The sequence below is a fragment of the Edwardsiella piscicida genome (assembly GCF_021733145.1).
Taxonomy (GTDB): Bacteria; Pseudomonadota; Gammaproteobacteria; order Enterobacterales; family Enterobacteriaceae; genus Edwardsiella; species Edwardsiella piscicida.
The window spans coordinates 3443120-3500790 of record NZ_CP090968.1; the positions used below are offsets into that span (position 1 = coordinate 3443120).

The 57671-nt window shown below is 61.6% G+C and carries 49 protein-coding genes (2 of these 49 running past the window's edge); 31 read left to right on the forward strand and 18 right to left on the reverse strand.

Annotation, left to right across the window (positions count from 1 at the left end):
• The 8 genes from yrfG to pckA form a co-directional block, all read left to right on the forward strand.
• Nucleotides 1–321 carry the 3' portion of a GMP/IMP nucleotidase gene (gene yrfG / locus L1P05_RS15725; protein ID WP_012850070.1) on the forward strand. The gene continues 381 nt to the left of window position 1, outside the view, so only the last 321 of its 702 coding nucleotides appear in the window; its start codon lies off the left edge, out of view; the stop codon is at nucleotides 319–321.
• Nucleotides 318–728 carry a ribosome-associated heat shock protein Hsp15 gene (gene hslR, locus L1P05_RS15730; RefSeq protein ID WP_012850071.1) on the forward strand — a complete coding sequence of 137 codons (411 nt, stop codon included), beginning with the start codon at nucleotides 318–320 and terminating at the stop codon, nucleotides 726–728. The genes yrfG and hslR overlap by 4 nt, the downstream gene beginning before the upstream one ends.
• A gap of 23 nt (nucleotides 729–751) precedes the next feature.
• On the forward strand, nucleotides 752–1633 hold the full coding sequence (hslO, locus tag L1P05_RS15735) for an Hsp33 family molecular chaperone HslO (protein WP_012850072.1): 882 nt from the start codon (nucleotides 752–754) through the stop codon (nucleotides 1631–1633).
• Nucleotides 1634–1861: 228 nt separating this feature from the next.
• A complete protein-coding gene (locus tag L1P05_RS15740; RefSeq protein WP_012850073.1) occupies nucleotides 1862–2497 on the forward strand; it encodes a 4Fe-4S dicluster domain-containing protein in 636 nt (211 codons plus the stop codon).
• Between the two features lie 9 nt (nucleotides 2498–2506).
• Nucleotides 2507–3292, forward strand: a complete 786-nt coding sequence (gene phsC / locus L1P05_RS15745; RefSeq protein WP_012850074.1) for a thiosulfate reductase cytochrome B subunit — start codon at nucleotides 2507–2509, stop codon at nucleotides 3290–3292.
• Nucleotides 3293–3372: 80 nt separating this feature from the next.
• Complete coding sequence (locus L1P05_RS15750) at nucleotides 3373–5364, forward strand: cytochrome c3 family protein (RefSeq protein WP_041692558.1); 1992 nt, start codon at nucleotides 3373–3375, stop codon at nucleotides 5362–5364.
• Nucleotides 5365–5421: 57 nt separating this feature from the next.
• Entirely contained in the window at nucleotides 5422–5844 is a 423-nt protein-coding gene (locus tag L1P05_RS15755; RefSeq protein WP_012850076.1) for a rhodanese-like domain-containing protein, read from the forward strand.
• A gap of 266 nt (nucleotides 5845–6110) precedes the next feature.
• Complete coding sequence (gene pckA / locus L1P05_RS15760) at nucleotides 6111–7730, forward strand: phosphoenolpyruvate carboxykinase (ATP) (protein ID WP_012850077.1); 1620 nt, start codon at nucleotides 6111–6113, stop codon at nucleotides 7728–7730.
• Between the two features lie 94 nt (nucleotides 7731–7824).
• Here pckA and envZ read toward each other — a convergent pair whose 3' ends face one another.
• The gene (envZ, locus tag L1P05_RS15765) at nucleotides 7825–9210 is read right to left on the reverse strand and encodes a two-component system sensor histidine kinase EnvZ (RefSeq protein WP_012850078.1); all 1386 of its coding nucleotides are present in this window, start codon (nucleotides 9208–9210) and stop codon (nucleotides 7825–7827) included.
• Nucleotides 9207–9926, reverse strand: coding sequence for an osmolarity response regulator transcription factor OmpR (gene ompR, locus L1P05_RS15770; protein WP_005290509.1), 720 nt, complete (start codon nucleotides 9924–9926; stop codon nucleotides 9207–9209). The genes envZ and ompR overlap by 4 nt, the downstream gene beginning before the upstream one ends.
• Nucleotides 9927–10264: 338 nt before the next feature.
• Between ompR and greB the strand changes: the two genes are divergently transcribed.
• The 5 genes from greB to L1P05_RS15795 all read left to right on the forward strand — a co-directional run bounded on the left by greB (nucleotide 10265) and on the right by L1P05_RS15795 (nucleotide 16747).
• Nucleotides 10265–10741 (forward strand): transcription elongation factor GreB, encoded by a 477-nt coding sequence (gene greB, locus L1P05_RS15775; protein WP_012850079.1) that lies wholly within the window; start codon nucleotides 10265–10267, stop codon nucleotides 10739–10741.
• A gap of 82 nt (nucleotides 10742–10823) precedes the next feature.
• Complete coding sequence (locus L1P05_RS15780) at nucleotides 10824–13166, forward strand: Tex family protein (protein WP_012850080.1); 2343 nt, start codon at nucleotides 10824–10826, stop codon at nucleotides 13164–13166.
• Between the two features lie 609 nt (nucleotides 13167–13775).
• Complete coding sequence (gene feoA, locus L1P05_RS15785; RefSeq protein WP_015683500.1) at nucleotides 13776–14063, forward strand: ferrous iron transporter A; 288 nt, start codon at nucleotides 13776–13778, stop codon at nucleotides 14061–14063.
• A 98-nt stretch (nucleotides 14064–14161) separates the two neighbouring features.
• The gene (gene feoB, locus L1P05_RS15790) at nucleotides 14162–16477 is read left to right on the forward strand and encodes a Fe(2+) transporter permease subunit FeoB (protein ID WP_012850083.1); all 2316 of its coding nucleotides are present in this window, start codon (nucleotides 14162–14164) and stop codon (nucleotides 16475–16477) included.
• A gap of 21 nt (nucleotides 16478–16498) precedes the next feature.
• Complete coding sequence (locus L1P05_RS15795; protein ID WP_015462440.1) at nucleotides 16499–16747, forward strand: FeoC-like transcriptional regulator; 249 nt, start codon at nucleotides 16499–16501, stop codon at nucleotides 16745–16747.
• Between the two features lie 72 nt (nucleotides 16748–16819).
• On the opposite strand, the gene bioH is transcribed toward L1P05_RS15795, so the two are convergent.
• Nucleotides 16820–17596, reverse strand: a complete 777-nt coding sequence (gene bioH, locus L1P05_RS15800) for a pimeloyl-ACP methyl ester esterase BioH (RefSeq protein ID WP_012850085.1) — start codon at nucleotides 17594–17596, stop codon at nucleotides 16820–16822.
• 44 nt (nucleotides 17597–17640) lie between these two features.
• Between bioH and L1P05_RS15805 the strand changes: the two genes are divergently transcribed.
• Nucleotides 17641–18321 (forward strand): double zinc ribbon domain-containing protein, encoded by a 681-nt coding sequence (locus tag L1P05_RS15805; protein WP_012850086.1) that lies wholly within the window; start codon nucleotides 17641–17643, stop codon nucleotides 18319–18321.
• 58 nt (nucleotides 18322–18379) lie between these two features.
• Entirely contained in the window at nucleotides 18380–18955 is a 576-nt protein-coding gene (gene nfuA / locus L1P05_RS15810) for a Fe-S biogenesis protein NfuA (protein ID WP_005290532.1), read from the forward strand.
• 78 nt (nucleotides 18956–19033) lie between these two features.
• On the opposite strand, the gene ulaR is transcribed toward nfuA, so the two are convergent.
• Both ulaR and ulaG read right to left on the reverse strand, forming a co-directional pair.
• On the reverse strand, nucleotides 19034–19789 hold the full coding sequence (gene ulaR, locus L1P05_RS15815; RefSeq protein WP_012850087.1) for an HTH-type transcriptional regulator UlaR: 756 nt from the start codon (nucleotides 19787–19789) through the stop codon (nucleotides 19034–19036).
• A gap of 100 nt (nucleotides 19790–19889) precedes the next feature.
• On the reverse strand, nucleotides 19890–20954 hold the full coding sequence (ulaG, locus tag L1P05_RS15820; RefSeq protein ID WP_012850088.1) for an L-ascorbate 6-phosphate lactonase: 1065 nt from the start codon (nucleotides 20952–20954) through the stop codon (nucleotides 19890–19892).
• A gap of 379 nt (nucleotides 20955–21333) precedes the next feature.
• Between ulaG and ulaA the strand changes: the two genes are divergently transcribed.
• Genes ulaA through L1P05_RS15850 form a run of 6 tightly spaced genes read left to right on the forward strand, consistent with a single transcriptional unit; the run spans nucleotide 21334 to nucleotide 25762 of the window.
• A complete protein-coding gene (gene ulaA, locus L1P05_RS15825) occupies nucleotides 21334–22731 on the forward strand; it encodes a PTS ascorbate transporter subunit IIC (protein WP_012850090.1) in 1398 nt (465 codons plus the stop codon).
• Nucleotides 22732–22748: 17 nt separating this feature from the next.
• Nucleotides 22749–23054 (forward strand): PTS ascorbate transporter subunit IIB, encoded by a 306-nt coding sequence (gene ulaB / locus L1P05_RS15830; RefSeq protein ID WP_041692559.1) that lies wholly within the window; start codon nucleotides 22749–22751, stop codon nucleotides 23052–23054.
• Nucleotides 23055–23063: 9 nt separating this feature from the next.
• Entirely contained in the window at nucleotides 23064–23549 is a 486-nt protein-coding gene (gene ulaC, locus L1P05_RS15835; RefSeq protein WP_012850092.1) for a PTS ascorbate transporter subunit IIA, read from the forward strand.
• The gene (locus tag L1P05_RS15840; RefSeq protein ID WP_012850093.1) at nucleotides 23546–24202 is read left to right on the forward strand and encodes a 3-keto-L-gulonate-6-phosphate decarboxylase UlaD; all 657 of its coding nucleotides are present in this window, start codon (nucleotides 23546–23548) and stop codon (nucleotides 24200–24202) included. The genes ulaC and L1P05_RS15840 overlap by 4 nt, the downstream gene beginning before the upstream one ends.
• Before the next feature lie 10 nt (nucleotides 24203–24212).
• Nucleotides 24213–25085, forward strand: a complete 873-nt coding sequence (locus L1P05_RS15845; RefSeq protein WP_012850094.1) for an L-ribulose-5-phosphate 3-epimerase — start codon at nucleotides 24213–24215, stop codon at nucleotides 25083–25085.
• A complete protein-coding gene (locus tag L1P05_RS15850) occupies nucleotides 25073–25762 on the forward strand; it encodes an L-ribulose-5-phosphate 4-epimerase (RefSeq protein ID WP_012850095.1) in 690 nt (229 codons plus the stop codon). Before L1P05_RS15845 ends, L1P05_RS15850 begins: the two co-directional genes overlap by 13 nt.
• A 34-nt stretch (nucleotides 25763–25796) precedes the next feature.
• Here the strand turns inward: L1P05_RS15850 and L1P05_RS15855 are convergent, their stop codons facing one another.
• From L1P05_RS15855 to L1P05_RS15870, 4 genes are all read right to left on the reverse strand, one after another.
• The gene (locus tag L1P05_RS15855; protein ID WP_012850096.1) at nucleotides 25797–27869 is read right to left on the reverse strand and encodes a YccS/YhfK family putative transporter; all 2073 of its coding nucleotides are present in this window, start codon (nucleotides 27867–27869) and stop codon (nucleotides 25797–25799) included.
• Between the two features lie 60 nt (nucleotides 27870–27929).
• Nucleotides 27930–28562, reverse strand: a complete 633-nt coding sequence (gene crp / locus L1P05_RS15860; RefSeq protein WP_000242755.1) for a cAMP-activated global transcriptional regulator CRP — start codon at nucleotides 28560–28562, stop codon at nucleotides 27930–27932.
• A 351-nt stretch (nucleotides 28563–28913) separates the two neighbouring features.
• Nucleotides 28914–29138, reverse strand: a complete 225-nt coding sequence (locus L1P05_RS15865; RefSeq protein ID WP_012850097.1) for a YheU family protein — start codon at nucleotides 29136–29138, stop codon at nucleotides 28914–28916.
• A 5-nt stretch (nucleotides 29139–29143) separates the two neighbouring features.
• Entirely contained in the window at nucleotides 29144–30118 is a 975-nt protein-coding gene (locus tag L1P05_RS15870; protein WP_012850098.1) for a hydrolase, read from the reverse strand.
• A gap of 98 nt (nucleotides 30119–30216) precedes the next feature.
• Here L1P05_RS15870 and L1P05_RS15875 point away from each other — a divergent pair, with 98 nt between their 5' ends.
• On the forward strand, nucleotides 30217–30822 hold the full coding sequence (locus L1P05_RS15875) for a LysE family translocator (protein ID WP_012850099.1): 606 nt from the start codon (nucleotides 30217–30219) through the stop codon (nucleotides 30820–30822).
• Here L1P05_RS15875 and malT read toward each other — a convergent pair whose 3' ends face one another.
• Entirely contained in the window at nucleotides 30823–33537 is a 2715-nt protein-coding gene (gene malT / locus L1P05_RS15880; RefSeq protein ID WP_012850100.1) for an HTH-type transcriptional regulator MalT, read from the reverse strand.
• A 475-nt stretch (nucleotides 33538–34012) separates the two neighbouring features.
• Between malT and malP the strand changes: the two genes are divergently transcribed.
• From malP to glgP, 8 genes are all read left to right on the forward strand, one after another.
• The gene (malP, locus tag L1P05_RS15885; RefSeq protein WP_012850101.1) at nucleotides 34013–36418 is read left to right on the forward strand and encodes a maltodextrin phosphorylase; all 2406 of its coding nucleotides are present in this window, start codon (nucleotides 34013–34015) and stop codon (nucleotides 36416–36418) included.
• Nucleotides 36419–36427: 9 nt separating this feature from the next.
• Complete coding sequence (gene malQ, locus L1P05_RS15890; protein ID WP_012850102.1) at nucleotides 36428–38521, forward strand: 4-alpha-glucanotransferase; 2094 nt, start codon at nucleotides 36428–36430, stop codon at nucleotides 38519–38521.
• 480 nt (nucleotides 38522–39001) lie between these two features.
• Nucleotides 39002–40318 carry a glucose-1-phosphate adenylyltransferase gene (gene glgC, locus L1P05_RS15895; protein WP_012850103.1) on the forward strand — a complete coding sequence of 439 codons (1317 nt, stop codon included), beginning with the start codon at nucleotides 39002–39004 and terminating at the stop codon, nucleotides 40316–40318.
• A 235-nt stretch (nucleotides 40319–40553) separates the two neighbouring features.
• Nucleotides 40554–42764, forward strand: coding sequence for a 1,4-alpha-glucan branching protein GlgB (glgB, locus tag L1P05_RS15900; RefSeq protein WP_012850104.1), 2211 nt, complete (start codon nucleotides 40554–40556; stop codon nucleotides 42762–42764).
• Nucleotides 42748–44727: a glycogen debranching protein GlgX gene (gene glgX / locus L1P05_RS15905; protein WP_041692561.1), complete on the forward strand. Its 1980-nt coding sequence runs from the start codon at nucleotides 42748–42750 to the stop codon at nucleotides 44725–44727. The genes glgB and glgX overlap by 17 nt, the downstream gene beginning before the upstream one ends.
• A gap of 54 nt (nucleotides 44728–44781) precedes the next feature.
• Nucleotides 44782–46062 (forward strand): glucose-1-phosphate adenylyltransferase, encoded by a 1281-nt coding sequence (gene glgC / locus L1P05_RS15910; protein ID WP_012850106.1) that lies wholly within the window; start codon nucleotides 44782–44784, stop codon nucleotides 46060–46062.
• Nucleotides 46063–46104: 42 nt separating this feature from the next.
• Complete coding sequence (gene glgA / locus L1P05_RS15915) at nucleotides 46105–47538, forward strand: glycogen synthase GlgA (protein ID WP_012850107.1); 1434 nt, start codon at nucleotides 46105–46107, stop codon at nucleotides 47536–47538.
• Between the two features lie 160 nt (nucleotides 47539–47698).
• Entirely contained in the window at nucleotides 47699–50146 is a 2448-nt protein-coding gene (gene glgP / locus L1P05_RS15920; RefSeq protein ID WP_034168480.1) for a glycogen phosphorylase, read from the forward strand.
• A gap of 45 nt (nucleotides 50147–50191) precedes the next feature.
• On the opposite strand, the gene glpD is transcribed toward glgP, so the two are convergent.
• The 4 genes from glpD to glpE all read right to left on the reverse strand — a co-directional run bounded on the left by glpD (nucleotide 50192) and on the right by glpE (nucleotide 54050).
• Nucleotides 50192–51700, reverse strand: a complete 1509-nt coding sequence (gene glpD, locus L1P05_RS15925; RefSeq protein ID WP_012850109.1) for a glycerol-3-phosphate dehydrogenase — start codon at nucleotides 51698–51700, stop codon at nucleotides 50192–50194.
• 308 nt (nucleotides 51701–52008) lie between these two features.
• Nucleotides 52009–52767 carry a DeoR/GlpR family transcriptional regulator gene (locus L1P05_RS15930; RefSeq protein WP_012850110.1) on the reverse strand — a complete coding sequence of 253 codons (759 nt, stop codon included), beginning with the start codon at nucleotides 52765–52767 and terminating at the stop codon, nucleotides 52009–52011.
• A gap of 63 nt (nucleotides 52768–52830) precedes the next feature.
• The gene (gene glpG, locus L1P05_RS15935) at nucleotides 52831–53661 is read right to left on the reverse strand and encodes a rhomboid family intramembrane serine protease GlpG (protein ID WP_015462459.1); all 831 of its coding nucleotides are present in this window, start codon (nucleotides 53659–53661) and stop codon (nucleotides 52831–52833) included.
• A 59-nt stretch (nucleotides 53662–53720) separates the two neighbouring features.
• Complete coding sequence (glpE, locus tag L1P05_RS15940; RefSeq protein WP_012850113.1) at nucleotides 53721–54050, reverse strand: thiosulfate sulfurtransferase GlpE; 330 nt, start codon at nucleotides 54048–54050, stop codon at nucleotides 53721–53723.
• A 294-nt stretch (nucleotides 54051–54344) separates the two neighbouring features.
• Between glpE and L1P05_RS15945 the strand changes: the two genes are divergently transcribed.
• On the forward strand, nucleotides 54345–54638 hold the full coding sequence (locus L1P05_RS15945; protein ID WP_012850112.1) for a hypothetical protein: 294 nt from the start codon (nucleotides 54345–54347) through the stop codon (nucleotides 54636–54638).
• Nucleotides 54639–54668: 30 nt separating this feature from the next.
• On the opposite strand, the gene ugpQ is transcribed toward L1P05_RS15945, so the two are convergent.
• The 4 genes in view from ugpQ to ugpA are tightly spaced (at most 24 nt apart) and all read right to left on the reverse strand, a layout consistent with a single transcriptional unit that may run on beyond the window.
• A complete protein-coding gene (gene ugpQ, locus L1P05_RS15950; RefSeq protein ID WP_172454872.1) occupies nucleotides 54669–55418 on the reverse strand; it encodes a glycerophosphodiester phosphodiesterase in 750 nt (249 codons plus the stop codon).
• Nucleotides 55412–56515 (reverse strand): sn-glycerol-3-phosphate import ATP-binding protein UgpC, encoded by a 1104-nt coding sequence (locus L1P05_RS15955; protein WP_012850115.1) that lies wholly within the window; start codon nucleotides 56513–56515, stop codon nucleotides 55412–55414. The genes ugpQ and L1P05_RS15955 overlap by 7 nt, the downstream gene beginning before the upstream one ends.
• A gap of 24 nt (nucleotides 56516–56539) precedes the next feature.
• Nucleotides 56540–57382 (reverse strand): sn-glycerol-3-phosphate ABC transporter permease UgpE, encoded by an 843-nt coding sequence (ugpE, locus tag L1P05_RS15960; protein WP_012850116.1) that lies wholly within the window; start codon nucleotides 57380–57382, stop codon nucleotides 56540–56542.
• A protein-coding gene (gene ugpA, locus L1P05_RS15965) for a sn-glycerol-3-phosphate ABC transporter permease UgpA (RefSeq protein ID WP_012850117.1) crosses the window boundary here: on the reverse strand, nucleotides 57382–57671 show its end. Its footprint extends 595 nt past the window's final position; 290 of the gene's 885 nt are visible here — the last part of the coding sequence; the start codon falls outside the window, past its right edge; it ends in the stop codon at nucleotides 57382–57384. Before ugpA ends, ugpE begins: the two co-directional genes overlap by 1 nt.

Genomic DNA, 57671 nt, shown 5'->3' on the forward strand with positions numbered 1-57671 from the left:
GCGCAGACCGGGCTGGATAGCCACCTTGATATACTCTATTCCACCCACCGCTTTGGCTATCCCAAAGAGGATCAGCGCCTGTGGCGAGCGGTACAGCATCAGTGCGGGCTGGATCCGGCCAGAACGCTGTTCATTGACGACGCCGAACCGATCCTCGACGCCGCGCACCAGTTCGGTATCCGTTACTGCCTGGGCGTCAGCAATCCCGACTCCGGCAGGCCGGAAAAACGCTTTGCCCGCCATCCGGCGATGAGTGACTACCGCGCCCTGCTGCCGGCCATCGTCGCCGGTAGGCCCGATACAGACAGGAGGGCACCATGAAAGCCAGCGCCAAGCAGGAACAGGAGGGCGTCCGCCTGGATAAATGGCTGTGGGCGGCCCGCTTTTATAAAACCCGCGCCGTTGCCCGCGACATGATCGACGGCGGCAAGGTGCACTACAACGGGGTGCGCGGCAAGCCAAGCCGCAGCGTAGAAGTCGGCGCCGAGATCCGCCTGCGCCAGGGCAATGACGATCGTACGATCATCGTGACCGCCCTCAGCGCCCAGCGCGGCGGCGCGGAGCAGGCTCGCCTGCTGTACCAGGAGACCGCGCAGAGCATTGCCAAGCGCGAGGCGATTGCCCAGGCTCGCAAGATGAACGCGCTGAGCATGCCGCACCCGGATCGGCGTCCCGATAAAAAAGAACGTCGCAATCTGCTTAAATTTAAACACGGCCAGTCGGAATGACCGGCGCCTGAAGAGAGATAACTATGTCCCATCACGACCAATTACATCGCTACCTGTTTGACAATCTGGCCGTGCGCGGCGAGCTGGTCAACGCCAGCGCCACCTATGCCCGCATACTGGAAAACCACGACTACCCGGCCGCGGTACGCGCGCTGCTAGGCGAACTGTTGGTCGCCACCAGCCTGCTGACCGCCACCCTGAAGTTCGACGGCGATATCACGGTACAGCTGCAGGGTGACGGCCCGCTGACGCTGGCGGTGATCAATGGCAACCATCATCAGGAGATGCGCGGTGTCGCCCGTCTGCAGGGCGATATCGCCGACGGCAGCAGCCTGAAGCACATGCTGGGCAACGGTGTAATGGTGATCACCATTACGCCGAAAGAGGGGGAGCGTTATCAGGGCGTCGTGGCGCTGGAGGGCGATACGCTGGCCAGCTGCCTGGAGGCCTACTTCATGCAGTCCGAGCAGCTGCCGACCCGCCTGTTTATGTTCACCGGAGAGCAGGACGGTCAACCGGCGGCGGCCGGTATGCTGCTGCAGATCCTGCCGACGCAGCCCAATAACGTCGACGACCTGACTCACCTGTCGCACCTGACCACCACCGTGACCCCGCAGGAGCTGTTTACGCTGCCCGCCAACGAGGTGCTGTACCGCCTGTACAATCAGGAGCAGGTGACCCTGTTTGAACCGCAGCCGATCGCCTTCCGCTGCGGTTGCTCCCGCGAGCGCAGCGCCAGCGCGCTGATGAGCCTGCCGTCCCTACAGCTGGAAGAGCTGTTGGCGGAGCGCGGCAGCATCGATATCCACTGCGACTACTGCGGTAGCCACTACCTGTTCGATCGGGTCGATATCGACGCGTTACGCGCCGGCGCACAGCCGGGCGAAGCGGGCTCGCTGCACTAATCACCGCATCGTCTTTCCACGGGGGAATTATCCCCCGTTTTTATTCATTATTTTATTTTGATTAAGCTAGATAATATTAAACTCAGATTGTCGCCTACCTCTTTTTAATGATCCGCCATTCTTTGATCCCTCTCTCTGTTCTCTACGCCCACGCCTCCTAGAATTTAATTCGCCTGCCAAACTAGAAAATATAAAAATAAAAACAGAATATATTTAATGGGATAATCTATGAAACATTATTCACGCCGCAGCATTATTGCTGGTGCCGGCTTTGTCTTGCTGGCGCCCGGCATACTGCTATCCAGCCCCACGCGCAAACGGCAGCAGTTTGCCCTGATCCACGATCAGTCAAAGTGCGTCGGCTGCAATGAGTGTATCCACGCCTGCAACCAGCTCAACCGGGTCGCCCCCGGCTATGCCCGGCTGGCCATCATCCCGCTCCCCGCCGACGATCCGCACGCGGCTGCGCCGCCCCACTTTCGCCACGGCTGCCAGCACTGCGATCCGGCGCCCTGCCAGGAGGTCTGCCCTAGCCAGGCCACCTACCGCGATGCGCATGGCCTGATACAAATCGATGCCCGACGCTGCTCGGGCTGCGGCTACTGTATCCGCGCCTGCCCCTATCAGGCGCGCTATCTGCACCCGCAGCGCCGCGTCGCCGATAAGTGCGACTTCTGCAGCGCGACGCGCCTGAGCCATGGCTATATCCCTATCTGCGTACGCATCTGCCCCTATCATGCGCTCAGCTTCGGTGAGATGGGCTCCGCGGCATTCGATCTGACGCTGGCGCTGGCGCCCCACTATCAGCACCATCTGGCGGGCACCCGCCACAGCCGCGTCTACCGCCTCACCGCCGATGACTAGGGGCCGCCGATGACCGCCGAACAGCTGCAGTCCTACCTCATGCAACGCACCGTCGTCGATTCGCCCGATGCGTGGCCCGGATGGCTGATAACGCTGGCGCTGACCTGGCTTGGGCTGTGCGCGCTGCTGACGCTGCACGCCCTACTTCACCGGCGGCGGCGTCCCCCGCCAGCGCGGCGTCGCGACGCTGAACGCCTCTATCTTTACCCGCGCGCCCTGCGGCTGTGGCACCTGCTCAATGCGCTGCTGTTCCTGTTTTTACTGTTCAGCGGGCTGTTGCTCCACGCAGCCCCGCTTCCCCTGGCAGCCACCCGCTGGCTGGTGCGCTGGCATCCCTACGCGGGCTATCTGCTGCTGGGGATATGGTGCGGCTTTATCCTGCTCAATGCGCTGGGGGCCAACGGCGTTCACTACCGTATCCGCTGGCGGGGGATCGCGGCGCGCTGCCGGTGCCAGGCCCATTTTTACCTGTTCGGTATTTTTCGCGCCGCACCGCACCCCTTCCACGCCAGCCTAACGCAAAAGTTTAACCCGCTACAGCAGCTAGGCTACTGCGCGGTGATGTATCTCATGGTGCCTGCGCTATTGCTCAGCGGTCTCGGTCTCGCCCATCCCCTATTCCTGCCCGAAGGAACCGCCTACTGGGTATTACAGGGACACCTTTTACTCTCATTTTTTATTTTAATGTTTATTAGCGTACATATTTATCTCTGCACGCTGGGTGATACACCCGGTGCGACGTTTATGGCCATGGTGGATGGCTATCACCGCCGCCACGCCGCAGAAAATAAATAAGCGGCGGCAGATAAGAGAACACAGCACCACTCAATATAACGTTCCATCGCACCGCGCTTTATTATGTCAAGGAGCTGACGATGAAAATACCCACCCGTGTAATCTGCCTTATTATCGGCATGTGCTGCGCGCCATTAATGGCGGCGTCGGATCTGGTCGCCCAACCGGCGCCGCAGACCGAGTCCCGCGTCGACCTCAACCGCAACGACGGCATTCCAGAAAAACCGCGCACACTGCTGGAGTACGTAGGGCAAGAGAAGGATTTCTTCGCCTATCTGCGCGAACATCATCCGATGTTCAAGTACGAGGCCGCCGGGCGCCTGGTTGGGCAATACAGCATCAGCGATCGCCAGGAGGAGTTTGTCGACTTCGGCGGCGGCGATAAATACGCCGCCAAGCAGGGCCGCCCAACCGCGATCACCTATCGGCTCGGCTTTGAGTCTGTTCTCGACTTCCCCAATAAATATGTCGGCCCGGAGAAGTGCGCCGAGTGCCACCCGGCGCAGTACCAAGCCTGGGAACGCTCCCGCCACGCCAAAACCGTCCGATTCCCCAGCGAAATGGTTGAAATTCCCGACGGCGATCTGAACCGCGGCCTGTACGGTAGCAAGGCCTCCGTCTTACCCGAGGGCATTACGGCAGATGCCATTTACGCGGTAATCGGTACGCCGCGGACCAAATATGGGTTTATCGACGGCTGGATGGTCCGCGGAACCTACCATATCGAGGGCGGACTGCTCAGGGACGGCACCGGCACCATGGTTGCCGGCGGTAATCAGTTCTCCCGCGGCTGGGCCCAGTTCATCACGCCGGACATGGCGAGAAAGATCGCCCGCTTCGTTCCGGGATTCCCCACCAAACTGGAGGACTTCGGCTCCCAGGGGTCCAGCGTCTGGGGCATGACCTCTTACGGGGCGTCTAACCGCACCCGAATGCTGTTTCAGCCGGCCAGCGCCTACTGTGAGGTGTGCCACACCATGAAGTTTGACTTCAACAGCAGCGAGGAGTTTATCGCCGCGCTGGGCAAGCCAGAGGAGCTGCGCAAGCATACCATCGCCAAGGGGATTAGCTGCGAAGAGTGCCATGGCGCCGGCGCCCATCTTTACGGCGCCCGCGGCACCGGTATCCCGTCGAACTGCGAACGCTGCCATCAGCGCTTCGCATACAATGAGGCCGACGCCGAGGCCAACCCGTTAAAACCGTTTAACGCCTATTTCAAATCATCCTGCCCCTCCTGTGGCACAGAGGGATCGCAGATGTACAGCACCGTCCACTACGAGAAGGGCATGCGCTGCAGCACCTGCCACGACCCCCATGCCGTCACCGCCAATGACTGGAAGGAGGGCTTTACCAAGACCACGCTGAAAAAACAGTGCCAGGATTGCCACACCGATCAGGCCCAATTCTTTGCCCAAGGCGATACCCACGGGCAAAGCAGCTGTACCGCCTGTCATATGCCCAACATGGGGAGCTGTGAAAACTTTGCCACGATCCAGTTCCCCGATATGGCCGGATTCGACAACGTACGGCGCGCCCATATCTGGAAAATCCGGGTAGACGAGACGGCGAAAACCCTCAATCCCCCGGAGGGGAAACCCCGCACCGCCGATATCAAAGGCTGGACCATCGCCAAGCAGGATGGCAAACCTTACCTGGATCTGATGTGGTCCTGCGGGCGGACATCGTTCAGCGATGGCGACGTAGTCGAAGGCGGCGGGTGCCACAGTCCGGTACAGACGGTGCTCTCTGAGCGGCTGCAGTTTAAGGATCAGGAGAGTATCTATGCCAAGGTGATGGAGTGGCAAACGCCGGTCAGGGACGGCTACGTGCGTATTCGCAGCGGGCTGACCCGCATCGAAAAACGTCTGGCGAAGGCCCCCGCGCTGGCCCTGAGCGATCAGGTGCAAATCCGGCTGCTCAGCGGTCAGGCCCGTGCGCAGGCAGATCTGATTGAAAAAGATGGCTCCTGGGGGCTCCATGCGCCCAACTATGCCAAGACCCGCATGGAGGAGGCCCTGCTGTATATCGAACAGGCTGAAACGATCCTCTCTGGCGGCAAGACGCCCAAATAACGTCGCTCGCCGGATGCCCCGCGCCGTCCGGCGACGCCTATCACTCAGGAGATCATCATGATGCGTTCCCCATCACCAACCGCGATGCTACTGGCGCTGACCATCGTCTCCGGCGTGGCCTGCGCCGCCGATACGCCAGCGCCGGCGCCCCATGAGCCGCCCGTTATCAGTATGCGGGCGGCCGAGGCACTGCTGGGCAAACCCAACGTCTATTTCTTGGACGCCAATACGCCGGAGATCTGGCAACAGGGACATATCCCCGGCGCGATCTACATCAACCAGGCCAACTGGCCGGCGCTGCTGCCGGCCGATCGCCGGGCCACGCTGATCTTTTACTGCGCAAACCGACTGTGCATGGCCAGCTACGATGCCGCCGGCATGGCGATGAGCCTCGGCTATCGGCAGGTCTTTCATATGACGGACGGTATCTTCGGCTGGATCACCTCCGGCCGCGCCATCGAAAAGGCGGATACCGCATAGCGTCAGGTATATCCACGCCCCCTGGCGCTGGGCCGCGGTGGATCTCCAGCGAGGAGCCGAGGATCTGCGGTTGACTCAGCGTCAGGGCGACGTGTCACCACGGGGAATCGACTAATAATTGATCCCGGCGGGGATTATCAAAATGGAAGGATCTGCCACAAAATGGATTCCGCTGAATTTTTGTTTTTTTGATGACTATCTCGGTTAACAAAAAAGCAACCACATACAGTAAACGCAGATAAAAATAACCTACAAGGAGTAGTTCAATGCATGCCAAAGGCTTAACCGCAGCTGATCTCGCCTCCTACGGCATTTCTGACGTTACTGAAATCGTCCATAATCCCGATTACGACCTCTTATTCAAGGAAGAAACCGCCCCGGGCCTGCAGGGCTATGAGCGCGGTACCGTTACCTCTCTGGGCGCCGTTGCCGTGGATACCGGTATTTTTACCGGCCGTTCCCCCAAGGATAAGTACCTGGTGCGCGACGACACCACCCGCGATACCGTCTGGTGGTCCGATCAGGGCAAGGGCAAGAATGACAACCACCCGCTGTCGCCGGAAGTCTGGCAGCATCTGAAGGGGCTGGTGACCCGCCAGCTCTCCAACAAGCGCCTGTTCGTCGTCGATGCCTACTGCGGCGCCAACCCGGACAGCCGCCTGAAGGTTCGCTTTATTACCGAGGTGGCCTGGCAGGCCCACTTCGTCAAAAATATGTTCATCCGTCCAGAGGCGGATGAACTGGCCGGTTTTGAACCCGATTTCATCGTGATGAACGGAGCCAAATGCACCAACCCGCAGTGGCAGGCGCAGGGGCTGAACTCCGAAAACTTTGTCGCCTTTAACCTGACCGAACGCATTCAGCTGATCGGGGGAACCTGGTACGGCGGCGAGATGAAGAAGGGGATGTTCTCCATCATGAACTACCTGCTGCCGTTAAAAGGCATCGCCTCCATGCACTGCTCCGCCAACGTGGGCGAACAGGGCGACGTGGCGATCTTCTTTGGCCTCTCCGGCACCGGGAAAACCACGCTCTCGACCGATCCGAAGCGCCGTCTGATCGGCGATGACGAGCACGGCTGGGACGATGACGGCGTGTTTAACTTTGAGGGCGGCTGCTACGCGAAGACCATTAAACTCTCCGCCGACGCCGAACCCGACATCTACGGCGCCATCACCCGCGATGCACTGCTGGAAAACGTCACGGTGCGGGCGGATGGTAGCGTCGACTTTGATGACGGCAGCAAGACCGAAAACACCCGCGTCTCCTACCCCATCTACCACATTAAGAATATTGTGAAGCCGGTCTCTAAGGCCGGGGCGGCCAAGAAGGTCATTTTCCTTACCGCCGACGCCTTCGGCGTCCTGCCGCCGGTCTCCCGCCTGACCGCGGATCAGACGCAGTATCACTTCCTGTCCGGCTTCACGGCCAAGCTGGCCGGTACCGAACGCGGCGTGACCGAACCAACGCCAACCTTCTCCGCCTGCTTCGGCGCCGCATTCCTGACGCTGCACCCCACCCAATACGCCGAGGTGCTGGTCAAGCGGATGCAGGCGGCCGGCGCTCAGGCCTACCTGGTCAATACCGGCTGGAACGGCAGCGGCAAGCGGATCTCCATTCAGGATACCCGCGCCATTATCGATGCCATCCTCAACGGCGATATCGATCGGGTGGAAACCTTTACCCTGCCGATCTTTAACCTGGCGGTGCCGACCGAGCTGCCCGGCGTCAATCCGGCGATCCTCGATCCGCGCGATACCTACGCCAACCGCGAGCAGTGGCAAGAGAAGGCCCAGGATCTGGCGCAGCGTTTCATCACCAACTTTGATAAGTACACCGATACGCCCGCGGGCGCTGCGCTGGTTCACGCCGGCCCTCAGCGCTAACGCACGCCCACGCGGATATCGGCCGCTCAACGTAAAAAAGGATGCCCAAGGGCATCCTTTTCTTTTTAGCGTTACTGGCCTCTCTGTCGGGGCGTCAGACGCGCTCTTTACGACGCCCGCCGCTGCGCGGCGCGGTATCGGGCGCATTGGCCGCGATCATATTGACCCGTCGTAAATAAGCTCGGATCTTCAGTCCACCGCGCTCGCTGCGACCAATATCCAGCGAACCGTGATGAGCATCGATAATACGCTGAATGATCGCCAGCCCCAGGCCGGTTCCGCTGGTGGTTCTCGCGCTTTCACCGCGGACAAAGGGCTGGAACAGATGAGCCAGATGCGCATCGTCGATCCCAGGGCCGTCATCCTCCACCTGGAACCAGGCACGCGCACCCTCCATGCCGCTGCTGACCTTGATCCAGCCATTACCGTAGCGGGTCGCGTTGACCACCATATTGACGACGGCCCGCTTAATCGACAGCGGATGCGCGTCGATCAACAGCTCGCCGTCGGCCAGATCGGTATCGATCTCACGCTCATAGCCGCTCTCCGCCGCCACGACCTCGGTCAGAATACCGTTCAGATCGCACGCCTCGGTCTGCATCTCCTGACCGGTGCGCAGATAGTCGATAAACTGCTCAATAATGGCGTTACACTCTTCCGTATCCTTGTTGATCGACTCCGCCAGATAGGCATCCTGCGGACTCATCATCTCCGTCGCCAAACGAATACGCGTCAGCGGGGTACGCAGATCGTGGCTGACCCCGGCCATCAGCAGGGTGCGATCGTCGGCCAGCTGTTTAACCCCCGCCGCCATCTGATTAAACGCCCGGGTCACCGAGCGCACCTCCGAGGCGCCATACTCACGCAGCGGCGGCGGAATCTGCCCCTTACCAACCTGCAGGGCGGCATGCTCCAGCTCGACCAACGGTCGATTTTGTATCCGAATAAACAGCCAGGCTCCGCCGATCGCCAGCAGCATAATCGCCAGCGTGTAGCGGAACAGCGGTGAAAAATCGCCCTGATGGATCTCCGTCAACGGCACCCGCACCCAGATATCAGGCGATAGCCAGGTCTTGAGCCAGACCACCGGCGTATTCTTGCTGATTTCAACCCGCACGTCCGTCGGGCCGCCCAGCTGCTGCGCCATCTGCTGGCTAAGGAACTGGTAATGTTGCGCCCAGCGCAGCCCGTTCTCTTCCGCCGCTGAATTGGTATACAGCGAAATGCCAAGCTCGCGGTAAATCTCGCGGCGAAACGCCGGCGGAACCTCCAGCTGGGTACCATCCTCCAGCTGCAGCTTATCCGTCATCAGCATCCGCACCTCATAGGCCAGCACCTTATTGAACTGTTGCAAACTGGGCAGAATGGCAAAGTTCAACACGACCAAGTAGGTCGTCACCAGGCTGACGAACAGCAGGGTGACGATCAGCAACAGGGTGCGGGCAAAAGAGCTGCGCGGCGAGAAACGCAGTCGTCTCATGCTTTACTGCCGTCCGGGACAAAGACATACCCCAGACCCCATACGGTCTGAATGTAGCGCGGATGCGCCGGGTCCTCTTCTACCATTCGACGCAGACGGGAGATCTGCACGTCGATGGAGCGCTCCATGGCGCTGTACTCGCGCCCGCGCGCCAGATTCATCAGTTTGTCGCGCGACAGCGGCTCACGCGGATGGCTCACCAGCGCCTTGAGCACGGCAAACTCGCCGCTGGTCAACGGCATCGGCTCATCGTCACGGAACATTTCGCGCGTGCCCAGATTGAGCTTGAACTTACCAAAGTTAATCACGGCGTCCTCTTGGGACGGAGCACCGGGCAGTTCGTTGGCCTGACGGCGCAGCACCGCGCGGATACGCGCCAGCAGCTCACGCGGGTTAAACGGCTTGGGAATATAGTCATCTGCGCCAATTTCCAGCCCCACGATGCGATCCACCTCCTCCCCTTTGGCCGTCACCATAATGATCGGCATCGGGTTGCTCTGGCTGCGCAGGCGGCGGCAGATAGACAGGCCATCTTCGCCCGGCAGCATCAGATCCAGCACCATCAGGTGGAAAGATTCACGCGTCAGCAGGCGATCCATCTGCTCTGCGTTAGCAACGCTGCGCACCTGGAATCCCTGTTCAGTCAGATAGCGCTCCAGCAGAGCCCGTAGGCGCATATCATCATCAACAACGAGAATTTTGTAATTTTCTTGCATGGTTTACTCCCAAAGGCAGAAAGCCCGGTGCTTATCTGTATAGCGGTATATGGCAATCAGGTTATGGGCCGCCGATATCGCGCGCACCCGAAGCGATCTATTGTCAGAAAAGTCTCTTTATTCAGACAGCAGATAATGGTTTATATTCTAGCCTAAATTGTTACAAAGGTTATTTATCTTATGCTTACGCAAACTTGAATGCACCATCACGCCATTTATTCGCCCACGCGGGCAAAATGGGATAGGCTGTGCTGCGCCGCCGCGCGCAGCGCCTACGTGATAATCGGGCCGCACGGCGCGGCACTGGACGATGTGGCATCCACTTCAGGTTATAACAGATGAAAACCCCGCTGATTACCCGAGAAGGTTACGAAAAACTCAAACAGGAGCTGGATTACCTGTGGCGCGAAGAACGTCCGGAGGTCACCAAAAAGGTGACCTGGGCGGCGAGCCTGGGCGATCGCAGCGAAAACGCCGATTATCAGTACAACAAGAAGCGCCTGCGCGAAATTGACAGACGCGTACGTTATCTGCGTAAGTGCATGAGCATACTTAAAATTGTCGACTATTCCCCGCAGCAGGACGGTAAGGTCTTCTTCGGCGCCTGGGTCGAGGTGGAGAACGAGCGGGGCGATATCAAACGCTTTCGCATCGTCGGCTATGATGAAATCTTTGGCCGCAACGACTATATCTCCATTGACTCGCCGATGGCCCGCGCGCTGCTGAAAAAAGAGGTAGGCGACGCCGCGACCGTTGCAACGCCGCAGGGTGACGCGGAATGGTATGTCAATGCCATCGACTACGTCACGCCATAGTCCGTCCGCGCGGGCTGGCATTTTCCTGGCTGACTCCGTATAACGGGGACTTGGCTTTTATCCATCAAGACTATCTAACGCTATGAATGACGCATTAAGCCGTATTATCGCAACAGAACTGCAGGCGCGTACTGAGCAGGTTGACGCTGCCGTCCGCCTGCTGGACGAAGGCAATACCGTGCCGTTTATCGCACGCTACCGCAAAGAAGTCACCGGCGGGCTGGACGATACACAGCTGCGTCAGCTGGAGAGCCGCCTGATTTACCTGCATGAGCTGGAGGAGCGCCGCGCCACCATCCTTAAGTCGATCGCAGAGCAGGGTAAGCTGGATGCGCCGCTGGAAAGCGCCCTCCGTGCCACCCAAAGCAAAACCGAACTGGAAGACCTCTACCTCCCCTATAAGCCGAAACGGCGCACCCGGGGGCAAATCGCCATCGAGGCCGGGCTGGAGCCGCTGGCCGATACGCTGTGGCAGCAGCCGCAGCACGATCCGCAGACCCTGGCGCTACAGTATATCGACGCCGAAAAAGGGGTGGCCGATACCAAGGCGGCGCTGGACGGCGCCCGCTATATCCTGATGGAGCGCTTTGCCGAAGACGCCGCGCTGCTGGGCAAAGTGCGCGACTACCTGTGGAAAAATGCCCATCTGGTCTCTCGGGTCAATGAAGGCAAAGAGGAGGAAGGCGCCAAGTTCCGCGACTACTTCGACCACCATGAGCCCCTCGCCGCCGTGCCCTCCCACCGAGCGCTGGCGATGTTCCGTGGACGCAACGAGGGCATTTTACAGATCTCCCTCAACCCCGATCCGCAGTACGACGAGCCGCCGAAAGAGAGCTACGGTGAACAGATTATCTGCGATCACCTCAGGCTACGATTGACGCAGGCGCCGGCGGATGCCTGGCGCAAGGCCGTGGTCAGCTGGACCTGGCGCATCAAGGTGCTGCTGCACCTGGAAACCGAGCTGATGGGCACCCTGCGCGAGCGGGCGGAGGATGAGGCCATCAACGTATTCGCCCGCAATCTGCACGATCTGCTGATGGCGGCGCCGGCCGGGCTGCGCGCGACCATGGGGCTGGATCCCGGTCTGCGTACCGGGGTCAAGGTCGCCGTCGTCGATGCCACCGGTAAGCTGGTTGCCACCGATACCATTTATCCGCATACCGGTCAGGCGGCCAAGGCGGCCGTCAGCGTGGCTAACCTGTGCCAAAAACATAGCGTCGAACTGGTGGCCATCGGCAACGGCACGGCGTCGCGCGAGACGGATCGCTTCTATGCCGACGTGCAGCGTCAGTTCCCGCAGGTGACGGCGCAGAAGGTGATCGTCAGCGAGGCGGGCGCCTCGGTCTACTCCGCCTCCGAGCTGGCGGCGCAGGAGTTTCCCGACCTGGATGTCTCCCTGCGCGGCGCCGTCTCTATCGCCCGTCGCCTGCAGGATCCGCTGGCGGAGCTGGTGAAGATCGATCCTAAATCCATCGGTGTGGGCCAGTACCAGCACGACGTCAGCCAAAGCCTCCTTGCCCGTAAGCTGGATGCCGTGGTGGAGGACTGCGTCAACGCCGTAGGCGTCGACCTGAACACCGCTTCGGTCGCGCTGCTGACTCGGGTAGCGGGCTTGAGCCGCCTGATGGCTCAGAACATCGTCAGCTGGCGCGACGCCAACGGCCGTTTTACCAATCGCGAACAGCTGCTTAAGGTCAGCCGACTGGGGCCCAAAGCCTTCGAGCAGTGCGCAGGCTTCCTGCGGATCACCCACGGAGATAACCCGCTGGATGCCTCGACGGTGCACCCGGAGGCCTACCCGGTGGTTGAGCGGATCTTGGCGAAAACCGAGCAGAGCCTGGCGATGCTGATGGGCAACCCCGATGCGCTGCGCGGCCTGAGCCCGAAAGCCTTCACCGATGAGCGTTTCGGGGTTCCGACCGTCAGCGACATTCTGCGTGAGCTAGAAAAGCCGGGGCGCGACCCGCGTCCGGAGTTTAAAACCGCCACGTTTGCCGAGGGGGTCGAAACCCTGGCCGACCTCAGCGTCGGGATGATCCTGGAGGGAACGGTCACCAACGTCACCAACTTTGGCGCCTTTGTCGATATCGGCGTACATCAGGACGGCCTGGTGCATATCTCCTCTCTCGCCCATAAGTTTGTTGACGATCCGCACAAGGTGGTTAAAGCCGGCGACATCGTTAAGGTGAAAGTCCTTGAGGTCGATCAGGCTCGCCGACGCATCGCCCTGACCATGCGTCTGGATGAGCAGCCCGGCGAAGGCGGAGGCCGACGCTCGTCGGCCGATCGCAGCAGCGGTGAACGCCCCCGTCCGGGACAGCGTCCGGCACGCACGGGCCAAGGACGCACTGAACGCGCGGGAAACAGCGGCAACAGCGCCATGGGGGATGCCCTGGCGGCAGCGCTGGGCAAAAACAAGCGCTGACGGCGACGTCACGCCCCCCGCCGTGGGGGCGTGATGCTCATCACATAATGCAAATCTAAATGAGACTTCATCGCAATTTCATAATCTTCCCCCGCCGTCCGCCGCGCGGAAAGGTAATGAAAATGTTACGTAAAGTTACCCGATACTGCGTACCTCCCGCCCTGACGCTGGCCGCCACTCCGTGCACTGCGCCTTTTCATCCGCGGAACCAATAATTCATATCAATATGATATCAATGAATAAATCATCAAAATGACACTCTCCCGTCGCCGCTCTCGGCGGCAAGCAGCAGGCGATGGCGTCGACGCCCCTCAATCCCACACAAAAAATAGGCACATTCCATTAACCATTTTAACGAATGATTCTCATTTGCGGACTGTTTAAAATAGTGCTAAAACACAGCGATAGTAAGGACGATGGCCGCTTTAGCGTACGGCGCGTCGTTGACGTAAGCCGCGCGACGTTCGGCTTGAAACACAGATGAAAACGATTATCAGTTTTATTATACTGCGTGTTCACCCAGGCGCCCTCTCCAGCCAACACCATGCCGCCGGCGCCCCCGAGTGAAGGCTCAGCGCAATGACTGTCGTAATAAGTAAGAAGGTTTATATGCATCGGCTTCTTCCGGGTCATCAATACAAAATATTGGGCTTTTCACCGAATATCAGTCCGGCCTACCGTCAAAAGCTGCTCTCGCTGGGATTCCTGCCCGGCTCGCCGTTTACGGTGGTGCGTATCGCGCCGCTGGGCGATCCCATTGAGGTCAAGGCGCGCCGGGTCAGCCTGGTGCTGCGTAAGAAAGATCTCGCGCTGCTGAATATTGAACCGATGGGCGAGCCGCAGCCTGCGCCGCAGAGCGCGGCCGTCGCCGCCATCGGCGCGCAGCAGCGCGCCTAAACGCACCGCATAGCCACCTTCATCGGCCTATGCTCAAGGGATAGCGCGGGCGCTTCACGCCCGTGCCAGTGTCTGTCTTCGCCAAAAAACAGTAAATTATGAAACAATTGACCATTGGGTTAATCGGTAACCCCAACTCAGGGAAAACCACGCTGTTCAACCAGCTGACCGGTGCGCGCCAGCGCGTAGGCAACTGGGCCGGCGTCACCGTCGAACGTAAAGAGGGGCAGTTCGCAACGCCCCAGCATCAGGTCAAGCTGGTCGATCTGCCCGGCACCTATTCGCTGACCACTATCTCCGAGCAGACCTCGCTGGATGAACAGATCGCCTGTCACTACATCCTCAGCGGCGATGCGGACCTGATCGTCAACGTGGTGGATGCCGCGAACCTAGAGCGCAACCTTTACCTGACGCTCCAGCTGCTGGAGCTGGGCATCCCCTGCATCGTCGCACTCAACATGCTGGATATCGCCCGTAGCCAGCAGATTGAGATCGACATCGACGCCCTCTCCAAGCGCCTGGGTTGCCCGGTAATCCCGATGGTCTCTACCCGCAGCGAAGGGATCTGCGCCCTGAAGCGAGCCATCGACATGCCGCCGGTCTGTGCGGTGGAGGCGCTGGTTGATTATCCCCCGCTGCTGCTGAGCCAGGTCGATCGCCTATCGCAGGTGATGCCCGACTCCCTGACCATGCAGCAGCGCCGCTGGATTGCCCTGCAGCTGCTGGAGGGTGATATCTACAGCTCTTCGCGGGCCAGCAACGCGCTGGCGTTGCTACCGGAGGTGCGCGATACCCTACAGCGTACCCTGAACGAAGATCCTGCGCTGATCATCGCCAACGCCCGCTACCAAAGCATCACCGACATCTGCGATGCCGTCAGCAATAGCCAGCAGGCGCAGCCCAACCGCCTGACGGAAAAGCTCGACCGGGTGATCCTAAACCGCTGGCTGGGGATCCCCATCTTCCTGCTGGTGATGTACCTGATGTTCCTGCTGGCCATCAACATCGGCGGCGCGCTGCAGCCGCTGTTTGACATTGGCTCCGCCACCCTGTTTATTCAGGGGATCCAGTGGCTGGGGGCAACCCTGAACTTCCCCGACTGGCTAACCATTTTCCTGGCCCAAGGGGTCGGCGGCGGGATCAATACCGTACTGCCGCTGGTGCCGCAGATCGGCATGATGTACCTGTTCCTCTCCTTCCTGGAGGACTCTGGCTACATGGCCCGCGCGGCGTTCGTCGTTGACCGGATGATGCAGGCGCTGGGGCTGCCCGGGAAATCCTTTGTCCCGCTGATCGTCGGATTCGGCTGTAACGTGCCCTCCGTGATGGGGGCGCGAACCCTGGATGCACCGCGTGAGCGGCTGATCACCGTACTGATGGCGCCCTTTATGTCCTGCGGCGCACGACTGGCCATCTTTGCCGTCTTCTCCGCCGCCTTCTTTGGTCAGAACGGCGCATTCGTCGTGTTCTCGCTGTACCTGCTGGGTATCGTGATGGCCATTCTGACCGGGCTGATGCTGAAGCATACCCTGATGCGCGGCGAGTCCTCGCCGTTCGTGATGGAGATGCCGGTCTACCACGTGCCGCATCTCAAAAGCCTGCTGCTGCAGACCTGGCAGCGTCTGAAGGGATTTGTGATTCGCGCCGGACGCGTGATCATCATCGTCAGTATCTTTATCGGCGCGCTGAACAGCTTCTCCTTCAGCGGTAAGCCGGTCAGCGATCTCAACGACTCCGCGCTGGCCACGACCAGTAAGGTGTTAACGCCGCTGCTGCAGCCGATTGGCGTGAAAGAGGATAACTGGCAGGCCACCGTCGGTCTGGTGACCGGTGCCATGGCCAAAGAGGTGGTCGTCGGCACCCTGAACACCCTGTATACCGCCGAGCATATCAATGAAGAGACGTTCGATCCGCAGAGCTATAGCCTGGCCGGCGGCCTGAAAGAGGCGCTGGATGAGACGTGGCAAGGGCTGAAGGATACCTTCAGTATCAGCGTTCTCTCCAACCCCATCGAAGCCAGCAAGGGCGACGGTGAAATGGGCAACGGTTCCATGGGGGTCATGAGCAGCAAATTTGGCAGCGCCAGCGCCGCCTATGCCTACCTGATCTTCGTGCTGCTGTACGTCCCCTGCGTATCGGTCATGGGCGCTATCGCCCGTGAAAGCAGCCGCGGCTGGATGCTGTTCTCCATCGGCTGGGGGCTGAACGTAGCCTATTCGCTGGCGACCCTGTACTACCAGGCGGTCAACTTCAGCGCCCATCCGGACTACAGCCTGATCGCCATCAGCGTCGTCATACTGTTTAACCTGGCGCTGCTGATCGTTCTGCGCCGCTCTCGCGAGCGGGTCACCGTGCGCATGAGCAACGCCGCCAGCGCCAGCTGCTGCTGCAATAATAGCGGCAGCTGCCACTGATCACCCTAACGGAGCGCCATGATGACCACCTTACTGCAAGTCCGGGATACCGTCGCGCTGCATGGACGCATTGAGCTACAGCGCCTGTGTCGTGAGGTCGGCGGTACGCCGGCCCTGGTACGCGCCATGCTGGAGCGTCTGGAGCACATGGGATGTGTGGAAAAGGTCGATGATATGGATAGCGGGTGCCTGAGCGGCAGCTGTAAAGGCTGTCCCGAAGCGCAGAAAAAATGTGAAACCGTCGTCTACCGGATACGCACGCTGCACTAAACGCGCGCCGTAGCCATTGACGCCCCTCGACAGGCAGCCGCAGATGCGGCTGCTTTTTTTTGTCTCAGCCCATTATGCCGACGCCTCGCCAGCAAAATCGCACAGCGCGGCGCAAAAGGGCGCAGGGTGGGAGATAAAGGGGGCGTGGGCGGCGCCGGGAATAATCAGCGAGCGGCCGCGCGGGCTGAGCGCATCCACCAGCGGCGCCACTCGGCGCGGAACCAGACCGTCCAGCGCACCATAGAGGCGCAGCCACAGCGGCGCCAGCGTCGCCAGCTGCGAGCGCAGATCGGTTTCGCGCAGCAGGGACAGCCCCCCGTTCAAGACCGCCGCCGACGGCATCGGCTGCGCCAGCACCACCGACTTCAGCGCGCGGGCATCCTGCCGGGCGCTGTCGGTCCCCAGCGTCTGCAGCGCCAGAAAACGCTCCACCGTACGCTGAAAATCATCGCGCAGCTGTGATTGAAAATGGTGCAGCACATCGTCGCGGATCCCCGGCCACGCCGTCTGTGCCGTGAAACAGGGCGAGGAGGCGACGGTGATTAAGCCGCTGACCCGCTGCGGGTGATGCAGGGCCGCCTGGGTGGCGACGAGTCCCCCCAGCGACCAGCCCAGCCATAGCGCCCGCGCCGGCGCCTGCGCCAGCACCCGCTGCGTCATCTCCGCCAGCGAATAGGGCGTATCGCCGCCGCTACGCCCATAGCCGGGCAGATCGACCAGGTGCAGGCGAAACTGCGCGGAGAGCAGGGGAACAATGCAACGCCACACTTCGGCATTCAGCCCCCAGCCGTGCAGCAGCACAAGATCGCGTTTACCCGCGCCGCAGGTATGCCAAAACAGCGCACTCATCGGTTATGGTCTCCTTTTACCTTAGACCTTTCAGGACGGAGCCTATGGTATCACTTCACGGACGCTGCGCGATCTGCCGCCTCCCCCTGCGGGCGCCGGTCGGTATCTGTAGCGCCTGCCGTCGGGCGTTGCCCATACCGCCCCCCTGCTGTCCCCGCTGCGGCCTGCCCAGCGCAGATACCCAGCGCCCCTGCGGCCGCTGCCTGCTGCGCCCGCCGCTCTGGCAGCGACTGACGTTTGTCAGCGACTATCTGCCGCCGCTGGCGCCGCTGGTACAGCGCTTGAAATACCGCGCGGAGTGGCCGCTGGCCGTGCCGTTGGCCCGGCTGATGCTGCTGCACTACCTGCAGGATCGCCGCCGCGCGCCGCGGGCGCGCCCCGAGCTCATCCTGCCGGTGCCGCTGCACCGCCTGCGCCACTGGCAGCGCGGCTACAACCAGGCCGCCGAACTGGCCCGCTGGCTGGCGCGCTGGCTACAGGCCGAGTTCCGCCCCCAGTGGCTCTGGCGCACCCGGCGTACCCCACCCCAGCAAGGGCTCAGCGCAGCGCAGCGGCGGCGCAACCTGCGCGGCGCCTTCGCCGCGCACCGGGGGCTGGCCGGGCGACGGGTGCTGCTGGTCGACGATGTGATCACCACCAGCAGCACCCTGAGCGAAATATCCCGCCTGCTGATCGCACAGGGTGTGATGTCGGTAGAGACGATCTGCCTGTGCCGCACCTTGTGAGCATTTTACGATCGGCGTATTATAACCGACCGGAGAAGTCAACTATTGAGCAGATGCCATGATCCGTATTACCGAAGCAGCGCAAGAGCACTTTGCCAAATTGCTGGCAAACCAGGAGCCGGGTACCCAGATCCGCGTTTTTGTCATTAACCCCGGTACGCCCAACGCGGAGTGCGGCGTGTCCTACTGCCCGCCGGACGCCGTAGAAGCCAATGACCGTAAGCTGGACTTTGAGCAACTGAGCGCCTATGTCGACGAAATCAGCGCCCCGTTCCTTGAAGATGCCGAGATCGACTTTGTTACCGATCAGCTCGGCTCGCAGCTGACCCTCAAAGCCCCCAACGCCAAGATGCGCAAAGTCGCCGACGATGCGCCGCTGATCGAACGCGTGGAGTATATTCTGCAGTCGCAGATTAACCCCCAGCTAGCGGGCCACGGCGGTCGCGTCTCGCTGATGGAGATCACCGATGAAGGCTACGCCATCCTGCAGTTCGGCGGCGGTTGCAACGGCTGCTCCATGGTGGACTACACCCTGAAAGAGGGGATCGAGAAAGAGCTGCTGCAGCGCTTCCCAGAGCTGAAGGGCGTACGCGATCTGACCGAGCACCAGCGCGGCGACCACTCTTACTACTGATATCCTCAGGCGGGCCGGATGCGACGGCCCCTATCGCGTGATCTGCCGCGCGACGCACGGCTTTTTGGCCTTTCCCGTTTACACTAGCTCAACCCGTACGCCGCACTCGCGCAGGCGCGCGACCACCTCCGCCGGGGCATCCTGACCGGTGATCAGAATGTCTATCTGCCCCGCGCGCGCGAACAGCATGCCGGCCCGCTGCCCCACCTTGCTGCTGTCCACCAGCGCCACTAGCTTACCGGCGTACTTCAGCATCTTCTGCTCTGCCATCGCCGTCAGCATATCGGTCTTGTACAGCCCCTCGGGGGTCAGCCCCTTACCGCTGGTAAACATCCAGTGTCCGGCATACAGCGAGGCATCGCCGTCCGCCGGCGCCAGCGTGATCGCCTGGGTGCGATTATACTGCCCCCCCATGATCACCACGCTATCGTGCTCTTGATCTATCAAGTAGTTAGCCAACGGCAAATAGTTGGTAATCACCTGCACATCGCGTCCGCAAAGCTCCCGCCCCAGCAAAAACGCCGTCGAGCCGCAGTTGATCACCACGCTCTCCCCCGGCTGCACCAGCCGCGAGGCGGCGCGGGCAATGCGCACCTTTTCATCGTGATTCTGCGCCCGGTGGATATTCATCGGCGTCCAGGCCATACGATTGGGGCTCACGGCCTCCGCGCCGTTACGCACCTTTTTCAGCTTACCGGCGTCATTCAGCTTATTGATATCGCGCCGCGCCGTCGCCGGCGATACCTGCAGGCTCGCGATCACCTGCTCAACGCTGACAAAGCCATCCTGCTGCAGCATCTCCAGCAGGGTCTGATGTCGTTGTGATTCCGTCATGAAAATCCAGGCTCAGTGATGATTACAACATGAGTATATTTGAAAGCCGCGGGGAAACAAATCGGGCGGTATCTCTGCCGCAGATACCGCCGCCACCCGGCTACAAAAAGGCCTTAAAGGGCAGGTCTGGCTCCTGGGTGAAGCAGTCGTCAAAGCCGCGCGGGTAGTGATACTCCAGCCGCCCCTGATCCTGTGGCCAGGTAAACTTACCGCCCACCTGCCAGATAAAGGGGGTGAAGTCGTAGCCCAGACGATCTTTCTTCATCTGCCACAGCACCCGGATCTCCTGCGGATCGGCCTGGAAGTTAGACCAGATATCATGATGAAACGGGATCACCACTTTGGCCTTCAGCGCCTCGGCCATCCGCAGGATATCGGCGCTGGTCATCTTGTCGGTGATCCCGCGCGGGTTCTCGCCATAGGAGCCGAGCGCCACGTCGATGCGATGATCGTTGCCGTGCTTGGCGTAATAGTTGGAGTAGTGGGAGTCGCCGCTGTGGTACAGCGAACCCGCGGGCGTCTTAAACAGGTAGTTAACCGCCCGCAGATCCATACCGTCGGGCAGCGTACCCTGCGCCCGCTCCGACGGCGGCAGCGTGATCAGCGCGGTGCGATCGAAGGCGTCCAGCGCCACGATCTCCGTATCTTTGATCCGGATCGTATCGCCGGGGACCACCACCCGGCAGCGATCGCGCGGCACACCCCACGATACCCACAGATCGACGCAGCGCTGCGGGCCGATGAAGGGGACGTCCGGTGCCGCATTGCGCAGCACCGCGGCCGCCACATTGATATCGATATGATCATTATGGTCGTGGGTCGCCAGCACCGCATCGATCTCGCGGATGGCAAAAGGATCGAGCACAAAGGGCGAGGTGCGCAGATTGGGCTGCAGCTTCTGTACCCCGGCCATCCGCTGCATCTGGTGCCCCGTCGCCATCCACGGATTGGCATGGCTGCGCTTACCGGTTCCGCACCAAAAATCGATGCACAGATTCGCCCCCCCCTCCGACTTCAGCCAGATCCCGGTACAGCCCAGCCACCACATCGCAAAGCTACCGGGATCCACCGTCGCCTGCTCTATCTCCTCGTTCAGCCAGGTCCCCCACTCCGGAAACGTGTTCAGGATCCAGGACTCGCGGGTAATGTCATCAAGTTTACTCATCGTCGGCCTCCTATCGGCTCGCCAGTGCAGCGCATAAAATCAATATCAATCATATTTAGATCAATTTTGATTGCAATAGCGCAGTGAGCTGAGCGCAGGAGATGCGCGCCGCAATAGCCCCTTCCCCTGCGCTGCGGCGCCATGGCCACAAACATGCAAATAAATATTTATAATCATAGAGATAAAAATGTGGCGGCGTACGGTGCGGCTAAAGGAACGCCCGTCCACGGGGCGATCGACAAGTTGAGATCATAATCACAAATGATCATTTTTAATCTTTAAGTGATTTTTAACGATTGCTAGAGTGGTCGAATTATACACAGCCCTGAGCGCATCTCCCCCGATCCGCGCTCAGGATCCACGCCGAACGGAGAACGCTATGGACATTCTGTACCGTGCCTTTCTGATTTTTTTCAATCAGGTGATGACCAACGCCCCCCTGCTGCTGGGGATTGTCACCTGTCTCGGCTACCTGCTGCTGCGTAAACCGGCGACGGTGATCATCAAAGGCACCATCAAAACCATCATCGGCTTTATGCTGCTGCAGGCGGGCTCCGGCATCCTGACCTCAACCTTCAAACCGGTGGTAGCCAAAATGTCCGAGGTCTATCACATCAACGGAGCCATTTCAGATACCTACGCCTCGATGATGGCCACCATCGAGCGCATGGGTGACGCCTACAGCTGGGTAGGCTATACCGTGCTGCTAGCGCTGGCGCTGAACATTCTCTACGTCCTGCTGCGCCGCCTCACCGGCATCCGCACCATCATGCTGACCGGCCACATCATGTTTCAGCAAGCCGGGCTTATCGCCGTGGTGTTCTATATCTTCGGCTATCCCATGTGGACCACGATCCTGTGCAGCGCGCTGCTGGTCTCACTCTACTGGGGCATCACCGCCAACATGATGTATCGCCCCACCCAGGAGGTCACCGACGGCTGCGGCTTCTCCATTGGCCATCAGCAGCAGTTTGCCTCCTGGCTGGCCTATCGGCTGGCCCCCTATCTGGGGCGCAGGGAGGAGAGCGTTGAAGACCTCAAGCTGCCCGGCTGGCTGAATATCTTCCACGACAATATCGTCTCGACCGCGATCGTGATGACCCTGTTCTTCGGGCTGATCCTCTGCTCTTTCGGGCTGGACACCGTCCAGCTGATGGCGGGGAAAACCCACTGGAGCATTTACATCCTGCAGACCGGTTTTCAGTTCGCCGTCGCAATCTTCATCATCGTCCAGGGGGTGCGCATGTTCGTCGCGGAGCTGTCAGAGGCCTTCACCGGCATCTCTCAGCGCCTGATCCCCGGCGCCGTGCTGGCCATCGACTGCGCGGCCATCTACAGCTTTGCCCCCAACGCCGTCGTGTGGGGGTTTATCTGGGGCACCATCGGGCAACTGATCGCCATCGGCATCCTGATCCTGCTGGGGTCACCTATCCTGATCATCCCCGGCTTTATCCCCATGTTCTTCTCCAACGCGACGATCGGCGTCTTTGCCAACCACTTCGGCGGCTGGCGAGCGGCCATCAAGATTTGTCTGGTCATGGGGATGATTGAAATCTTCGGCTGCGTCTGGGCCGTCAAGCTTACCGGGCTCAGCGCCTGGATGGGGATGGCCGACTGGTCCATCCTGGCCCCGCCGATGATCCAGGGGCTGACGCTGGGCCTATGGTTCATGGGCGTTCTGCTGCTGATCGCCCTGGCCTACATGCTGGTTGCCGGGCGCAGCCTGCGCGCGGAAGAGGCGGCGCAGGCCGATCAGGCGCGCGGTGCAACACTCTAACTCCATGGAGAAACATCATGACAGTACGCATTCTCGCCGTCTGCGGTAACGGCCAAGGCAGTTCAATGATCATGAAGATGAAGGTGGATCAGTTTCTAACCCAGCAGGGCGTTGACCACAGCGTCAACAGCTGCGCGGTCGGCGAGTATAAATCGGAGCTGAGCGGCGCAGATATCATCATTGCATCCACCCACGTCGCCGGCGAGATCAGCGTCAGCGGCAATAAATACGTGGTCGGGGTACGCAATATGCTGTCGGCGGAAGAGTTCGGCCCCAGGCTGATGGAGGTCATCCGCGCCCACTTTCCCCAGGACCTCAGCTAAGGAGCCATGATGAAACTGCGAGACTCGCTGGCGGAAAACCACAGCATTCGCCTACAGGCCGAGGCGGCGGACTGGCCTGCGGCCGTCAGGATCGGCGTAGATCTCCTGGTCGACGCCGGCGTCGTGGAGCCACGCTACTACCGGGCCATCCTGGATAGCGTTGCGCGCTTTGGCCCCTACTTTGTGCTGGCGCCGGGGCTGGCCATGCCGCACGGGCGCCCGGAAGAGGGGGTGATCAAGACCGGCTTTGCGCTGGTCACCCTGCGGACGCCGGTCACGTTCGGCCATGAGGATAACGACCCGGTGGACATTCTGATCACCCTGGCCGCCGTCGACGCCCACACCCATCAGGAGGTCGGCATCCGTCAGATCGTCGATCTGTTCGAGGATGAGGCCAACTTTGCGCGTCTGCGCGCCTGCCGCACGCCAGCGCAGGTGCTCACGCTCATCGATACGGCAACAACCCCATCGCATCCCCAAGGAGTCGCCTCATGACATCATCCCTACCTATGCTGCAAATCGCGCTGGATAACCCGACGCTGGAGGCGGCCTACCTCACCACCCGGCAGATCGCCGAGGCCGTCGATATCATCGAGGTCGGCACGATACTGTGCGTCGGCGAGGGCGTGCGCGCCATACGCGATCTCAAGGCGCTCTACCCCCACAAGATAATCCTGGCCGACGCCAAAATAGCCGACGCCGGTGCCATCCTGGCGCGCATGTGTTTTGAGGCCAACGCCGACTGGATCACCGTGATCTGCTGCGCCGACATCAACACGGCCAAGGGCGCGCTGGCGGTCGCCCAGGCGTTCGACGGCGATCTGCAAATCGAGCTGACCGGCTACTGGACCTGGGAGCAGGCGCAGGCCTGGCGCCAAGCAGGTATCGGTCAGGTGGTCTACCACCGCAGCCGCGACGCACAGGCGGCGGGAGCGACCTGGGGGGCGGCGGATATCGACGCCATACGCCGTCTGAGCGACATGGGCTTTCGCGTCACGGTCACCGGCGGCCTCACCGTGGACGATCTGCCGCTGTTTCAGGGGATCCCGGTGCATGTTTTCATCGCCGGGCGCAGCATCCGCGAGGCCGACGATCCGCTGGCCGCCGCCCACCATTTCCAACAGCGTATCGCCCAGCTGTGGGGCTAAGGAGCGCGACATGCTGCATTCCACGGTGCCGCTGGGCATCTATGAAAAGGCGCTGCCCGCCGGCGAAGACTGGCCACGACGCCTGACGCAGGCCGCGCAGCTCGGGTTCGACTTCGTCGAAATGTCTATCGATGAAAGCGATCGCCGCCTGGCCCGACTGACCTGGTCGCGCCAGCAGCGTCTGGATCTGCTGGCGGCAATGGCGCACAGCGGCGTGCGTATTCCCTCCCTGTGCCTCAGCGCCCACCGCCGGTTTCCGCTGGGCAGCGAGGATCCGGCGGTCAGGCGTCAGGCGCTGCGGCTGCTGGCCCACGCGATTACCCTCGCCCAGGATCTGGGTATCCGGGTTATTCAGCTGGCGGGATACGACGTCTACTATCAGCAGGGCAATGCCCTGACCCGCCGACTGTTCCGCGAGGGGCTGAGCCAAGCCGTCACCATGGCCAGCCGGGCGCAGGTCACGCTGGCCATGGAAACCATGGACACGCCGCTGCTCAACTCCGTTAGCAAAGCGCTCGGCTACTGCCGCTATCTGCGCAGCCCCTGGTTCCAGGTCTACCCGGATATCGGCAACCTTTCGGCCTGGGATAATGACGTCGAGCTGGAGCTGGTGGCCGGCATCGACCGCATCGTCGCCGTGCATGTCAAAGATACCCGGCCGGGCCAGTTTCGGGATGTGCCCTTCGGCAGCGGTGTGGTCGACTTTGAGACCTGCTTCCGCACGCTGGATCGCCATGGCTACCGCGGTCCCTACCTGATCGAGATGTGGAGCGAAAGCGCCCCGGACCCGCTGCAGGCGGTGCGCGAGGCGCGTGAGTGGATCATTGAACGGATGCGACGCGCCGGACTGGCGGTGACGCAGGAGGCCTCATGGAACGGCTGAAACAGCAGGTCTACCAGGCCAACATGGCCCTGCCGCGCCACGGGCTGGTCACCTTTACCTGGGGCAACGTCAGCGCCATCGATCGCCAGCGCGGCTATGTCGTCATCAAACCCAGCGGCGTCGCCTATGAGGCGCTGACCCCCGCGGCGATGGTCGTCGTCGATCTGGACGGACGGATCGTCGCTGGCGCGCTGCGCCCCTCATCCGACACCCCGACCCACCTGGCGCTGTACCGCCGCTACCCGCAGCTGGGCGGTATCGTGCATACCCACTCGACCCACGCGACCGCCTGGGCACAGGCGGGACGGGCGATCCCGGCGCTCGGCACTACCCACGCCGACTACTTCGACGGCGACATCCCCTGCACCCGCGCGCTGAGCGCCGCCGAGATCGACCACGACTATGAGCATCACACCGGGCGGGTCATCATCGAAACGCTGGCGCAGCGCGACCCGAGCCATATGCCGGGGATCGTCGTTCACCAGCACGGCCCCTTCGCGTGGGGGGAGAGCGCGGCGCAGGCGGTGCATAACGCGGTGGTATTGGAGGAGGTGGCCAAAATGGCCTGGATTGCCTATAGCCTGAACCCGCGCCTCGCCCCGCTGGACCGGGCGCTGCGCGATAAGCATTTCCGGCGCAAGCACGGGCCGGATGCCTACTACGGCCAGCGCGGCTAAATAAATCGCCGGCGCCCCCGGATCAGTCGCGGAATCAGTCGCGCAGCCGACGGCTGAGCCACAGCCCGTGATGCGGGCGCTGGCGCCAGGCGATAGATGAAATGGTATGCATGGTGCGCAGGTGCGACAGGATACGGCGCAGATGCACCTCCATCGGCGTCATCGGCATCCCCTGCTGTGGCTCGGGTATCGGCACCGCCTGGCTGTCATTGCTGCTCGGGCCATCGTGCTCCAGACGCTGCTGACACAGCTGCAGCGCGATCTCACCACACTGCAGGTAGTCCTGCGCCAGACGCGAGGTCAGCATATAGTGCTCGCGCGCCAGAATGGTCATCGCGTTCAAATGCTCGACAATAAACTGGCTGTGGCTGATCCACAGGCGCATGTCCGCCAGATAGCGCGAATCAAAGCCCGGCTCCTGCATCGCCTGGCTCAGCGAGGAGTAGAGCGTGTTCTGCGCCTGGTTGCTGCGCATCCGGGCATAGGCCAGCTCGCTCACGCCCGGATCGGCGGAGAGCAGCAGGCGCAGCTCATCCTGGTAGGCCTCCAGCGCCTGATGGGCGTTTTTACGCAGCAGGCCGCTCTGCCACTGCGGCCACAGCCAGATGGTGCTGGCGAAGGCCAGAATACAGCCCAGCAGCGTATCCACCAGGCGCGGCACCAAAAAGTGCGAGCCGTTCAACGCCAGCAGCTGCAGGGTGAATACGGCGCTGACCGTAAAGCCGATCACCGCCAGACCGTAATTCTTCCGCAGCACCAGGTAGGCGCCCAGCGTCACCAGCAGCATCACCAGCAGCATCACATATTCACTCAGCGTCAGCTGCAGCAGACCGGCGGCGATGATCAGACCGGCAAAGGTGCCCATCGCCCGGTGCTGAATACGCACCCGCGTCGCGTTATAGCCATTCTGGATCACCAGCATGGTGGTCAGCATGATCCAATAGGGCTTAGGCAGCGCCAGCAGGATCCCCAGCCCGCCGCCGGCCGCCAGCGTCAGCCCCAGGCGCAGCGCGTTGCGTAGCGCGCCCGACTTCAGGGAGCAGTAGGCGCGCAGCGCCGGCCAGAACGGCAGACGCTGCTGGGTCGCCATCAGCTGGCGCTGATAGAGCGGACGCTGCCGCTCCAGCAGACGCGCCATTCGGCTAAAATGGTGCAGACAGAACTGCCCAACCGGATTCTCCGGGTAGCGGCTGGCCAGCTTTTCCAGCGCCGACACCTCGCTGCGCATAGAGAAATGCTGCGGGTAGCGGTGGTACAGGATGTCATCCGCCAGTACCCGCAGACGCCCGGCCACCACCTGCGCGTTGCGGCGAATGATCGCCTCGGCCTGGCTTTGTTCCACCAGAGTTTGCACCTCCTCCGGCTGGGAGAGGCTGACGGTAATATGCTCCTGTAGATCCAGCGCCACCTGAAAGTAGCGCACCAACCGCTTATATTCCGGGTTATGGACCAGGGACAGCATATGCATCTGCTGATAGATCACGCTGATAAGATCCATCACCTTTTGCTGGCGGTTCAGCAGCGGCGGCAGCGCCGTCTGCGGATCGCTGTGCTGCGTGAGCAGGCTGTACTTGGCCTCAATGTAATCCGCCAGCTCCAGGTACAGCTGGTTCAGGGTTTCGCGGATCGGCTGCCCTTTCCACAGGACAAACCAAAACCAGGTGAAGGCGCCGTACCAAATCGTACCGACCAAATACAGCAGCGGCCCCTGCCAGATAGGCACCATCCCCACCATGCTAAGGGTAAAGATGGCGGCGACCAGCGTTGCCGGCAGTAAACGGGCGTGCAGCGGACTGATCTCGCCGTTGACGCCAAACAGCAGCGCCAAAAGCAGCATAGCCAGCGGCAGCGGCACCGACCAAAGCAGGGCCATCTGCAGTAACAGGCTGCCGAGCGCAAACAGGGTGCCGCCCACCGCGAGGCGTTTAAAGAAGCGTTTATGGGGGGTATCAAGACCGGCGATATTGCAGCAGACCGGTACCAGAGAAAACAGCAGCCCCTGCTGCAGCTGGCCTACCATAAGCCCGAACAACACCGGCAGACACAAAACCAGCGTCTGGCGCAGTGCATAGTTCACTTCCGGGTGGTAGATAAACCGCCGCCACATGAGCACCATCCTGGGGATGGGTTGAAGATTCCGCGCCGCCCGTGCGGCGCGGGCGCAAAATCAACGCGTCCCGTAGACGACGATGGTTTTACCGTGTGCCGAGATCAGGTTCTGATCCTCCAGCATCTTCAGAATACGTCCTACCGTTTCACGAGAGCAGCCCACGATCTGGCCGATCTCCTGACGGGTGATCTTAATCTGCATGCCGTCCGGGTGCGTCATCGCATCCGGCTGCTTGGCCAGATTCAACAGCGTCTGGGCAATACGGCCCGTCACATCCAGGAAGGCCAGGTTACCGACTTTCTCTGACGTGACCTGCAGACGACGCGCCATCTGGGCAGACAGACGCATCAGAATATCCGGGTTAACCTGGATCAGCTGGCGGAATTTCTTGTAGGAAATTTCAGCCACCTCACAGGCGGTCTTCGCCCGCACCCAGGCGCTGCGCTCCTGCCCTTCCTCAAACAGCCCCAGCTCGCCAATGAAGTCGCCCTGGTTCAGGTAGGAGAGGATCATCTCCTTACCCTCTTCATCCTTAATCAGTACCGCTACAGATCCCTTTACGATGTAATAAAGCGTCTCCGCTTTTTCACCCTGGTGAATCAAGGTACTTTTGGACGGATATTTGTGAATATGGCAATGGGACAGGAACCATTCGAGAGTTGGATCTGTTTGCGGTTTGCCGAGAACCATTCGCTATTATCCTCTATTGTTATCGCATCCCCGGTGCGCCAAACGCACCCCCCGCCGGACGGGGCCGGGAAACTGCCTAGTAACCTGCTATAGCACTGCACTTGTCGAATATAGTTTCCATAGCCTAAGGGAGATGATCCCCGGCGATCTTGATCTATACCCGCTTCATTCCATTAAAGGTGCATGTCGGCTTAGTTTGTAGCATAGCTTGGCCTTACTGTCTCGCACTGTCTCGCTTCAGCATGGAATAGCTCACTGTTCGCCGCCGTTTTTTCTCCGCCTGCGACGTTTTTGCTTTTTATTTGCACAGCGCGGCGCCGGGCGCCGCGCGGGAAAATACGCCAACGTGCGCTAATCCGCGCCCTTAAACTGGCTGCGCGGCATAATATTGACGCTTTCATGCAGCTCGGACCATACCACGACCGCCTCACCGCACTGCAGCTGACGCCGCACATCCTCCACCTTCTGCGTCAGGCTCCTCTCCTGCTCGCCATAGTCAGTCCCCTCTCGCAGGACAAAAGCCTCGATCAGGCTATCCAGCGTCTCTGGGGCAATCTGTTGCCAAGGAATGATCACGCGTTTTACTCCAAATAGGGGGCTAACCAGGCAGGAATGCGCTGCTCCAGCCACGGGAAGGGATGTCGCAGCGTACCGCCGATAAAGCCGACGTGGCCGCCAAACGCCGTCAGCTGGTATTCGATATTGGACGGCAGCGATCCCAACGGCGGGATCACCGCCGACGTCATAAAGGGATCGTCGCGTGCCTGAATGATCAGCAGCGGCTGGCGGATCGTCGACAGCCGCGGCAGGGCGCTACAGCGCCGATAGTAGTCATCCGCATCGCGAAACCCGTGCAGGCGAGCGGTGATCTGATCGTCAAACTCGCGTAGCCTACGCATACGCCGCAGCTGGAGCGGATCGAGATCCAGCATCTCCGGATAACGGCGCAGCTTACGTCGGGCGCTCTGCTTAAGCTCATGTAACAGGTAACGCTGGTAAATCCGCGCCACGCCGCGCTCCAGATGCGCCGCACAGGCCGACAGCATCAGCGGCGCCGAGACCATCACCGCTGCCTCCAGCGGGGCCTGTGCCTGCTCTTCGGCCAGATAACAGCCCAGCATATTGCCGCCCAGGGAGAACCCGACCGCCGCGGTGGGCACCTGACCGAAGGTGCGTCGCAGCCACGCCAAAAAAAAGCGCGCGTCCCCGGTTTCGCCGGAGTGATAGAAACGCGGCGTCAGGTTGGGCTCACCGCTGCAGCCGCGAAAGTGCATCACGACCGCCAGCCAGCCCGCCTCCCGACAGGCGTGCAGCAGGCCGTGGGCATAGGGGCTATGCACGCTGCCCTCCAGCCCATGGAACAGAACCACCCGCGGTTTATGGCGAGCGGGCTGCGGCGCCTCGCTCCAGGCCAGATCGATAAAATCGCCGTCCGGCAGGGTTAAACGCTGCCACACCGGCGCCAACAGGGCGCGCCGTCGCAGCAGCCGCGGCAGGATCGTCTGCAGGTGCGGGTTGCGTAGGGCGCGGGACGGTGAAAAGGTGGAAACGATCATGCTGCGTGAAGAAAATTCATCCAGGGAACACTTGTACCATCAATAACACACTGTTAGGGTCAAAACACCCCCTCGGCGCAAAATCGGAGCCGGTTAGCATGGACAGCTCTCTGTTTCTCTCCCTGCTGGGTTTCCTGTGGGTCTCAGCCGTGACCCCTGGCCCCAACAATATGCTGTTGACCAGCTCCAGCGCCAATCTGGGGTTCTACCGCTCGCTGCCGCTCATGCTCGGCATCATGCTCGGCATGCAAACGCTGCTGCTGCTGATCGCCTTTGGCGTCGGCAGCCTACTGCTGCTCTATCCGACGCTGCACACCCTGCTCAAGGGCGCGGGCAGCCTCTACCTGCTGTATATCGCGTGGAAGGTGGCGACGTCGCGCTATACCCGTCTGAGCGACGGCAGCGCCGCCTTAGACGACGCCGTCAGCTGGCGACAGGGTTGGCTGCTGCAGTTTCTGAACCCCAAGGCCTGGCTGATGGCCCTGGGCGCGGTGACCAGCTTTAGCCTGCCCGGCGAGCGCTATCTGGCAGCCATCGCCGCCATCAGCCTGGGCATGTTCTTGGTCAATCTGCTGGCCGGCGCGCTGTGGTTAAGCTTCGGTACCTTGATAGGGCGACTGCTGCAAAGCCGACGCGCCTGGTTCGCCTTTAACCTGACCATGGGGACGCTGACCGCCGCCTGCGTACTGCTGATCTGGCGCTGATCACACCCCATAGCCCATCAGGCGCATAATATCCTGCGCCTGGCGCACGGCCTCCTGACGGTGTGCAACCCCCAGCTTCTGATACAGATTGCGGATATGGGTTTTAATGGTGGTCGCCGCCACCGCCAGCTCATCGGCGATTTGCTCGTTGCTGTAGCCCGAATAGATGAGTCCCAGCACCTGCCATTCGCGCTGGGTCAGCGGACTGGTGCGGATCAGCTCCGGCACCTGGGGATGATTCAGCAACCGCTCGACGAACTGCTCATCAAAATGGGCAAACTTATGCCGGTGGTGCTGGTTAATATCACGCAAAATCCGCTGAGCGCGATGCACCTCCATCTCCGGCAGGGTATTGAGCTGCAGCAGCTGACGCAGCTGCTGGGCCATCACCTCGCCCTCGATGACAAAGTGGCTGACAAAGCCGGTGCGATTGGCCAGGCTCAGCGCCTCCATCAGCACGCGCAGGGCTTCGCTCTTGCGATCCGTGTGCCAATACAGCAGGTTGCTCAGCAGCAGGTTACGGTTCAGATCGCTGACCAGGCGCAGGCGGCGCGCCGCCGCATTCAGCTGATCTAGCACCGCCTGAGCCTCATCATACTGCCCCAGCATGATCTGAACCCGCGCGATATTGCGCCACTGTCCCTGTAAAAAGTGGTTATCCGACGCCGCCGGACGCACCGCCTGCAGCAGCCAACGACTGGCCGCCTGGCGATCGCTGGTGATCTGCCAGTAGATCACCCGCGCCTTATCCGCATTCACCAGCCAGTCGCTGTGATAGTTTCCGGCCTGCAGCAGGGTTTCGCAGCGGCGCAGATGCTGTCCGGCGTTATCCAGATCGCCGCGCGCCAGCGAACACTTGGCCAAGAGTGCCAGACACTGCAGCTGCTGCTGCGGCTCAAAGTTGGCCAGCACCGCCAGCCCATCGCGCGCCGCGCGCTCCGCCTCGTCCAGCCGCATCCACGACCACAGCACCTGGGCGCGAATACGCAGTAAAAACTCATGCATCGGCAGCTGCTGCAGATGCTGCTCGTCGACCAATTCAAACGCCTTATCCTGGGTCTCGTAGGCCGCCTGCAAGAACCCCTGGGCTATCAGGATCTCACTCTGCTGCAGCAGCGCCCACAGAGCATAGTGGTAGGTCTGATGGCGGCGGGCCACCTGCTCGGTCTGCTGCATCATCGGCAGCGCCCGCGCCAGAACCCCTTTGCAGTGCAGCACCTCGCCCAGCACGGAGCTGCTCACGATCCGGCTGTAGTAGCTGCCGATCGGCAGATGGCGCAGCGCCTCTGTCGCCAAGCGCTCGGCATCGTGCGGTCGCCCGTCATTGATCGCGACCTGGGCTCGCAGCGCGTCGAACTCGGCCTGCAGCGCCGCCTCCAGCGAGATCTGACGCTGTCCCATCTCCTGCTCGGCGCGCGCCAGCAGCGTGTTGACCTCGCCGTAGCGGTGCTGACTCTGCGCCAGCCAGGCCTGCAGCAGCGCCAGGCTGGGGTTCTGGATCAACACATCGTACGGTAGGGTATTCAGGCAGGACTCCAGCAGCGCCAGCTCACTCTGGTGGAAGAGCACCCAGGCGTGCTGCAGCAGAATATCGCGCAGCAGCGCCGTGTCTCCGGCCGCCTGCGCGTGGTGGATCGCCTCCGCCGGAAACCCCTGCGCCAGCCATCCCTGCGCCGCGCGCCGGTGCAGCTGCGGCAGTACGCCCGCCATCTCCCGCTGGCAGCGGCTGCGCAGAAAGTGAGCAAACAGCGGATGAAAACAGAACCACTCCCCGTCGCCGTCCATCCGGTGGATAAATAGCCCCTGCCGCTCCAGCTCCTCCAGGCGCAGCTGGCCCTCCTCCTCGCCGGTCAGAGCACAGATCAGCGCGTCGTTCATCGAACGCAGCGCCGAACACTGCAGCAGAAAGCCGCGCGTATCGTCATCCACCCGATCCAGCACCTCATCCGCCAGGTAATCCGCCAGATGCGTAGCGTTGATGCGCGCCAGACGGCGAGCCGAAGCCTGAGCCTGGGCCGATGACTGACGCGCCGACAGCGCGATCAGCTGCAGCGCCGTCGGCCAGCCTTCGACCTCATCGCACAGCGCGTGCATTTCGTCATCGGCCAGCGGTGCACTCAAACGCTGATGAAAAAACTGGCTGGCCTCACGGTGGTTAAAGGCCAGCTGACGAGTATTGATCTCCAGCAGCTGCTCACGCACCCGCAGATTGGCAATCCCGAGCGGGGGCAGCGTGCGTGACATCAGACACAGGGTCAGATTATCGGGCTGATGGCGCAAGAAGAAGCGCATCGCCTCATGCAGCGGAGGATGGGTGAGCAGGTGATAATCGTCGATCACCAGATACAGCGGCGTCTGCCAATCGGCCAGCTCAATGAACAGCTGGGAGAACAGCGCAGACAGCGTGGCATACTGGTGTTTCTGGCTCATCGCCTCGCTTTTCGCGCAGTGGCCACCGGTGGCCTGCTGCAGGGCGGCAATCAGGTAGCTGGCAAAGCGCTCCGGCTGATTGTCGCTTTCATCCAGGGAGTACCAGCCCAAGTGTGCCTTCTCCTGCGCCCACTGTGCCATCAGGGTTGTCTTACCGTACCCTGCCGGACCATTGACCAACACCAGGCGGTAATTGCGCGCCGCATCCAACCTGGTCAGTAAGTGTTCTCGCACCACCGTAGTCTGCAGCCGCGCCGGACGGCTTAATTTCGACGGAATCAGCATTATTACCCGCACCCCTTCCGGTGCCCCCCTCGGCGGCCGACGCGTGCCGGCTCGCGCGCAGGAGCGGCACCCTGCCCCAGAAATCACCGCTACGGGCGCCTATTTATTTTGCGCCTCATAATTAATAGCTGTCCTTTAAGGTCTGACAATGCGCGCGCTATTGCAACCGAGGTTCCGCCCCCAATAACAGGAAATTGCGGCTGATCACATTTTTTACCGAGTTAATCTCATTTGCCGCTCAATCGCCGCCAATAGTCCATATTTTGCTGTTATAACCCGACGATCAGTACAGCGTGAAACGGTAACGCAACGTGATGATAGCCCTGCTATAGCGCGGTCCCGATCACACTTCGGACTACGCCCTGTGGCTCCTCCCCAACTCAGCCGACGGCGGGAGGATGTTTTCACCCGACGAGATCGTCAGGATGACCATCATGCTTAATACTTTCATTTTGACGCTTTGAGAGAGATGCCTATGTCGTATACCCCGTTCGATCAGCAGGCTTTCCACGCGGCGCTGACCCGCCACTGGCAAGGATTGGGAATGGAGAGCGCTGCGCAAATGACGCCGCATCAGTGGTGGCAGGCGGTCAGCCTGGCCTGCTCGGCGCAGCTGGCGGCCGAAACCCACCCGGCCAGCGCGTCCGACGATGGCCAACGCCGCGTAAACTATCTGTCGATGGAGTTTCTCATCGGCCGCCTGACCGGCAATAACCTGCTCAATCTGGACTGGTATCCCGCCGTCGCCCAGGCGCTTGAGCGCTATGACATCGCGTTAAGCGATCTGCTGGAGCAAGAGGTCGATCCGGCGCTGGGCAACGGCGGCCTCGGCCGCCTGGCGGCCTGCTTCCTCGATGCCATGGCCTGCGTTAAACAGCCGGCCATCGGCTATGGCCTGTGCTACCAGTATGGGCTGTTCCGCCAGTCCTTTCAGGCGTGCCAGCAGCAAGAGGCCCCGGATACCTGGGAGCGAGACGACTACCCGTGGATGCGTCACAATCGGGCGCGGGATGTCCACGTCAGTCTGGGCGGCAAACTGCTGCGTGAAAACGGCGCGCTACGCTGGCAGCCGGCGCTCACCCTGCGCGGCGTCGCGCGCGATCTGCCGGTGGTCGGCTACCGCAACGGCATCAGCCAGCCGCTGCGCTTGTGGGTCGCCTGTCACGATCACCCCTTCGATCTCGACAGCTTTGATCGCGGACAGTTTTTGCGCGCCGAGCGCCAGGGGATAGAGGCCGCCAAACTGACCAAAATACTCTATCCCAACGATAACCACCTGGCCGGCAAGCGGCTGCGTCTGATGCAGCAATACTTCCACTGCGCCTGCTCGCTGGCCGATATCCTGCGCCGACACCATCTGGCCGGACGCCGTATCGACGCGCTGGCGCAGTATGAGGTCATCCAGCTCAACGACACGCACCCGACCATTGCCATCCCCGAGCTGATGCGCATTCTGCTCGATGAGCACGGCATGGAGTGGGATCAGGCCTGGGCCATCACCAGCCAGACCTTTGCCTACACCAACCATACGCTGATGCCAGAGGCGCTGGAGTGCTGGAGCGAAAGCCTGATCCGCAGCCTGCTCCCGCGTCACCATGACATCATCCGCCAGATCAACACCCGCTTCCGCGAGCTGGTCGAACAGCGCTGGCCGGGCGATAAGGCGCTGTGGCAGCGCGTCGCCATCATACACGACCGACGGGTGCGCATGGCCAACCTGTGCGTCGTCGCCGGCTTTGCCGTTAACGGCGTGGCGCAGCTGCACTCGGCGCTGGTCAAAAGCGATCTGTTCCCCGAATACCATCAGCTGTGGCCACAAAAATTCCATAACGTGACCAATGGGATCACCCCGCGTCGCTGGCTCAAGCAGTGTAACCCGGCCCTGTCTACGCTGATCGACACGACGCTACAGCGCGAATGGGCCAACGATCTGGATGCCCTCCGGGCGCTGGAGCCCTATGCCGGCCAGGCCGGGTTCCGCGCGGCGTACCGTCAGATCAAGCAGCAGAATAAAGCGGCGCTGGCCCACTACGTCCGGCAGACCCAGGGGCTGACGCTGAACACCGACGCCATCTTCGACGTACAGATCAAGCGGCTGCATGAGTACAAACGTCAGCACCTCAATCTGCTGCATATCCTGTCCCTGTATCATGAGCTGCGCGCCAATCCCAACGCCGATCGGGCTCCGCGCGTCTTCCTGTTCGGGGCCAAGGCGGCGCCGGGCTACTACCTGGCCAAAAACATCATCTATGCCATCAACCGGGTGGCAGAGGTCATCAACAATGACCCCCGGGTCAAGGATCGCCTGCAGGTCGCCTTTCTGCCCGACTACCGCGTCTCCCTGGCCGAGCTGATGATCCCGGCGGCCGACGTATCAGAGCAGATCTCAACCGCAGGGAAAGAGGCCTCCGGCACCGGCAACATGAAGCTGGCCCTGAACGGCGCGCTGACCGTGGGCACGCTGGACGGCGCCAACGTAGAGATCGCCGAGCAGGTGGGAGAAGAGAACATCTTCATCTTCGGCCTGACGGTCGAGGAGGTGAAGGCGACCCTGGCCGCCGGCTACGACCCGCTCCGCCTCTATCGGAAAGACAAACGCCTGAAGGCCATCATCGATGAGCTGGGCTCCGGCCACTACAGCCAGGGCGACCGCCACGCTTTTGACATGATGCTGCACAGCCTGCTACAGGGCGGCGACCCCTATCTGGTGCTGGCTGACTTCGCCGATTACTGCCAGACACAGGCCCGGGTGGACACCCTCTACCGCGATAGCGAAGCGTGGACCGAGAAGACCATCCTCAACACGGCACGGGTGGGCATGTTCAGCGCCGATCGGGCCATCCGCGACTATCAACAGCGCATCTGGCAGCGCCAGCGTTAAGGAGTCGCCATGCAACGCACTACGCCGCACCCCCTCCTGGAGCAGCAGGCGGCCCAGGCGGGGATCGCCGACAGCTACATCAATGCGCACGGCTGCGTTCAGGCCATCAGTGCGCAGACCAAGCGGCGCCTGCTCGACGCCATGCCGCCGCGTACGCCCACCGATGCGCCGCTACCGGCCGTCCTGGTGGCCGGGCAGCGAAGTACGCCGGTTATCGCCCTGCGTCAGGGGGGCCACTACCAATGGTCGCTCACGCTGGAAAACGACGCCCAGCCGACCTATCAGGGTCGACTGAGCCGGCGTAAACATCTGGCGCTGCCGCACGACCTGCCGCTGGGCTACCACCGCCTGCAGCTCAGCGATGGGCAGCAACAGTGGCAGTGCCGGATCATTATTGCACCGGCGCGCTGCCATGAGCCGGATGCCCTGTTGACTGGCCGAAAGCTCTGGGGCGCCTGCGTACAGCTGTATACCCTGCGCTCCGCGCATAACTGGGGGATCGGTGACTTCGGCGATCTGGCCCAGCTGATCGGGCAGATCGCCCAGCGCGGCGGCGCCTTTGTCGGCCTGAATCCCATCCATGCCCTGTATCCCGCCAACCCGCACAGCATCAGCCCCTACAGCCCGTCATCACGCCGCTGGCTGAACATCATCTACATTGATGTCAACCGGGTCGACGAGTTTCAGCGCAGCGATGCCGCTCAGCGATGGTGGCAGGCGCCCGCGACCCGTCAGCGTCTGGACGCCGCTCGCGCCAGCGACTGGGTCGATTATCCCGCCGTATACGCTCTGAAGCTGGAGGGGCTACGCCTGGCCTTCCACGCGTTCAACGCACAGGGCGCCGATGCCCGGGCCTGCGCCTTCCGCCACTTTGTTCGCCAGGGGGGAGATAGCCTGCGCCACCAGGCCGCGTTCGACGCCCTGCACCACCACCTGCACAGCGAGGATGAGCAGATGTGGGGGTGGCCGGTCTGGCCGCAGCCCCTGCGCCGCGCCGATAGCCCGGAGGTGGCCCGCTTCTGTCAGCGCTATCCGCAGGAGGTGGCGTTTTTTCTGTGGCTACAGTGGCTGGCCGATAGCCAGCTGGCCGACTGTTATCAGCAGGCCTGTCGCCAGGCGATGCCGATCGGGCTGTACCGCGATCTGGCGGTGGGCGTCGCCGAGGGCGGCGCGGAGACCTGGAGTGAGCCCGATCTCTACTGCCTGCGCGCCTCGGTCGGCGCTCCGCCCGACATTCTCGGCCCGCTGGGGCAAAACTGGGGGCTGCCGCCGATGGATCCCCATACGCTGCGCGAGCTCGCCTATCAACCATTCATCGAGATGCTGCGCGCCAACATGCGCCACTGCGGCGCCCTGCGCATCGATCATGTGATGTCGCTGCTGCGGCTATGGTGGATACCGCAGGGTGAGGCGGCGTCAGAGGGCGCCTATGTCGGCTATCCCCTCGACGATCTGCTGGCCATTCTGGCGCTGGAAAGTCAGCGTAGCCGCTGTATGGTCATCGGCGAAGATCTCGGCACCGTACCGGTCGAAATCATCGCTAAGCTGCGCGAGTACGGCGTGTACTCCTACAAAGTGCTCTACTTTGAGCACGATAGCGACAACGTCTTTCGCGCGCCGCAGACCTATAACGTACAGGCCATGGCGACGGTGACCACCCACGATCTGCCGACGCTGAACGGCTATTGGCAGGCCGACGATCTGCGGCTCGGCGAGCGGCTGGGGCTCTACCCCGACGCCGAGATCCTGGCAGGGCTGTACCGCGACCGCGCCGCCGCCAAGCAGGGGCTGCTCGACGGACTGCATCACTACGGCTGCCTGCCGCAGCGCAGCGGACGGCACGCGGACCGTATGGCGATGACACCCGTTCTAAGCCGCGGGATCCAACGCTACGTCGCCGACAGCGCCAGCGCCCTGCTCGGACTGCAGCCGGAGGATTGGCTGAACATGGCGACGCCGGTCAACGTTCCCGGCACCTGCGATGAATACCCGAACTGGCGCCGCAAGCTAAACATGACGCTTGAGGATATGTTTAATAATATGCAAATCAATCGATTGATAAAAGATTTGGACCAGCGCCGTAAAAAAGTCTCCGCGGGCTAGCGGCTAAAACAATAAATCACGGCCGATAAAAAACGGCCGTGATTTATTTGCAACTTCCGTTTTTTATGCTAAGAAAAAACATTCCCCCTTATAAATCAACCTATCCCAGCTTAATACCAATATATATCCACTTTCAAATTTAACGCTAATTTAGCAGATGTTATCCATATAAGTAATATTTTGCGCTACCCGTTTATTCCAGCATCCTGCGCAATAGCACAATCTCTCGTTGAATTTAAAAAAGAGTGCGTTTACATTATCGATCAGTGTGTGATTGACATGAGCAGTTAACGTATTATTTTGGTATTAAATAAGCATTCAGTTTATTTCATTTATATCAATGATGTCCGTTATTATTACACCGCAGTACGCTAATACTGGATCGCCAAACTGTTGTTGCGGATGACAGGCGCCATCCGCGCTTTCCCTTGCCTGGCGGTGGGCGGGGCGGCATATGGAATTGTCAAAAAGGAAGTGACCATGACTCATAGCGTTACAGATATTGCTCTTATCGGCCAATTAACCCAACGGACGGTGGCGCTGGTATTAGCCGGCGGACGGGGAACCCGTCTTAATGGCCTGACCGACGGCCGAGCCAAACCCGCAGTCTATTTTGGCAGTCGTTTTCGCATCATCGACTTTACCCTTTCCAACTGTATTAACTCCGGTCTGCGCCGCGTAGGGGTGATCACCCAGTACAAGGCGCACTCGCTGCTGCGTCATATTCAGCACGGTTGGTCATTCCTGCACGCCGAGCGCAACGAATTTATCGATCTGCTACCGGCCCGTCAGCAGCTGGAGGAGGGATACTGGTATCGCGGCACCGCCGATGCGGTATACCAGAATAAAGAGATCATGCAGCGTCATTACCGGCCAGAATATGTGGTGATCCTGGCTGGCGACCATATTTATAAAATGAACTATGCCCAAATGCTGCTGGACCACGTGAAGTCCGGCGCACGCTGTACCGTCGGCTGCATCGAGGTTCCCCGCGAACAGGCCCACGCCTTTGGCGTAATGGCGGTCGATGAGCAGTTCCGCATCACCCGCTTTGAAGAAAAGCCGTCGCATCCTCCGGCCATGCCGGGCAACCCGCAGCGCTCGCTGGCATCGATGGGGATCTACATCTTCAACGCCGACTATCTCTATCAGACGCTGGAAGAGGCGCAGACCGACCCGGAGACCAGCTTCGACTTTGGCCAGGATATTATTCCGGCCGCGGTGCGCGAAGGCGTCGCCTATGCACATCCCTTTGGCCGCTCCTGCATGGGGTTTACCGCCGACGGCGAAGCCTATTGGCGCGATGTCGGGACGCTGGACGCCTACTGGGAAGCCAACATCGATCTGATCAGCACCCCGCCGCGTCTGGACCCGTTCGATCCTAACTGGCCCATCATCAGCAAGCATGCCCAGCTGGCGCCAGCGCGCTTCAAGCAGTCGGCCCGCCACGCCGGTAACGTCGTCGAAAATGCCCTGATCGGCGGCGGCTGCGTCATCGACAGCGCCCAGATCCATAACGCGATCCTCTCCGCGCGTGTCGAGGTCGCCCCCGAGGCGCAAATTGAGGCCAGCGTTCTGATGCCGGAGGTCTACGTCGGGCGCGGCTGCCGCCTGCAGCGCTGCGTCATCGATCGCGGCTGCCGTCTGCCGGATGGCCTGACCATCGGCGAAGACCCCCAGCAGGACGCGCGCTATTTTCACCGCAGCCCTAACGGGATCGTCTTAGTGACTCAAGAGGCATTGGCCAACCTGCCGGCGGTGCGACAGGCGGCCCCCATCATGGCCGTACCGGCCTGACGGCAAAAAGTGCGCCGGGCCTCATCCGCCGCCCAAAGCTGACTATGCTTAATCAGGGTCGCGGCGGCAAAAGCCCGCCATCGCGCATTTAAGGAAACCATATTTGCGCTGCGGGGTGCCGACGCACCCTGCCAGCGCCCAGACTGAATGGCCGGCATGAGGATGCACCCGTTCCCCTGCCCCGTCGCTTTTAGGGTAGAACGCATCCCCTGCCGTCAATTAAAGGAAGAATGCCATGTCCGTACTTCCCAGCACTCACAAGATCCAACAACTGCTCGCCGGCCAGTGCGCCGATCCCTTCGCTCTGCTGGGGATGCACACGACCGCTAAAGGGCTGACCGTGCGGGCGCTGATGCCCGAGGCAGAATCGGTACAGGTGGTCGACCGTAAAAACGGGCGCACGCTGGCCACGCTGGAGCGTATCCATGAGGGCGGTTTCTTCTGCGGCCTGGTGCCGCGGCGTAAGAATCCCTTCCCTTATCTGCTGCGCGTCACCTGGGCCAATCATCAGCAGCTGCTGGAAGATCCCTACCGTTTCGGGCCGTTGTTAGGCGAGATCGATAACTGGCTGCTCAAAGAGGGTACCCATCTGCGTCCCTATGAACGACTGGGCGCCCACCTGACCCAGCTGGCCGATATCCGCGGCGTCAGCTTCGCCGTCTGGGCACCCAACGCCCAGCGCGTCTCGGTGGTCGGCAACTTTAACGTCTGGGACGGGCGCCGCCATCCGATGCGCCTGCGTCGGGAAAGCGGTATCTGGGAGCTGTTCATCCCCGGCGTAGAGGCGGGTGAGCTGTACAAGTTTGAGCTGATCGACGCCCGCGGCGAGCGGGTGCTGAAAGCCGATCCCTACGCCTTTGAAGCTCAGATGCGGCCGGATACCGCCTCGCTGGTCGCTCCGCTACCGGAAAAAAGCGCCATCAGCGCCCAGCGCAGCGCCGCCAATGGCTTCAGCGCCCCGATCTCCATCTATGAGGTACACCTCGGCTCCTGGCGACGCCACAGCGACAACGGCTACTGGCTGAGCTACCGGGAAATGGCCGAGCAGCTCATCCCCTACGTCAAAGAGATGGGCTTTACCCATATCGAGCTGCTGCCGATCAATGAGCACCCCTTTGACGGCTCCTGGGGCTATCAGCCGCTGGGGCTATACGCGCCGACCCGACGCTATGGCACGCCGCAGGAGTTCCGTGAATTTATCGACGTCGCCCACGCCGCCGGGATCAACGTCCTGCTCGACTGGGTTCCCGGCCACTTTCCCAGCGACGAGTGGGGGCTGGCTAACTTCGACGGCACGGCGCTGTATGAATACGCCGATCCGCGCGAAGGCTTCCACCAAGACTGGAATACCCTGATCTACAACTATGGCCGCTATGAGGTGCGTAACTTCCTGGCCGGCAACGCCCTCTTCTGGCAGGAGCGCTATGGCATCGACGGCCTGCGCGTCGACGCCGTGGCCTCCATGGTCTACCGCGACTACAGCCGCGCCGCGGGCGAATGGGTTCCCAACTGCTACGGCGGAAACCAGAATCTGGAGGCCATCGAGTTCCTACGCTATACCAACCGGACCCTGGGCGAGCAACACCCCGGCAGCGTCTGTATGGCCGAAGAGTCCACCGACTTTCCCGGCGTCACCCTGCCGCCGGACGCCGGCGGCCTGGGCTTCCACTTCAAGTGGAATATGGGCTGGATGCACGACACCCTCAACTACATGAAGCACGATCCGGTCTATCGCAAATATCACCACAATCTGATGACCTTCGGCCTGCTGTATGCCTGGAGCGAAAACTTTGTGCTGGCCCTCTCCCACGACGAAGTCGTGCACGGCAAGGGCTCGCTGCTGGATAAAATGCCCGGTGACGCCTGGCAGAAATTTGCCAACCTGCGCGCCTACTACGGCTTTATGTGGGCGCATCCCGGTAAAAAGCTGCTGTTTATGGGCGGGGAGTTTGCTCAGGGGCGCGAATGGAACCACGAGTCCAGCCTGGACTGGCACCTGCTAGAGGGCGAAGACAACTGGCACAATGGCGTCCAGCGGCTAGTACGGGATCTGAACCTCTGCTATCGCAGCTGCGGCGCACTGCACCGCTGGGACTGCGACGCGCGTGGCTTCCGCTGGCGAGTGGTCGATGACGATCAGAACTCGGTCTTCGCCTTTGTCCGCCGCGACGATATGGGCAACGAAGTGCTGGTGGTCAGTAACTTTACGCCGGTCCCGCGTCATCACTACCGTATCGGCGTCGATCTGCCGGGGCGCTATCGCGAAATTCTCAATACCGACTCCAGCCACTACCACGGCAGCAACAGCGGTAATCAGGGCGGCGTGCTCAGCGAGGCGGTGGGCAGCCACGGCTGTGAGTACTCCGTCCAGCTGACCCTACCGCCGCTGTCGACGCTCTATCTGTGTCTGGATAATGGGGACGGAGACGATGCTCAGGCCGGGTAAACCCTACCCGTTGGGCGCGCATCTGACGCCGCAGGGGGTCAACTTCGCCATCTACTCGGCGCACGCGCAGCGCATAGAGCTGTGCCTGTTCGATACGGACGGTCATCAACAGTCCTATGAGCTGCCGGCGCGCAGCGGCGATATTTGGCACGGCCTACTGCCCGGCGGACACGCCGGGCTGGAGTATACCTACCGCGTATACGGCCCCTGGCAGCCGGAAAAAGGGCTGCGTTTTAACCCGGCCAAGATGGTGCTGGATCCCTATGCGCGGGCGCTGAGCCATGCGCTGCCGGCGGACGATCGTCTGTGCGGCGGCCTGAGCGATCCGGACTGGCGTGACAACCGTGACCTGCTGCCGCGCTGCATCGTCAACGACGAGCAGTATGCCTGGCGGGAGGATGCGCCGCCCAATACGCCCTGGGGCAGCACGGTTATCTATGAGGCCCACGTCCGCGGCCTGACCCGGCAGCATCCCGGTATCCCGCCGGATCTGCGCGGCAGCTACGCGGCGCTGGCCCACCCCATCATGCTGGAGCACTACGCCCGCCTGGGGATCACCGCCCTGGAATTACTCCCCATCCAGCTGCATGCGGATGAGCCCCGCCTGCAGCGACTGGGGCTAAGCAACTACTGGGGGTACAACGTGCTGGCCCCCTTCGCCATTGAGCCACGTTACCACTCTGGGCGACCCGGCACCACGCCGCTGAGCGAATTCTGCGCCGCCGTCAACGCCCTGCACCGCGCGGGGATCGAGGTGATACTCGACGTGGTGTTTAACCACACCGCAGAACTGGACGAACGCGGGCCGATGGTCTCGCTGCGCGGCATCGACAACCGCAGCTACTACTGGCGCAACGGACAGGGCGCATTGGAGAACTGGAGCGGCTGCGGCAACACCCTGCGGCTGACCAAGACCCACAGCGTGCAGTGGGTCATGGATTGCCTGCGCTACTGGGTGGAGACCTGCCACGTGGATGGATTCCGCTTCGATCTGGGGACGGTACTGGGGCGGACGCCGGACTTTGTCCGCCACTCCCCTCTGTTTGTCGCCATCGCCCAGGATCCGCTGCTGACGCGGGTTAAGTTTATTGCCGAACCCTGGGATATCGGTCCGAACGGTTACCAGTTGGGCCATTTTCCCCAATACTTCGCCGAGTGGAACGATCGCTTCCGCGATGATATGCGCCGTTTCTGGCTGCAGAGCGATCTGCCTAACGGCCTCTTCGCCACCCGTTTCGCCGCCTCCAGCGACCTGTTTCGTCATCACGGGCGCACGCCCTCGTCCAGCATCAACCACATTACCTGCCACGACGGATTCACCCTGCGCGACCTGCTCAGCTACAGCCAGCGCCATAACCAAGCCAACGGGGAGAACAACCGCGACGGTAATACCCACAATTACAGCCACAACCATGGCGTAGAGGGGATTGACGCCGAGGATGAGATCCACGCGCGGCGCCAGGCCAGCGCCCGAGCGCTGCTCACCACGCTGCTGCTGGCGCAGGGAACGCCAATGCTGCTGGCCGGCGATGAGCTTGGCCATAGCCAGCAGGGCAACAATAACGCCTACTGCCAGGATAACCCCATCGCCTGGCTCGACTGGAGCCAGGCCGACGAGGGGCTGCTGCAGTTTACCGCCCAGCTGATCCACCTGCGCCGCCGTATCGCGGCGCTGACCGACAATCGCTGGTGGAACGAGAACGACGGCAGCGTACGCTGGCTGAATGCCGATGCCCAGCCCATGACGGAGGCCCAGTGGCAGGCGGTGCCCCCCGTGGCGCTGCAGATCCTGCTGGCGGAGCAGTGGCTCTTAGTGATCAACGGCGGACCGCAGGCGCAGGCGATCGTCCTGCCGCCGGGCGACTGGCATATTCCGCCGCCGTTTGCCGTATTACGGGAAGACATGCAGGGCGGATGCCAGCATCTTGCGGCGCGCAGCTGCTGTCTCTTTATGCGCATTTAGCGCGCTGGCGCTGCGCCCTTGACGGCGCGAGCGGCCTTTTATAAGGAGTCGGAAATGGTGAAATCGGACAATCAAAATAAACTGATGTTGGCCCGCCAGCTACCGCAGCAGTCCGTTGCGCTGATCCTGGCCGGCGGCCGCGGCTCGCGCCTGAAAGATCTCACCAAAACCCGCGCCAAGCCGGCGGTTCACTTTGGCGGGAAGTTCCGCATCATCGACTTTGCGCTCTCTAACTGTATCAACTCCGGCATTCGGCGCATCGGGGTGATCACCCAGTACCACTCCCATACGCTGGTACAGCACATTCAGCGCGGCTGGTCGATCCTCAATGAGTCCATGAACGAGTTCGTCGATCTGCTGCCGGCCCAGCAGCGTGACGCTTCGGAAACCTGGTATCGCGGCACCGCCGACGCCGTCTACCAAAACCTGGACATCATCCGCCGCTATCAGGCGGACTACGTGGTGATCCTGGCCGGCGACCATATTTACAAGATGGACTACTCGCGCATGCTGCTCGACCACGTGGAAAACGGCGCCGGCTGCACCGTCGCCTGTATCCCGGTACCGCGCGCCGAGGCCAACGCCTTTGGGGTGATGGAGGTCAGCGACGACCACCGCATCCTCAAGTTTTTAGAGAAGCCGGCCCAGCCGCCGGGCATGCCGGGCGATGCCGAGATGTCCCTGGCCAGCATGGGGATCTATGTGTTCAACGCCGACTACCTGTTCCAGCTGCTGGAGGAGGATATCCATACCCCCGGCTCCTGCCACGACTTCGGCCAAGATTTGATCCCCAAGGCCACCGCACAGGGCCGCGCCTGGGCGCACCCGTTCACGCTCTCCTGCGTCACCAGCGGAAACGCCGATACCCCGCCCTACTGGCGCGATGTCGGCACCCTGGACGCCTACTGGCGGGCCAACCTCGATCTGGCGTCGGTAACCCCGGAGCTGGATATGTACGATAACCACTGGCCGATCCGCACCTACATGGAGTCGCTGCCGCCGGCCAAGTTTGTGCAGGACCGCTCGGGGAGCCACGGCATGACCATGAACTCGCTGGTCTCCGGCGGCTGCATCATCTCCGGCTCGGTCGTGGTGCACTCCGTGCTGTTCCCGCGCGTTCGCATCAACTCTTTCTGCACCATCGACTCCTCCGTACTGCTGCCGGATGTCTACATCGGACGCTCCTGTCGGCTGCGCCGCTGCATCGTCGATCGCGCCTGCCATCTGCCGGAGGGCATGGTCATCGGTGAAAACGCCGAAGAGGACAGCCGCCGTTTTTACCGTTCGGAAAGCGGCATCGTATTGGTAACGCGTGAAATGCTCGCGCGTCTGTAATCATCCCCTGCGGCCTGACCGGCCGCAGGCACAGGAGCAATAATGTACGTCTTACACGTGTGTTCTGAACTTTTCCCGCTGCTGAAAACCGGCGGCCTGGCCGATGTGGTCGGCGCCATGCCCGCCGCCCAGATAGCCCAGGGCGCCAACGTACGCGTACTGGTGCCGGGGTTCCCGGCTATCTGCGCCGGGATCCCGGACAGCGATGAAGTGGCCACCCTGGACACCTTTGCCGGGCGAGTGACCCTGCGCTACGGCGTCTACCGCGGCGTCGGGGTCTACCTGATCGACGCGCCCCATCTGTATCAGCGTCCCGGTAGCCCCTACCACGACCAGTGGCAAAACGCCTATGGCGATAACCACCTGCGCTTTGCGCTGCTCGGCTGGATCGCCGCCGAGCTGGCCTGTAACTGCGATCCCTTCTGGCGCCCGCAGGTGGTTCACGCCCACGACTGGCACGCCGGTCTGGCCTGTGCCTACCTGGCAGCGCGCGGTAACCCTGCCCGCTCGGTCTTTACCGTACACAACCTGGCCTATCAGGGGCTGTTCAACGCCCGCCATCTGGACGAGCTGGCCCTGCCCCCTCACTTCTTCCAAATTTACGGGCTGGAGTTTCACGGCCAAATCTCCTTCATGAAGGCCGGGCTGTACTATGCCGACCATGTCACCACCGTCAGTCCGACCTATGCGCAGGAGATAACGCATCCCGAGTTTGCCTATGGCATGGAGGGTCTGCTGCGGTGGCGCGCCCAGGAGGGCACCCTGAGCGGGATCCTCAACGGCGTGGACGATACCATTTGGAACCCGGCCAGCGACGCGCTGATCGCCCGCACCTACCGGCGGGAGACGCTGCGCGATAAGGCCGCGAACAAACTGCATCTGCAGACGGCCATGGGGCTGGAGGTTGACGCCGACAAACCGCTGTTCGCCGTGGTCAGCCGCCTCACCGGTCAGAAAGGGCTTGATCTGCTGCTGGCGGCGCTGCCGACCCTGCTGGAGGGCGGCGCTCAGCTGGCGCTGCTCGGCGCCGGCGATACCCAGCTACAGGAGGCATTTCTGGCCGTCGCCGCGGAGTACCCCGGTCAGGTCGGCGTCCAGATCGGTTACCACGAAGCCTTCTCGCACCGCATCATGGCCGGCGCCGACGTGATCGTGGTGCCAAGCCGCTTTGAGCCCTGTGGGCTGACCCAGCTGTACGGCCTTAAATACGGCTCGCTGCCGCTGGTGCGCCACACCGGCGGCCTGGCCGACACGGTCAACGACTGTGCGCTGGAAAACCTGGCCGACGGCAGCGCCACCGGCTTCGTCTTCCATGACGCCACCGCCGCTGACCTCGCCTGCGCCATCCGTCGGGCGCTGGTGCTGTGGAGCCGTCCGACCCTGTGGCGCTACGTGCAGCGCCAGGCCATGGCGCAGTCATTCGGCTGGGATCTGGCCGCCGAACGCTATCTGGCGCTGTACCGCCAACTACTGTAGGCCGTGCCTACGCGGCCATACGAGCGGCCATACGATGCAGGCCGGCGCAGGCCGGCCCTCTGGCGAAGCGATCCCTGGCAGCAAACGGATATGCGCAGGGGCCAACGCCGTACTACCATAACCGGGCATGGCCCGGCACCGAGGATCGGGAGCTGTCATGATTAACTCACCCTTTAACTATACGTCCCCCGTGGTCAGCGTTGAGGCGCTCAAACACTCTATTGCCTATAAGCTGATGTTTACCGTCGGCAAGGATCCCTCCGTCGCTAACCAGCACGACTGGCTGAATGCGACCCTGTTCGCCGTTCGCGACCGTATCGTTGAGTGCTGGCTGCGCTCGGTTCGCGCCCAGTACTCGCAGGATCTGCGCCAGGTCTACTACCTCTCGATGGAGTTTCTGCTGGGACGCACCCTCTCCAACGCCCTGATGGCGATCGGCGTGTACGATGAAACCAAAAAAGCGCTCGATGAAATGGGCATCGATCTGGATGAACTGCTGAACGAGGAGCTGGACCCGGGGCTTGGCAACGGCGGTCTGGGACGGCTGGCGGCCTGTTTCCTGGATTCGATGGCGACCCAGGGGCTACCGGCCAACGGCTATGGCATCCGCTATGAATATGGCATGTTCAAACAGAATATTGTCAACGGGCAGCAGGCCGAATCACCGGACAACTGGCTGGAGTATGGCAACGCCTGGGAGTTCGTCCGCCACAATACCCGCTACCGGGTTCGCTTTGGCGGCCGTATCCAGCAGGAGGGCAACCGCAGCCGCTGGCTGGAGACCGAAGAGGTCCTGGCGCTGGCCTACGATCAGATAATCCCCGGCTTTGATATCTGCGCGACCAATACCCTGCGCCTGTGGTCGGCGCGCGCCAGCAGCGAGATTAATCTGGGTAAATTCAACCAGGGCGACTACTTTGCCGCCGTGGAGGATAAAAACCACTCGGAAAACGTATCGCGCGTACTCTACCCGGACGACTCGACCTACTGCGGGCGCGAACTGCGTCTGCGCCAAGAGTACTTTCTGGTCTCGGCAACGGTACAGGACATCATCAGCCGTCATCTGCTCACCCACCATCGGCTGGACAACCTGGCAGACAAGGTGGCCATCCACCTGAATGACACCCATCCGGTGCTCTCCATTCCGGAGCTGATGCGCCTGCTGATCGACGAACATCACTACGACTGGGAGCAGGCCTGGCAGGCCGTCATGCAGATCTTCTCCTATACCAACCACACCCTGATGAGCGAGGCGCTGGAAACCTGGCCGGTAGATATGCTGGGACGTATTCTGCCGCGCCATCTGCAGATCATCTTTGAGATCAACGACCACTTTCTCAAGGAGGTGCAGAGCGCCTATCCCGACGACGATGCCCTGCTGCGCCGGGTGTCGATCATCGATGAGAGCAACGGCCGTCAGGTGCGCATGGCCTGGCTGGCGGTGGTCGCCAGCCACAAGGTCAACGGCGTCTCCAAGCTGCACTCTGAGCTGATGGTGACTTCGCTGTTCGCCGACTTCGCCCGCCTGTTCCCGGGGCGCTTCTGTAACAAAACCAACGGGATCACCCCCCGTCGCTGGCTGGCGCAGGCGAACCAGTCCCTGTCAAAGGTGCTGGATGGCGCTATCGGTCAGCGCTGGCGCACCGACCTGAGCATGCTCAGCGAACTGCTGCCGCACGCCGACTACCCCACCTTTATCCGCGAAATTCAGCTGGCCAAGCAGCACAACAAACGCCAGCTGGCGATGTACGTCGCGCTGCACCTGAATACGGTGATTAATCCCAAGGCGCTGTTTGACGTCCAGGTCAAACGCATTCACGAATATAAGCGCCAGCTGCTCAACGTGCTGCACATCATTACGCTGTATAACCGTATCCTGCAGGAGCCGGACGCCGAGCGGGTGCCGCGGGTGAAAATCTTCGCCGGCAAGGCGGCCTCTGCCTACTACAATGCCAAGCTGATCATTCGACTGATCAACGACGTCGCCAAGGTGATCAACGCCGACGAGCGGCTGGGCGGTCAGCTGAAGGTCGTTTTCATCCCCAACTACAGCGTTAGCCTGGCGCAGCTGATCATTCCAGCGGCCGATCTGTCGGAGCAGATCTCGACCGCTGGCACCGAGGCCTCCGGCACCAGCAACATGAAGTTCGCCCTCAACGGCGCGCTGACTATCGGCACCCTGGACGGCGCCAACGTCGAGATCCGCGAGCGGGTTGGCGCCGAAAATATGTTTATCTTCGGCAACACCACCGAGGAGGTGGAGGCGCTGCGGCGCAACGGCTATAACCCACGCGACTACTATGAGCGCGATCCGGAGCTGAACCAGGCGCTGAACCAGATAGCTTCCGGGCTGTTTTGCCCAGAGGAGCCGCGGCGCTACGCCAGTCTGTTTGACTCGCTGATTAACTTTGGCGATCACTATCAGCTGCTGGCGGACTACCGCAGCTATGTCGATATGCAGGATCAGGTGGATGAAGTGTACGCCCATCCCGACGAATGGGCGCGTAAGGCGCTGCTGAACATCGCCAACATGGGGTATTTCTCGTCTGACCGCACCATTCGTGAGTATGCCGACGAGATCTGGCAGATCAAACCGGTCAAGCTCTGAGTGACCTAACGTGCCAAGGCCTCCCGTCGGAGGCCTTGGCTATTTTCAGGAAGGCGACGATGTCTCCGCCGCCGGGCGGTGGGCCGCCAGCCACTCGGCTACCCGCTGACGCTGCGCGTCATCCAGCCACATCCCCAGCTTGGTGCGACGCCACAGGGCGTCCTCCGCCGTCGTGACCCACTCATGCCCCGCCAGATAGTCGAGCTCCGCCGCATACAGTCCATGGCCGAAGTGTTCGCCTAAGTCAGCCAGCGACGCCGCGGAGCCGATTAACCGCTCACTGCGCGCGCCGTAGGTATGGGCATAGCGGCGCGCCAGCGCCTGCGGCAGCCAGTCATGGCGCTGACGCAGCGCAGCGGCATAGCTGTCCCGATCGCAGCCCATCTCCCCGCCGGGCAGCACCGCGCCCTTGGTCCAGGCATCGCCGCAGTGCGGATAGTAGGGGCGCAGCTTTTCCAGTGCGTGCTCCGCCAGCTTACGGTAGGTGGTCAGCTTGCCGCCGAAGACCGACAGCAGCGGCGCCGCGCCGTCCCGATCGTGAATATCCAGCGTATAGTCACGGGTGATCGCCTGCGGCGAATCCGATTCATCGTCGCACAGCGGGCGCACCCCGGAGTAGGTCCAGACGATATCTTGTCGATTCAGCTGGCGCACAAAGTGGCTATTGTAGACCTGAAGCAGATAGTCTATTTCGCCCTCGTCAATCTGCACTGCGCGCGGATCGCCGTGATACTCCACGTCGGTGGTGCCGATGATGGAGAACGCATCCAGCCACGGGATCACGAAGACAATGCGCTGATCCTCATTTTGCAAAATATACGCCTGCGGCTGGTCATGCACCCGTGGAACCACGATATGGCTCCCCTTGATCAGCCGAATCCCGTAGGGGGACTTGAGCTGCAGGCCGTCATCAAACAGCTGCTTGACCCACGGGCCGGTGGCATTGACCAGACCGCGGGCGCGCCAGGTCAGCGTCTCCCCGCTGTCGATGTCGCGCGCCTCAACCACCCATATGCCCTCCTCGCGCCAGGCGCGGGTCACCTCGGTGCGCGTGCGTACCTCTCCGCCGCGCTCCACCACCGCCATGGCGTTGAGCACCACCAGGCGGGCATCGTCCACCCAGCAGTCGGAGTACTCAAAGCCGCGCGTCAGGCTGGGCTTCAGCACTGAACCGGCGCCGAAGCGCAGGGCGCAGCTGCCCGGCAGGCTGGTGCGTTTACCGAGATGATCATACAGAAACAGGCCGGCGCGGATCATCCAGGCCGGGCGTAAATGCGGCTGATGCGGCAGGCGAAAGCGCAGCGGAAAGGCGATGTGCGGCGCCATCTTCAGCAGCACCTCACGCTCCGCCAAGGCCTCGCTCACCAATCGAAACTCATAGTGTTCGAGATAGCGCAGGCCCCCATGGATCAGCTTCGAGCTGGCCGACGAGGTGGCGCAGGCGAGATCGCGCGCCTCCAGCATCAGCACCGATAGCCCGCGACCGGCGGCATCGGCCGCAATACCCGCACCGTTAATACCGCCACCGATGACGATTACGTCTTTGATATCCACGACTCCTCCCGCTCTCTGCAATACGCCACAATGTTCGTTTTCGAGCATTATGATATGCGATAAGCAACAAACACACCATCCATTAACCAAATAAAAACACAGTTACGCGATGCGGATAACACAAAGTTGATATTGTCATTACATATTGTGTGGATAATGGCGAACCGATGCCGCCCAAGCGGCGCGAAGGCAGAAGAGAGCCGCAGGGGCGGGGCGGAGGTCGCGCAGTGGGACGCCGATAGCGTCCCACTGCGGACGGAGAGAGGATGAGCTCGGCGTCGACCCCATAGGCCGTGACGAGGTATCGCCTAGCAGATCTCCAGCTGAACGCTGTGCTGTTCGATCACTTTTTGCAGCCCCTGCGGCGGCTGCTGATCGGTAAACAGATAGTCCACCAGCTCCATGGTCCCCAGATTTACCATCGCGTTGCGGCCAAATTTGGAGTGATCCGTTACCAGCATCACGCAGCGGGAGTTCTCAATGATCGCCCGCTTGGTACGCACCTCGTGATAATCAAACTCCAGCAGAGAGCCGTCCATATCGATACCGCTGATGCCAAGGATCCCGTAGTCCAGGCGGAACTGGGAGATAAAGTCGAGCGTCGCCTCGCCGACGATGCCGCCGTCGCGGGTGCGAACTTCGCCGCCGGCCAAGATCAGACGAAAATCCTCTTTCACCATCAGCAGGCTGGCCACGTTGAGATTATTGGTCACCACCCGCAGGTTATGATGGTTAAGCAGGGCGTAGGCAACGGCCTCCGGCGTAGTACCGATATCGATGAACAGGGTTGCGCCGTCGGGGATCATGCTGGCGACCCGCCGGGCAATACGCGCCTTCTCTTCCGACCACATTCCCTTGCGATCGTGATAGGCCGCGTTGACCGAGCTCGACGGCATCGCGGCGCCGCCGTGATGGCGGTGGATCTTATTCTGTTCAGCCAGGTCATTCAGATCGCGGCGGATGGTCTGCGGGCTCACGTCGAAGTGTTCGACCAACTCCTCGGTGCTGACATAGCCCCGCTGACGGACCAGATCGATAATCGCTTCATGGCGCTGTGTTTGTTTCACGAAAATTCCCCTGCGTTTACCGGCTCCCCCGGCAGCATTAAAACGGAACAGCGGGCGACAGCCTCACTGTCGGCGGAAATGGCGCATATCCCAAAACGCCATCAACAGGCCTATCACCAGGCCACCGGCGTGAGCGGCATTGGCAATCGCCAGACCAAACCAGTTGAAATAGCCGGCCACCAGCCACAGCAGCGAAAACAGCATCAGGCCGCGCGGCATGGCAACGCCAAACTGCGGCGCACGTTCACCGCACCACCAGACATAGCCCATCAGGGCATACACAACGCCGGACAGGCCGCCGAAGAAAATCCCGCTAAACAGCGACTGTGCCCAGGCGCTCATCAGCGCGGAAACCAGCGCTATCTGCGCCAGCTTGGCGGCGCCCAGACGCTTCTCAACCTGACCGCCCAGATACCACCACCACATCAGGTTGAAGATGATGTGCAGCGGTGAAAAGTGCAGCAGCGCCGGCGTAAAGTAGCGCCACAGCTGATAGCGCTGCGCCGCATCCGCGGGCCAGGCCAGATAAGCCATCACCGCGCCGTCGCCCAGCGCCAGCTGCAGCAGATACACCAGGATGCACAGCAGCGTCACCCCGATTGTCAGCGGACCGGTCTGGCGGGCAAAACTGCGCAGGTAGCCAAAATGGGCATAGTGTAGCCCGCTGTGAGTCGAGCCGCTTTGCCAGCTGGCGGCCTGATAGCGCGGGTGCTGCGGCGCCTGCAAAAAACGCTGCAGCTCCTGCTCGACCTGCGCCAAACGGCTATCATCAGCCAGCCACAGGGCCACGCCCTGCTGCCCGCTCTCCGCCTCCAGACGCACGCCCTGTGTCGCCATATAGTCAATAAATGCCTGCGCCAAACGCGGGTTAGGCAATGTGATCACACGAACCATGAATACCTGCTTATATCGATAACCACTGACGGTGCGCGCCTCAGTCGCCGGTGCGCGCCTCAGTCGCCGCCGCGAGCCACCGCGTCAGGGTAGGCCCGCTGCCAGGCGTCAAAGCCGCCGTCAATACTGTAAACCTCATCAAACCCCTGGTGCAGCAGATACTGCGCCGCGCCGCGGCTGCTATTGCCGTGGTAACACATCACCATCACCGGCTGAACGCCGTCATACTGCCGCATCAGCGCGGGCAGCGTCGCATCCGTTAGATGAAACGCGCCGGGCACGTGTCCGGCGGCATAGCTCTGTGCATCCCGGATATCCAGCAACAGCGTCTGCCCCTGCGCCAGCATGTGCTGCGCCTGCGCGACGGCGATCGTCTCAAACTGCTCCATACTCCACCTCTGCCTCTCTCGAAAAGAGGCGCATTGTAACTGTTTTGTTAAATGCAGAATACGACAACGGTGCGCGAACGCCCGCCAAAGAAGAGTCTGGGCAGGCTCGCTGGAGCCCCCCAGAGATTGCGGCTTTTGCATTAAAAAGCAAGCACAAAAAGCGCGATCGGCCGGACGGCGGACAAAATCCCCCACCGCCATCCCACTTTGCGCCACGCGGCTCGTCGCGCCGTTGATTATACTGACGCAGAGGCGCAGCCATACCGGCGGTGCCGCCGTGACGGAGACGTTTCCATGAGATACATCGTCCTCACCCTGAGCCTGCTGGGCGGCGCGCTCTTGCCCGCCCATGCCGATAGCGCCCTGATGCAGCAGCAGCAGCAGATGATCCAGCAACAGCAGCAGCAGTTTCAGCAGCAGCGCAACAGCGCCGCGCAGCAGAGCCTGCGCAACACCCAAACGCAGATCCAGCGCGATGCCCAGGCACAGCAGATTCAGCAGCTGAATCAGCGTATGCAGCGCAACGATCCGCTGTGGCAAAGCCAGCAAGGCGTCACGCCGACGCCGATCCCGCCGCGCGCGCAGTAGCCGTCGTCGACGCGCTTGGCGCCGTCCGCCTCAGCGTTTGGCGAAGTCAGGGCCGATAAGGTCGATGCGATCGGTACAGATGCTGTCGACGCCCCAGTCGAGCAGTTCACGCGCCCGCTGCGGCTGATTCACCGTGTACACCAGGATATGCAGCCCGGCGCGGCGGATCGCCGCCACGCGTTCGGCGTTCAGGGCATGGTGATCGATATGCAGCGCGACGCAGCCTAGCGCATGGGTTAGCGCCTGCCACTCCTCATCCCACGCCTCCAGCAGCAGCCCACGCGGCAGCTGCGGCGCGACGCGCTGAGCCTCGGCCAGCGCCGGCTGTGAGAAAGAAGACAGCAGCGGCGGCACCGCGGCATCCTGCCACAGGTCAGCGGCGGCCAGCGCCACCGCCCGCCCGGTATCGACATCACAGCCGTGGGTAGGCTTGATCTCGATATTGGCCATCATCCCATGCTGCCGACAGCGCGCGGCGACCTGGCTCAGCAGCGGCAGCGGCTCGCCGGCAAAGCGACGACTGAAGCCGCCCCCGGCATCCAGGCCCACCAGTCGCGCCCAGGACTGCTCGCCCGCCACGCCCCAGCCGTTGGTGGTTCGCTCCAGCGTGTCGTCATGCAGTAAAAAGATCTGCCCGTCAGCGCTCAGCTTCGCATCGAACTCAATCATGGTATGACCATGGCTGGCCCCCACGTCGATTGCCGCCAGGGTATTCTCCGGCGCCAGCTTGCCGCCGCCGCGGTGGGCGACGATGGCCGGATAAGGCCAGTGACTCATGATGATGGTTCCTCTGCGGACGGCGCGATACGCCGCCCGTCGCTAGGTTCAAAGAAGTGCAGGTTATCCTGCGGTAGCACCAGCTGCAATACGCTGCCGATGGCCGGCACCGCCTGATAGGGTAAACGCACGGTGACGCTCTGGCCGCCCCAGCGCCCGTGCGCCAGGTTGTCGGCGCCCAGCAGCTCCAGCGTATCGATGGTCAGCCCGTTCCCCGTCTCGCCCTGCGTCGCGCTGGCGCACCGCAGGTGTTCAGGACGGATCCCGAGCGTCAACGATCGGCCGGCCAACGCCGGCAGCGGCCGCTGCAGCCGGATGCGCTGATCCTGCGCTAGACAAAAGGTCTGCCCATCGTCCGCCAGCGCGCCGTCAAACAGATTCATCGCCGGAGCCCCCATGAATCCGGCGACAAAGCGGCTGGCCGGGCGATGATAGATCTCGGTCGGGGTGCCGATCTGCTCGGCGACCCCCTTATTGAGCACGATAACCCGCTGGGCCAGCGTCATCGCCTCCACCTGATCGTGGGTGACATAGAGACTGGTGGTCTTCAGCCGCCGATGCAGCTGCTGCAGCTCCAAGCGCATCTGCACCCGCAGCTTGGCATCCAGGTTGGAGAGCGGCTCATCAAACAGGAAAACCGCCGGCTCGCGGACAATCGCCCGCCCCATCGCGACGCGCTGGCGCTGACCGCCGGACAGTTCGCCGGGGCGCCGATCCAGCAGCGCGCCCAGCTCAAGGATCTGGGCGACCTCCTCGACCCGCCGACGGATCTGCTGCTTACCCAGCCCGCGGATCTTCAGGCCGTAGCCCATGTTGTCCGCCACCGTCATATGGGGATACAGCGCGTAGTTCTGGAACACCATCGCCACGCCGCGATCTTTAGGCTCCCGCTGGGTCACCCGCTCATCGCCGATATAGATATCGCCGCCGCTGGTCTGCTCCAGACCGGCCACCATGCGCAGCAGGGTGGACTTACCGCAGCCGGAGGGGCCGACCATCACGATAAACTCGCCATCCTGCACCTCCAAATCGATCCCTTTGATGATCGTCTGCCGTCCATCATAGCTTTTACTGACATTCTGTAATGTTAAACGCGCCATTGAGTCGTCCGTTTCCTCATCCAATCATTTATCGCTATCGACCAAGCCGCGCACAAACCAGCGCTGCATGGTAAACACCACCACCAGCGGAGGAAGCAGCGTCAGCAGCAGCGCCGCCATGACGCGCTGCCACTCGGTGGCCCCCTCACCGCTGGCGATGGCGCTTTTAATGCCCACCATCGCCGTCCCCATGCCCGGATCGCTGGCGATCAGCAGCGGCCATAGGTATTGATTCCATCCATAGATAAAGGTGATCACAAACAGCGCCGCCAGGTTGGTTCGCGACAGGGGGAACAGCACGTCGCGGAAAAAGCGCATCGGCCCCGCGCCGTCGATGCGCGCCGCCTCAACCAGCTGCGGCGGCAGCGTCATAAAAAACTGACGGAACAAAAACGTAGCGGTCGCCGACGCCATCAGAGGCAGCGTCAGCCCGGTATAGCTGTCCATTAGCTGCAGCCCGGCCATCACCTCGACCGTCGGGAAAATGCGCACCTCAACCGGCAGCATCAGGGTAATAAATATCAGCCAAAAAAACAGGTTACGCAGCGGAAAACGAAAATAAACGATGGCGAAGGCCGACAGCATCGATACGCTGATCTTGCCCACGGTGATCACCAGCGCCATCACCAGGCTGTTCAACAGCTGACGGCCAAAGGGGGCGCCGTTGCCGATCCCCTGCTGCCAGACGTGACGAATGTTATTCCACAGCTCGCCGCCGGGCAGCAGCGGCATCGGCGACTGAAAGACCTGAGCCCGATCCAGGGTCGCCGTCACCAGCGCCACATACAGTGGAAACAGGATCGTCAGCGCCCCGGCAATGAGCATCAGGTGGCTGAACCACGCCAGCCCTCTACGGTTCTCTATCATCAGTAGCGCACCTTACGCTCAACATAGCGAAACTGGATCAGGGTCAGTGCGATCACCATCGTCATCAGCACCACCGACTGCGCCGCGGAGCTGGACAAATCCAGCCCGGCGAATCCTTCGCGGTAGATCTTATAAATCAGGGTGGTGGTGGATTGTCCCGGCCCGCCGCCGGTGGCAGCATCGATGACGGGAAAGGTATCGAAAAAGGCGTAGACCAGATTGACCACCAGCAGGAAAAAGCTCACCGGGGCGATCAGCGGCAGAACGATATGCCAGAAGCGCCGCAGCG

Coding starts and splice junctions, on each gene's coding strand:
- feoB (WP_012850083.1), top strand. CDS start 14,162: ATGAAACAATTGACCATTGGGTTAATCGGTAACCCCAACTCAGGGAAA.
- ulaC (WP_012850092.1), top strand. CDS start 23,064: ATGAAACTGCGAGACTCGCTGGCGGAAAACCACAGCATTCGCCTACAG.
- crp (WP_000242755.1), bottom strand. CDS start 28,562: ATGGTTCTCGGCAAACCGCAAACAGATCCAACTCTCGAATGGTTCCTG.
- glpE (WP_012850113.1), bottom strand. CDS start 54,050: ATGGAGCAGTTTGAGACGATCGCCGTCGCGCAGGCGCAGCACATGCTG.
- malT (WP_012850100.1), bottom strand. CDS start 33,537: ATGCTGATTCCGTCGAAATTAAGCCGTCCGGCGCGGCTGCAGACTACG.
- glgC (WP_012850106.1), top strand. CDS start 44,782: ATGGTGAAATCGGACAATCAAAATAAACTGATGTTGGCCCGCCAGCTA.
- L1P05_RS15845 (WP_012850094.1), top strand. CDS start 24,213: ATGCTGCATTCCACGGTGCCGCTGGGCATCTATGAAAAGGCGCTGCCC.
- ulaB (WP_041692559.1), top strand. CDS start 22,749: ATGACAGTACGCATTCTCGCCGTCTGCGGTAACGGCCAAGGCAGTTCA.
- ulaR (WP_012850087.1), bottom strand. CDS start 19,789: ATGACGGAATCACAACGACATCAGACCCTGCTGGAGATGCTGCAGCAG.
- L1P05_RS15740 (WP_012850073.1), top strand. CDS start 1,862: ATGAAACATTATTCACGCCGCAGCATTATTGCTGGTGCCGGCTTTGTC.
- L1P05_RS15755 (WP_012850076.1), top strand. CDS start 5,422: ATGATGCGTTCCCCATCACCAACCGCGATGCTACTGGCGCTGACCATC.
- ompR (WP_005290509.1), bottom strand. CDS start 9,926: ATGCAAGAAAATTACAAAATTCTCGTTGTTGATGATGATATGCGCCTA.
- greB (WP_012850079.1), top strand. CDS start 10,265: ATGAAAACCCCGCTGATTACCCGAGAAGGTTACGAAAAACTCAAACAG.
- malQ (WP_012850102.1), top strand. CDS start 36,428: ATGCAACGCACTACGCCGCACCCCCTCCTGGAGCAGCAGGCGGCCCAG.
- envZ (WP_012850078.1), bottom strand. CDS start 9,210: ATGAGACGACTGCGTTTCTCGCCGCGCAGCTCTTTTGCCCGCACCCTG.
- glpG (WP_015462459.1), bottom strand. CDS start 53,661: ATGGTTCGTGTGATCACATTGCCTAACCCGCGTTTGGCGCAGGCATTT.
- L1P05_RS15850 (WP_012850095.1), top strand. CDS start 25,073: ATGGAACGGCTGAAACAGCAGGTCTACCAGGCCAACATGGCCCTGCCG.
- L1P05_RS15750 (WP_041692558.1), top strand. CDS start 3,373: ATGAAAATACCCACCCGTGTAATCTGCCTTATTATCGGCATGTGCTGC.
- L1P05_RS15875 (WP_012850099.1), top strand. CDS start 30,217: ATGGACAGCTCTCTGTTTCTCTCCCTGCTGGGTTTCCTGTGGGTCTCA.
- L1P05_RS15855 (WP_012850096.1), bottom strand. CDS start 27,869: ATGTGGCGGCGGTTTATCTACCACCCGGAAGTGAACTATGCACTGCGC.
- feoA (WP_015683500.1), top strand. CDS start 13,776: ATGCATCGGCTTCTTCCGGGTCATCAATACAAAATATTGGGCTTTTCA.
- L1P05_RS15780 (WP_012850080.1), top strand. CDS start 10,824: ATGAATGACGCATTAAGCCGTATTATCGCAACAGAACTGCAGGCGCGT.
- glgC (WP_012850103.1), top strand. CDS start 39,002: ATGACTCATAGCGTTACAGATATTGCTCTTATCGGCCAATTAACCCAA.
- phsC (WP_012850074.1), top strand. CDS start 2,507: ATGACCGCCGAACAGCTGCAGTCCTACCTCATGCAACGCACCGTCGTC.
- L1P05_RS15955 (WP_012850115.1), bottom strand. CDS start 56,515: ATGGCGCGTTTAACATTACAGAATGTCAGTAAAAGCTATGATGGACGG.
- pckA (WP_012850077.1), top strand. CDS start 6,111: ATGCATGCCAAAGGCTTAACCGCAGCTGATCTCGCCTCCTACGGCATT.
- nfuA (WP_005290532.1), top strand. CDS start 18,380: ATGATCCGTATTACCGAAGCAGCGCAAGAGCACTTTGCCAAATTGCTG.
- glgX (WP_041692561.1), top strand. CDS start 42,748: ATGCTCAGGCCGGGTAAACCCTACCCGTTGGGCGCGCATCTGACGCCG.
- L1P05_RS15870 (WP_012850098.1), bottom strand. CDS start 30,118: ATGATCGTTTCCACCTTTTCACCGTCCCGCGCCCTACGCAACCCGCAC.
- bioH (WP_012850085.1), bottom strand. CDS start 17,596: ATGAGTGCGCTGTTTTGGCATACCTGCGGCGCGGGTAAACGCGATCTT.
- glgA (WP_012850107.1), top strand. CDS start 46,105: ATGTACGTCTTACACGTGTGTTCTGAACTTTTCCCGCTGCTGAAAACC.
- ugpE (WP_012850116.1), bottom strand. CDS start 57,382: ATGATAGAGAACCGTAGAGGGCTGGCGTGGTTCAGCCACCTGATGCTC.
- glgB (WP_012850104.1), top strand. CDS start 40,554: ATGTCCGTACTTCCCAGCACTCACAAGATCCAACAACTGCTCGCCGGC.
- hslR (WP_012850071.1), top strand. CDS start 318: ATGAAAGCCAGCGCCAAGCAGGAACAGGAGGGCGTCCGCCTGGATAAA.
- L1P05_RS15805 (WP_012850086.1), top strand. CDS start 17,641: ATGGTATCACTTCACGGACGCTGCGCGATCTGCCGCCTCCCCCTGCGG.
- hslO (WP_012850072.1), top strand. CDS start 752: ATGTCCCATCACGACCAATTACATCGCTACCTGTTTGACAATCTGGCC.
- ulaG (WP_012850088.1), bottom strand. CDS start 20,954: ATGAGTAAACTTGATGACATTACCCGCGAGTCCTGGATCCTGAACACG.
- L1P05_RS15945 (WP_012850112.1), top strand. CDS start 54,345: ATGAGATACATCGTCCTCACCCTGAGCCTGCTGGGCGGCGCGCTCTTG.
- ulaA (WP_012850090.1), top strand. CDS start 21,334: ATGGACATTCTGTACCGTGCCTTTCTGATTTTTTTCAATCAGGTGATG.
- L1P05_RS15795 (WP_015462440.1), top strand. CDS start 16,499: ATGACCACCTTACTGCAAGTCCGGGATACCGTCGCGCTGCATGGACGC.
- malP (WP_012850101.1), top strand. CDS start 34,013: ATGTCGTATACCCCGTTCGATCAGCAGGCTTTCCACGCGGCGCTGACC.
- L1P05_RS15840 (WP_012850093.1), top strand. CDS start 23,546: ATGACATCATCCCTACCTATGCTGCAAATCGCGCTGGATAACCCGACG.